Below are 57,671 nucleotides of genomic sequence, written 5' to 3'. Positions count from 1 at the left end.
GGGACGTCACGGTAACAAAGGTATTGTTGCAAGAATCGTTCGTCATGAAGATATGCCTTTCCTTGAAGACGGAACACCGGTAGATATCGTATTGAATCCACTTGGGGTACCTTCACGTATGAACATTGGTCAGATTTATGAAACTGTTCTTGGATGGGCTGGTATGAACTTGGGTAGAAAATTTGCTACTCCAATTTTTGACGGTGCTTCTTTAGATCAAATTAATGAATTAACTGATGAAGCTGGAGTGCCACGTTTTGGACATACATACCTTTATGATGGTGGTACTGGAGAGCGTTTTCATCAAGCTGCAACTGTGGGTGTAATTTACATGCTTAAATTAGGACACATGGTTGATGATAAGATGCACGCACGTTCTATCGGACCATACTCATTGATTACGCAACAGCCACTTGGAGGTAAAGCCCAATTTGGAGGTCAGCGTTTTGGAGAGATGGAGGTTTGGGCACTTGAAGCTTATGGAGCATCAAGTACACTTCGTGAAATCTTAACAGTTAAGTCGGATGACGTTATTGGTAGAGCTAAAACTTACGAAGCTATCGTTAAGGGAGAGTCTATGCCAGAACCAGGATTACCTGAATCATTCAATGTATTAATGCATGAGTTAAAAGGTCTTGGACTTGACATTCGTTTAGAAGAATAAATAAAGTTTTCAGTTACAGTCTCAGTATTCAGTTCAACACTGAAAGCTGAGACTGAAGCTGTTTATTAAAATAAAGTTTTTAGGATTTATACCCGTAACCCGTTCCGATTTTTTACTTAAGCCTAGAAGGTTGGTAATTAGCACTTCAAAATTGACGTTTGAAGTTTAGAGAAGTAATCCGTGGTAGTGACTTGATGGTTTTACTCTTTTTAAAGAGAAGGTTATAAGTTAAAATCAATTTTTTAATTGCAGATAAATCAATAGTAAAAACTATGATGAATAATAGAAATAATAAAGATAAAAATCCAGTAAAAAGATTTAACAAAATCTCAATTGGATTAGCTTCACCAGAATCTATCTTGAAAGAGTCAAGAGGAGAGGTGTTGAAACCTGAAACAATTAACTACAGAACTCACAAACCAGAGCGTGATGGACTTTTCTGCGAAAGAATCTTCGGACCTGTTAAGGATTTTGAGTGTGCTTGTGGTAAATATAAAAGAATTCGTTACAAAGGTATCATCTGTGACCGTTGTGGTGTTGAAGTTACTGAGAAAAAAGTACGCCGTGACAGAGTAGGACACATCAACCTTGTTGTGCCAATTGCTCATATCTGGTATTTCCGTTCTCTTCCAAACAAAATTGGTTATATCCTTGGTCTTCCATCTAAGAAATTAGATATGATCATTTACTATGAAAGATACGTAGTAATCCAGGCTGGTATTGCTAAAAATGCAGACGGAGAATCATTACAAAGATTAGATTTCTTAACTGAAGAAGAATATTTGAATATTTTAGATACTCTTCCACAGGAAAACCAATATTTAGATGATTTAGATCCTAATAAATTTGTTGCCAAAATGGGAGCAGAATGTATTATGGATTTATTAGCTCGTATTGACTTGGATGCTTTATCTTATGAATTAAGACACAGCGCTAACAACGAAACATCTAAACAACGTAAAACTGAAGCTTTAAAAAGATTACAAGTTGTTGAGTCTTTCCGTGAGTCTAACTTAAACCGCGAAAACCGTCCTGAATGGATGATTATGAAAGTGGTTCCTGTTATTCCACCAGAATTACGTCCGCTTGTGCCGCTTGATGGAGGTCGTTTTGCAACTTCAGATTTAAATGACTTATATCGTCGTGTAATCATCCGTAACAACCGTTTAAAAAGATTAATGGAGATTAAAGCTCCGGAAGTTATCTTAAGAAACGAAAAACGTATGTTGCAAGAATCTGTAGATTCATTATTTGATAACACTCGTAAAGCTTCTGCAGTTAAAACAGAATCTAACAGACCATTAAAATCATTATCAGATTCCTTAAAAGGTAAGCAAGGACGTTTCCGTCAAAACTTACTTGGAAAACGTGTAGATTATTCTGCTCGTTCGGTAATTGTTGTTGGTCCTGAATTAAAATTATTCGAATGCGGATTGCCAAAAGATATGGCATCTGAATTATACAAACCTTTTGTGATCCGTAAATTGATTGAAAGAGGTATTGTTAAAACAGTAAAATCTGCTAAGAAAATTATAGATAAAAAAGAGCCTGTAGTTTGGGATATCCTTGAAAACGTAATTAAAGGTCACCCGGTATTACTTAACCGTGCTCCTACGTTACACAGACTTGGTATTCAAGCTTTTCAGCCAAAATTAATTGAAGGAAAAGCGATCCAATTGCACCCATTAGTATGTACGGCTTTCAACGCCGATTTTGATGGGGATCAGATGGCAGTTCACTTGCCATTAGGACCAGAGGCTATTTTAGAGGCACAATTATTAATGTTGGCTTCTCACAATATCTTGAACCCTGCAAATGGTGCTCCAATTACTGTACCTTCTCAGGATATGGTCTTGGGTCTATATTATATGACCAAAGAACGTATCTCAACACCAGAACATGTAATTTTAGGTCAAGACTTAACTTTCTATTCTGCTGAAGAAGTAAACATTGCATTAAACGAAGGAAGATTAGAATTGAATGCTCGTGTTAGAATTAGAGCAAAAGATTTTAATGATGCTGGAGAATTAGTGTACAAAATCATTCAAACTACTGCCGGACGTGTATTATTTAACGAAGTAGTACCTGAAGCAGCTGGATATATCAATGATGTATTGACTAAGAAAAACCTTAGAGATATTATCGGACACATTTTAAGTGTGACTGATGTACCTACAACTGCGGCTTTCTTGGACAATATGAAAGATATGGGTTATAAATTTGCATTTAGAGGAGGTTTATCATTCTCTTTAGGCGATATTAGAATTCCAGAACAAAAAACTAAATTGATTGCTGATGCCAGAGAACAAGTTGAAGGTATCTCAATTAACTATAATATGGGTCTTATTACTAATAACGAACGTTACAACCAAGTTATTGACGTATGGACTTCAGCAAATGCTCAGTTGACAGAATTAGCAATGAAAAATATTAGAGAAGACCAACAAGGTTTCAACTCTGTATATATGATGCTTGACTCTGGGGCGAGGGGTTCTAAGGAACAAATTCGTCAGTTAACTGGTATGCGTGGTTTGATGGCTAAGCCTAAAAAATCTACTGCTGGTGGTGGTGAGATTATTGAAAACCCTATTCTTTCTAACTTTAAGGAAGGTCTTTCGATCCTTGAGTACTTTATTTCTACTCACGGTGCTCGTAAAGGACTTGCGGATACGGCTCTTAAAACGGCCGATGCTGGTTACTTGACAAGAAGACTTCATGACGTTTCCCAAGATGTTATCGTAAACATCGAAGATTGTGGAACTCTAAGAGGTGTTGAAGTTTCTGCATTGAAGAAAAATGAGGAAATCGTTGAATCATTAGGAGAAAGAATTTTAGGACGTGTTGCTTTGCAAGATGTTATAAATCCACTTACTAATGAAGTAATGGTTGAATCTGGTAAACAAATTACTGAAGCAATTATGAGAACTATCGAAGCTTCTCCAATTGAAAAAGTAGAAGTTAGATCTCCATTAACTTGTGAGGCTTTAAAAGGTATTTGTGCTAAATGTTACGGTAGAAACTTAGCTACTGGTAAGATGACACAAAGAGGTGAAGCTGTCGGAGTTATTGCAGCTCAATCTATTGGAGAGCCAGGTACACAGTTAACACTTCGTACGTTCCACGTTGGAGGGGTTGCTGGAGGTATTTCTGAAGAATCTAGTATTGTTACAAGATTCAACGGTAGACTTGAAATTGAAGATTTAAAAACTGTTAAAGGTGAGGACAGCGAAGGTAATGCGGTTGATATCGTAGTATCACGTTCAACTGAATTAAAATTAGTTGACGAAAAAACTGGAATCGTTTTAAATACACACAATATTCCTTACGGATCTAGTATTTTCGTTAAGGATGGTGAAGTAGTTACTAAAGGATCTGTGATCTGTAAATGGGATCCATATAATGGTGTAATTGTTTCTGAATTTACTGGTAAGATTGCTTACGAGGATTTAGAGCAAGGACAATCATTCATGGTTGAAATCGATGAGCAGACAGGTTTCCAAGAAAAAGTAATTTCTGAAGCGAGAAACAAAAAATTAATTCCAACTTTATTGGTTTACGGTAAAGAAGGCGAATTGATTCGTTCGTATAACTTACCAGTAGGAGCCCACCTTATGGTTGAGAACGGGGAGAAAATTAAAGCAGGTAAAGTATTAGTAAAAATTCCACGTCGTTCTTCTAAAGCAGGCGATATCACGGGAGGTTTACCAAGAATTACTGAGTTGCTTGAGGCTCGTAACCCTTCGAACCCAGCGGTTGTTTCTGAAATTGACGGTGTTGTTTCTTTTGGAAAAATCAAAAGAGGTAACCGCGAAATTGTTATCGAATCTAAATTTGGTGAGATTAAAAAGTATTTAGTTAAACTTTCTAGCCAAATCTTAGTTCAGGAAAATGACTTCGTAAGAGCGGGAGTTCCATTGTCTGATGGTGCAATTACACCAGATGACATTTTAAGAATTCAAGGTCCAGCTGCTGTTCAACAGTACTTGGTAAATGAAATTCAAGAGGTATACCGTTTACAAGGGGTAAAAATTAATGACAAGCACTTTGAGGTAGTTATTCGTCAAATGATGCGTAAAGTAAGAGTTCAAGATCCAGGAGATACATTATTCTTAGAAGATCAATTAATTCACACTAAAGACTTTATCGTTCAAAATGATAAGTTATATGGTATGAAAGTAGTTGAAGACGCTGGAGATTCTGCTGTATTGAAACCAGGTCAGATTATTTCGCCTCGTGATTTACGTGATGAAAACTCATTGTTGAAACGAACTGATAAAAATCTAGTTGTAGCTAGAGACGTAATTACTGCCACTGCAACGCCAGTTTTACAAGGTATTACAAGAGCTTCGCTACAAACTAAATCATTCATCTCTGCTGCTTCTTTCCAAGAAACAACAAAAGTACTTAACGAAGCTGCAGTAGCTGGTAAAGTAGATGATTTAGAAGGATTAAAAGAAAATGTAATTGTTGGACACAGAATTCCTGCGGGAACTGGTATGAGAGAATACGATAACACTATCGTAGGTTCTAAAGACGATTACAATGAAATGATGGCTAATAAAGAAGAATATATTTATTAATTAGGAAACTATGAGTAATCCGAAACAACAACAAGAGCAGATTAACATTGAGTTAGATGAAACTATTGCAGAAGGAATTTATTCTAATCTAGCAATTATAAATCACTCCTCATCAGAGTTTGTTTTAGATTTTGTGAGCATTATGCCCGGTATTCCTAAAGCCAAGGTAAAGTCAAGAATTGTCTTGACACCGCAACATGCTAAAAGATTATTGCGTGCGATAGGTGAAAATATTCATCGATTTGAAGCCGCTCATGGCGAAATCAAAGAGACAGAACAAGCACCAATACCGCTTAATTTTGGTCCGGCAGGACAAGCATAAATTATTAAAAGCCCCAGTAATGGGGCTTTTTTTATTTGGATGCACAATGAAGTAAATGCTCTTTAACGGATTATTTTTACTTTCGTCGACTAAATTTCATTTCATCCTTTTAATATTTTACTTTTAATGATTCCTAAAAAGATTAATTTTTGAAATATAATAACTTAGTATGGTTAATTTAATTCAAGTTAATAAAAAAGCGCTAGTGATAAACTAGCGCTTTTTTTGATTTATTGTTTCCTGAAATTATATTTAATTTTTATAATGAAAAATAATTTTTAAATTCTTCCAACCTTTTTATGAAAAATGTACTCTATATAAGTAATAAGCAGTGTGATAAATGCTTTTAACTTAAAAAAGTGCAACATGAAAAAGAAATTCACCTTAGAAATAGCAAATCCTTGTTCTGAAAATTTTGATAAAATGATTCCGAACGTAAATGGTTCATTTTGTAACTCCTGCATGAAAAATGTAATTGATTTAAGCAAGAAAACAAATTCTGAGGTTGCTAAATTCATTGCGGAATCTAAAGATAAAAATATTTGTGCAAGATTAAAAGTTACGCAATTGAATGAACAGTTTGAGCATAATGAAATATCTAAAATAAATAATTTTAAATATGCTGCAGTGGCCGCATCTGTTTTATTAACGTCAAGTATTATTGGGCAAGAAAAAACACCAGTACAAACTGAAATCAATGCTCCACAATTAAACAATGACATTGTAGGTAAGATTGCTTTGAATCCCGATGTGGAGAAAGAGGTTTTGATAGTTGTTAAAGGAAAATTATTAGAAAGCAAATCCAATAAACCACTTGACGGAAAAGCATATCCTAATTTAATGCTTTCTATTAATGGCTCAAAAAATACAGTAAAAATAAATTCTCAAACAGGAGCGTTTTCAATTCCGGTAAAAGTTCTAAAAAGCAGTAATACTCTTGAGATCACTATTACAGGAGATGATTATTATCTTTCGAAAACTATTCCTTTTACAATCAAATCTGTTAAGAATAAGATACTATTGCAAAATATAATTGTTGCAGAAGAGGAGATCTCCAGAATTATGATTGCAGGCGGATTAGGAATTAATTATATTCCACAAAAGTAATAATGTGAAAATAGAGGGAAGTATTTTGAAAATGAACAAATAAAAAAGACCGTTTAAAATTTTTAAACGGTCTTTTTTATTTGTTTTAAATCAGATTAATCAAACTCAGAAGTAAAAAATAATTTTACACTAGGATATTTATTTTGCGTCATTTGAATTGTAAAGTCAGAATCAGCTAAAAATACCAATTGGCCATATTTATCGTGAGCTAAGAATTTTTGTTTGATACGTTTAAATTCTTTAAATTCATCATTTTTTGCATCATCAGGTTTTACCCAGCAAGCTTTATGAACAGGGAAATTTTCATAAGTACATTTTGCACCATATTCATGCTCTAAACGGTATTGAATTACCTCATATTGAAGCGCTCCAACTGTACCAATTATTTTACGGTTGTTCATTTCTAAGGTAAATAACTGAGCAACACCCTCGTCCATTAATTGATCAACACCTTTATCCAATTGCTTTGCTTTCATTGGATCAGCGTTATTGATGTATCTAAAGTGCTCTGGAGAGAAACTTGGAATTCCTTTAAAACTCATAATTTCGCCTTCAGTTAAAGTATCACCAATTTTAAAGTTTCCTGTATCGTGCAAACCAACAATATCACCTGGATACGAAATGTCTACGATTTCTTTTTTCTCAGCAAAAAAGGCATTTGGACTAGAAAATTTTAAATTTTTCTTCTGGCGTACGTGATAGTAAGGTTTATTTCTTTCAAAAGTTCCCGAAACAATTTTGATAAATGCTAAACGATCTCTATGTTTTGGATCCATATTGGCATGTATTTTAAATACAAAACCGGTCATCTTTTCTTCTTTCGGGTCAACTAAACGAGTTTCAGAATCTTTTGGTCTTGGAGAAGGAGCGATCGTAACGAAACAATCTAATAATTCACGAACTCCAAAATTATTTAAAGCTGATCCAAAAAACACAGGCTGAATTTTTCCGTCTAGATAATCCTGACGTTCAAATTTAGGATATACTTCATCGATTAATTCTAATTCTTCACGAAGTTTCTCTGCTGCTTTTTGACCAACAATTTTATCTAATTCTGGATTGTTTTGAACATCAGAAAAAGCAATTGTTTCTTCTATATTTTTACGGCTGTCTCCACTAAAAAGATTAATGTTTTGCTCCCAAAGATTATAAATTCCTTGAAAATCATAACCCATTCCGATAGGGAAACTTAAAGGCGTAACGGTTAGACCAAGTTTTTGTTCTACTTCGTCCATTAAGTCAAAAGCATCTTTTCCTTCACGGTCTAATTTGTTGATGAAAACAATCATCGGAATGTTACGCATTCTACAAACAGCAACCAATTTTTCAGTTTGTTCCTCGACCCCTTTTGCAACGTCAATAACAACGATTACACTATCAACTGCTGTTAAGGTTCTAAAAGTATCTTCGGCAAAATCCTTGTGTCCCGGAGTATCAAGAATATTGATTTTTTTGTCTTTATAATTAAAAGCAAGTACAGATGTTGAAACCGAAATACCTCTCTGGCGCTCGATTTCCATAAAGTCACTTGTTGCTCCTTTTTTAATCTTATTGTTTTTTACGGCTCCCGCTTCTTGAATAGCTCCTCCAAACAACAATAATTTTTCTGTTAATGTTGTTTTACCGGCATCAGGATGCGATATAATTCCAAATGTTCTTCTGCGTTGTATTTCTTTTAAAAAGCTCATATTTTGTATAAATAGGTTGCAAAAGTACTATTAATTACGGCTTAATAAAAATATTCACTTCTATAATTTAGAAGTCTTTAGATTTATAAAATGAAATTTTAAGATAAAAAATAAGGCTGTTTTGTAGAACAGCCTTAAATTATGATTTTTAATTTATTGATTGATTGACCAAACTGAGTATCCTTTAGGCGGACATTGAATTTTTACCCATTTATCAGCTTGGGTAGTTGGATACCAAGTTGAATTTCCGGTAAAATCTTTAATTTGAGTATTGGCCCAATTGGTCTGAATCCATCTTTCTTGCCAAACATCTGAATTGTTGATGTAAACTACTAATCCAGGATTTCCGTTATAACCATTTCTTCTGGCAAGATATTCATCATTGTCTGAATACAAAATTGATGTTGTTCCTGTCGCTTTGTTGTTATGAATCCAGATAAGATTATTTAATTTGGTTTTATCCAGCCATTCCTCATAATCTCTATAGAAAATTGTTGGATAACCTTCATGTGTCAAAATATAAGAGTAAGCCAATAATTTGTTTGAAATCTCATCAGTATCATGATTGGTAACAAAAGTAACAGCCTTATAAGGATTTCTCTTCCACATCATATCATCATTTAATAGAGCCAGATTATTTCCGTCAAATGCATCATTCATTTTATAATAACAAGCGAAATCAAACACAGAACTGTTTGCATTATTTGCCCAGTCATTTAGTACGTTTACATTAGAATCCCATAATTCACCTACAGAAAATCCACCAACATTTGCATTCCATGCGTTAACTACCCAAGCGCCAAAACCTTTAACATAATCAAATCTCCAGCCATCAAATTTCATTGTGTTTTTGTAATATTTACCAACTCCGTCAGCTCTTATCCACAGCCAGTCTTTTACATACGGATCAGCGTGGCATAAATCAGGAAATCCTCCAAAAGAACCTTCATCGTTATTTCCGTAGCTGTTTTTATAGAAGTTTACATACGTACGTTTGAATTTTCCTGAAGCAACTCCATTAAAATTAGTCCAAGTATTAGTTCCAGTAAAAGGATTCGCTTCTGATTGTCCTCCGCTATTGTGATTAATTACAATATCCGCATATACTTTCATGTTTTCTGTATGCGCTTTTGTAATCAAACTAACTAATTCAGTTTTAGATCCGAATCGTGTTTCTGTCGTTCCATTTTGATTGTAATCTCCAAAATCAAAATAATCTGTTGGGTCATATCCCATAGAAAATGCACCATTTTGTGCTTTTGATGCAGGTGGCAGCCATATTGAGCCAATTCCCGCATCTGACCATGCTGTTACTTTGCTGCTTACAGTATTCCACCAATTTCCTCCGGCAGGAACATCCCAATAGAAAGCCTGCATCATAACACCGCCTCCGGGATTGTCAACGTATTTGCCTGTCAAAGAAGTTTTTGTTTCTCCTGTGCTAAAAGGTTTTCCGTCGTGATGTGTAACGTTGATAATTTCAAATTTTTGGCTTTCAGCTTTTGTGTCAGTTTCGTTCATTTCATTTTGCGAGCAAGAACATAATAATGCTGTCATCGCGGCCATTAAATAAATTTTGGCATTTGGTTTTTTCATAATAGGTTTGGTTAAGGTTAGATAATAAAGTTGTAATTCAGTAATTTTTAACGGTATAAAAGAAGAAATTCTCAGTTTTAACCATTGTAAATTATTAATTACGCATCTAAAGTATGAGTTTTTTGAATTACTTCATTTTTATAAGAAAATATTTATACAACGAAAACGTTGTAGTGTTAAAAACTTTTTTTTAATTACTTAATAATTAGGTTTTTGATTTTTTCAGTAATTTTTGAAGAATGCATTTTAAAAGGAATATGAATAGTTTGAAATTGTTCTTTCGATAAATAATTTATTTAAATGAAGTTTGTTTTACAGATTTTAGGATCTATCCCCATATAATTTTTTGTTAATAGTATGGGCAATAGTTGTATTATGTAATTGAATTGTTATTTTTGTTCGTTATAAGTTAAAAAGAACTAGATCTTAATTATTTAGTGTTTTTAGAATAAATTCTAAAACTATCATAATAGTAAGTTTATGAGTAAGAAGAGAGAATTCTAAGCAAGATCTTTACATTAAAATTAAATTTAAAATAATGTTATTAAAAAAATTACAGCTAAAAACAATTGATTTCAAGTTAGTATTGACAATGTGTTTTTTACTTTTTTTCAACTTAATGGTTTCGGCTCAGGAAATTATTAAGGATGTTGTAGCTGAGAAACCAGCTGAAGTTCCTTCTGGACAGAAGCAAAAAATCGATGGTATCATTGCTACTGTTGGAGATTATATTGTTTTAGATTCTGACATTGATAAAGGATTTTTAGAAATTTCTGCCCAAGGAGGAAGTGTAAAAGATATTACAAGATGCCAAATGCTTGGTAAACTTTTAGAGGATAAATTATATGCTCACCAAGCGATTCAGGACAGTATTGTTGTGAGTGATGCTGAAGTAAGAAGCATGATGGAAGACCGTTTAAACTACATGGTAAAACAGGTTGGAGACATTAATAAAGTAGTTGAATACTATAAGAAAAGCTCTGTTGAAGAATTTAAAACTTATTTTGCTGATATCTTAAAAGAGCAAAAATTGTCTTCTGAAATGCAGAAAAAAATTGTAGATGGAGTAGAAATTACACCAGAAGAAGTTCGTAATTTCTTTAAAAAAATACCAAAAGATGAATTGCCAACTTTTGGAGCAGAAATGGAAGTAGCGCAAATTGTTATCGAACCTAAAGTTTCTAAAGAAGACAAACAAAAAGTAATTGACAGATTAAATGCTATTAGAAAAGATGTTTTAGAGGGATCTAGTTTTGCTACAAAAGCAGTTCTATATTCTCAGGACCCAGGATCTTCTTCTAATGGAGGTTATTATAAAATGACTAGAAGAACGCCTTTTGTTAAAGAGTTTAAAGATGTTGCTTTTAGTTTGCAAGAAGGAGAAATTTCACAGCCTTTTGAAACTAATTTTGGTTACCATATTATTATGGTCGATAAAATTAAAGGTCAGGAAGTTGAATTGCGTCATATTTTAATATCGCCAACGGTAACTGACGATGCTCTAAAAGAAGCTAAAGAAAGAGCAATCAATATTAGAAAGAAGATTGAAAATAAAGAAATTACTTTTGCAGATGCGGCAAGAACTGAATCTGACGAAAAAGAAACGAAAGCCAACGGAGGAACTTTGATAAATCCGAATACACAGGATACTCGTTTTGAATTGACTAAAATGGATCCAACATTATACAGTCAAGTTTCAAATTTAAAAGATACCGAAGTATCTCAGCCGATTTTAAATACAGACGAAAAATCAAAAAAAACGTATAAGTTGATTACTGTTACCAATAGAATTGATGAACACGTAGCTGATTATGCTAAAGATTACACAAAAATTAAAGAATTAGCATTGAAAGAAAAGCAAATTAATGCAATTGGAAAATGGTTCGATACTAAGATTAAAGATACTTACATTAAAATTATTGGAGAATACAGAGATTGTGCTTTTACAAACAATTGGTTGAAAAAATAATTTTTATTAAATAAATAAAAAGAGTTAGTTTTATGAATTCATAGAGCTAACTCTTTTTAAATTTAAAAACATACTTAAATGTCTGACGTAGCAGCAATTCAAAATTTAGTTCAAAAACGAAACGAACTAAAATCAGAAATAGCAAAAATAATAGTAGGCCAAGATGCAGTTGTAGATCAAATTTTACTTTGTATATTTTCAGGAGGACACGCTCTTTTAATTGGTGTTCCGGGTTTGGCAAAAACTTTAATGATTAATACTCTGTCTCAAGCTTTAGGTTTAGATTTTAAAAGAATTCAGTTTACGCCAGATTTAATGCCTTCCGATATTTTAGGAAGTGAAATTCTAGATGAAAACAGACAGTTTAAATTTATAAAAGGGCCTATTTTTTCAAACATCATTTTAGCAGATGAGATTAATAGAACACCACCAAAAACACAAGCAGCTTTGCTTGAAGCAATGCAGGAACGTTCAGTAACTATTGCTGGGCAAAACTATAAATTAGATTTGCCTTATTTTGTATTAGCAACTCAAAACCCAATTGAGCAGGAAGGAACCTATCCGTTGCCTGAAGCGCAATTAGACCGTTTTATGTTTGCTATTAAATTAGAATATCCAAGTTTTGAAGAAGAAGTGCAAGTTGTAAAACGCACAACATCTGATACAAAAACAACTATTAATCCGTTGTTTTCAGCACAAGAAATTATCAATTTTCAACATTTAATCCGCAGAATTCCTGTAGCTGATAATGTTATTGAATATGCTGTAACTTTAGTAAGTAAAACGCGTCCGGATAACAAGTTATCTAATGATTTTGTAAAAAACTATTTAGATTGGGGAGCAGGGCCAAGAGCGTCTCAAAACTTAATTTTAGCGGCTAAAGCACATGCTGCTTTTAATGGTAAATTCTCACCAGATATAGAAGATGTAAAAGCGGTTGCAACCGGAATTTTACGCCACAGAATTATTAAAAATTACAAAGCCGACGCTGAAGGAATTACAGAAGAAATAATTATTCAGAAGTTGATGTAGAAATATAAAAGTTCATTTTTAAAAGCCTAGTAATTTAAATTTGCTAGGCTTTTATATTTGATAAAAACAATTTTTAAATTGATCCTAAAAAATCATGTTTACTACTGCTTAACATGCCAACTATAACGTTATAAATTCTAATTTAGAAAGATTCTTCATGAAAACAGGAGTAAAATCCCACTTCTTTTATAACGTTAAATTCCGACTTTGTTAAAGAAAAGATTTTAAAATATCAATAATTCATTTTTTTAATACAAAAATGATATTTTGACAAAAACAAGCAGTGAAAATCGTTTTTTAGCAATAATAATTTTTGAAAAGGCGACTTCTATTATATTATTTTTAATTATCGTCTTTAATGTTTAAATTTGCGTCAAAAAAATAAATCTGCCTTAATTATGAATATTTATCAGGATTATATCCAAGAAATTGAAGAACGCAAAACCCAAGGGCTTCATCCAAAACCAATTGATGGCGCTGAATTATTAAGCGAAATTATTGCTCAAATTAAAGATCTGAATAACGAGTACAGAGATGATTCTCTTAAATTTTTTATTTATAATGTTGTACCGGGAACCACTAGTGCTGCCGGTGTAAAATCTAAATTTTTAAAGGAAATTATTCTTGGTGAATCTGTAGTAAAAGAGATAACACCTGCATTTGCTTTTGAGTTGTTATCACATATGAAAGGCGGATCTTCGATCGAAGTTTTACTAGATTTAGCTTTAGGGAATGATGCAGCAATTGCAAAAGAAGCAGCAAATGTTCTTAAATCACAAGTTTACCTTTATGAGGCAGACACTGACCGCTTAAAGGAAGCATTTAAAAATGATAACGCAATAGCTAGAGAGATTCTTGAAAGCTATGCAAAAGCAGAATTTTTTACAAAACTGCCAGATGTAGCTGAAGAAATTAAAGTAGTAACTTATATCGCTGGTGAAGGAGACATTTCGACAGATTTGCTATCTCCAGGTAACCAAGCTCACTCACGTTCAGACCGTGAACTTCACGGTAAATGTATGATCACTCCTCAAGCGCAAGACGAAATAAAGATGCTGCAAGCGCAATATCCTGATGCAAGTGTAATGCTTATTGCTGAAAAAGGTACAATGGGTGTTGGTTCATCAAGAATGTCAGGCGTTAACAATGTAGCGCTTTGGACTGGTAAACAAGCAAGTCCATATGTTCCATTTATTAATATTGCTCCAATTGTTGCAGGAACAAATGGTATTTCTCCAATTTTCCTAACAACTGTTGATGTTACTGGCGGTATTGGTTTAGACCTTAAAAACTGGGTTAAAAAACTGGATGCAAATGGTGATATTATTCGCAACGAAAATAATGAACCTATTCTAGAAGAAGCATATTCTGTTGCTACCGGAACTGTTCTTACCATAAACACTAAAACAAAAAAACTATATAACGGTGATCAAGAGTTAATTGACATTTCTAAGGCGTTTACTCCTCAGAAAATGGAATTTATTAAAGCTGGAGGATCATACGCAATTGTATTTGGTAAAAAACTTCAAACATTAGCTGCTAAAATTTTAGATATCGAAGCTCCTCTTGTTTTTGCTCCATCAAAAGAAATTTCTATTGAAGGACAAGGTCTTACAGCAGTTGAAAAAATCTTCAACAGAAATGCTGTTGGTGTACCTGCAGGTAAAGTATTGCACGCGGGATCTGATGTTCGTGTAGAAGTTAATATTGTAGGTTCGCAAGATACGACTGGTCTTATGACTGCTCAGGAATTGGAGTCTATGGCGGCTACAGTTATTTCGCCAATCGTTGATGGTGCATATCAATCTGGTTGTCATACAGCTTCAGTTTGGGATAAAAAAGCTCAGGCAAATATTCCAAAATTGATGAAATTTATGAATGATTTTGGTTTAATCACGGCACGTGACCCGAAAGCGATTTATCATTCAATGACTGACGTAATTCACAAGGTTTTAAATGATATTACAATAGATGAGTGGGCTATCATTATTGGTGGTGACTCTCATACAAGAATGTCTAAAGGTGTTGCTTTTGGTGCTGACTCAGGAACTGTTGCTTTGGCGCTTGCTACAGGTGAGGCTTCAATGCCAATTCCAGAATCAGTGAAAGTAACTTTTATTGGAGAAATGAAAGGTTTTATGGACTTCCGTGATGTGGTTCATTCAACACAATCTCAAATGCTTAAGAAATTTGGTGGTGAGAACGTATTTCAAGGAAGAATTATTGAAGTTCATCTGGGAACTCTTACTGCTGACCAGGCATTTACTTTTACAGACTGGACTGCAGAAATGAAAGCAAAAGCTTCTATCTGTATTTCTGAAGATGATACTTTGATTGAATCTTTAGAGATTGCAAAAGGAAGAATCCAGATTATGATCGATAAGGGAATGGACAATCATAAACAAGTTCTCCAAGGTTTGATTAATAAAGCGGATAAAAGAATTTCTGAAATAAAATCAGCTGAAAAACCAGCTTTAACTCCAGATGCAAATGCGAAGTATTATGCAGAGGTTGTTATTGATCTTGATCAGATTGTAGAGCCAATGATTGCTGACCCAGACGTAAATAATGCTGATGTTTCTAAGCGATACACTCACGATACCATCAGACCTTTATCTTTCTATGGTGGAGAGAAAAAAGTGGATCTTGGATTTATCGGTTCTTGTATGGTTCACAAAGGAGATATGAAGATTTTAGCTCAGATGCTTAAAAATATAGAAGATTTACATGGTAAAGTTGAGTTTAAAGCTCCGCTTGTAGTGGCGCCTCCAACTTATAACATCGTAGATGAACTTAAAGCTGAAGGGGACTGGGAAGTTTTACAAAGATACTCAGGTTTTGAATTTGATGATAACGCTCCAAAAGGCGCTGCACGTACTGAATATGAAAACATGTTGTATTTAGAGCGTCCAGGCTGTAACCTTTGTATGGGTAATCAGGAAAAAGCATCAAAAGGAGATACTGTAATGGCAACTTCAACTCGTCTTTTCCAAGGAAGAGTCGTAGAAGATACTGAAGGTAAAAAAGGAGAATCATTGCTTTCGTCTACACCAGTTGTAGTGTTGTCTACTATTCTAGGCAGAACTCCTACTATGGAAGAATATGTAACAGCAGTAGAAGGTATCAATCTAACTAGATTTGCTCCTTCTAATAAGCAGTTGGTTATGTAATCATACGATTATTTAATGATTAAATTAAAAAAGCCCGAGTATAAACTCGGGCTTTTGTTTTGTAGCTCCTCTCTTTTTTTGTACCTTGTGATGTTCAAAATAAAAAAAACAAAAAACAATTATAAACTTATGGCTTTTGATATTGAAATGATTAAAAAAGTGTATGAGAACATGCCAGGTCGTGTTGATAAAGCACGCGAGATTGTTGGTCGTCCACTTACTTTAACTGAGAAAATTTTGTACAATCACCTTTGGGATGGAGATCCAACTAAGGCGTTTGGAAGAGGAGTAGATTATGTTGATTTTGCTCCGGATCGTGTAGCATGCCAGGATGCAACTGCACAAATGGCATTATTGCAATTTATGCACGCTGGAAAGAAAACAGTTGCTGTTCCAACAACGGTTCACTGTGATCACTTGATTCAGGCAAAAGTAGATGCTGCAACCGATTTGGCTAGAGCAAAAACACAAAGTAACGAAGTTTTCGATTTCTTATCGTCAGTTTCTAATAAATACGGAATAGGTTTCTGGAAGCCAGGAGCTGGAATTATTCACCAAGTAGTACTGGAAAATTATGCTTTCCCAGGCGGAATGATGATTGGTACCGATTCTCACACTGTAAATGCAGGTGGTTTAGGAATGGTTGCTATTGGTGTTGGTGGAGCAGATGCCGTAGACGTTATGTCTGGTATGGCTTGGGAATTAAAATTTCCAAAATTAATTGGAGTAAAATTAACTGGTAAATTATCAGGATGGACTGCTCCAAAAGATGTTATCCTTAAAGTGGCTGGTATCTTAACCGTCAAAGGTGGTACAGGTGCAATCGTTGAATATTTTGGAGAAGGTGCAACTTCTATGTCTTGTACTGGTAAGGGAACTATTTGTAACATGGGTGCTGAAATTGGAGCTACAACTTCAACTTTTGGTTATGATGATTCTATGAGTCGTTATTTGCGTTCTACAAACAGAGCAGATGTTGCTGAAGCAGCTGATAAAGTAGCTTCTTACTTAACTGGAGATCCAGAAGTATATGCTGACCCAGAAAAATATTTTGATCAAGTTATTGAAATTAACTTAACTGAATTAGAGCCACATTTAAATGGACCTTTTACTCCAGATTTAGCTACTCCAATTTCTAAAATGAAAGAAGAAGCTATTAAAAACAACTGGCCATTACAAATTCAGGTTGGTTTGATTGGTTCATGTACAAACTCTTCTTATGAAGATATTGCTCGTGCTGCTTCTTTGGCAAGACAAGTAAGTGCTAAAAACTTAAAAACTAAATCGCAATTTACAATTACTCCAGGTTCTGAAGTAGTTCGTTATACAATTGAAAGAGACGGATTTATTGATACTTTCGAAAAAATCGGAGCTACCGTTTTTGCTAACGCCTGCGGACCTTGTATTGGTATGTGGGATAGAGAAGGAGCAGAGAAAGAAGAAAGAAATACTATCGTTCACTCTTTCAACCGTAACTTTTCAAAACGTGCAGATGGTAATCCAAACACTTTGGCTTTTGTAGGTTCTCCAGAATTGGTGACTGCTATGGCTATTTCTGGTGATTTAGGTTTCAATCCATTAACAGATACTCTAATCAACGAAGATGGAGAAGAAGTGATGCTTGACGCTCCAACAGGTGATGAATTGCCTCCAAAAGGATTTGATGCTAAAGATCCAGGTTTTCAGGCTCCGGCTGAAGATGGTTCAGGAGTTCAGGTTGCTGTAAGTCCAACATCAGATCGTTTGCAATTATTAGCTCCTTTTGATCCTTGGGATGGTAAAAATATTACGGGTGCCAAATTATTAATAAAAGCATTCGGAAAATGTACAACGGATCACATTTCTATGGCTGGACCATGGTTGCGTTTCCGCGGACATTTAGATAATATTTCTAACAATATGCTAATTGGTGCTGTAAATGCATTTAACCAAAAAACAAATTCAGTTAAAAACCAATTAACAGGTGAATATGATGCAGTTCCTGCTGTAGCTCGTGCATACAAAGCTGCAGGAGTTCCGTCTATCGTTGTGGGAGATCACAATTATGGTGAAGGTTCTTCTCGTGAGCATGCTGCAATGGAGCCGCGTTTCTTAGGTGTTAAAGCGGTATTAGTGAAATCTTTTGCTCGTATTCATGAAACCAACCTTAAAAAACAAGGGCTTTTAGGATTGACTTTTGCTAACGAAGCTGATTATGATAAAATTCAAGAGAACGATACTATTAATTTTACTGATTTAACTGAGTTCGCTCCAGGAAAGCCATTAACGTTAGAGTTTGTTCATGCAGATGGTACAAAAAGTATTATTTTAGCAAATCATACTTACAACGCTGGACAAATTGGCTGGTTCGTTGCAGGTTCTGCATTAAACTTAATTGCTGCTGGAAAAGCTTAATCTTTAAGATTTAATTATACAAAAAACGCTCTGTGAAAACAGAGCGTTTTTTATTTTTTGGCAATTGCTAATAAATCATTGTTTTACTGTCAAAATAACTTTAAGGTTGTTGAGGTGGGGCAAATTTGTTGTTAAAAAAAATGGTTTTTTTACTTTAAAAAGTTAAATTCGCCTATCAAGTAATAAAGTTGCTTTTTTTGAGTTTAAAATATAGGTATTGAACTTCAATAGAAGCTTAAATAAAATTGAATAAGGAATGGTTGTCAGGTTAATAATAGTATTGTTTTTTTTTAGTGCAGGGGTTTTTTCTCAAGAAAAATTTATCAAACACAAAATTTCAAAAGGAGAAAACCTTACTATAATTGCTAAAAAATACGGACTTAAACCAAAAGATATTACTGCAGCAAATCCTGATGCGCCTGCAATTCTAAAATTAAACTCGATTTTATTAATTCCTAATAACGAGAAAACAGTTGCTCCAAAACCTGCAGAAACTGTTGCAAACACTACTCCTAGTTTACACGAAGTTGAAGCCAAAGAAACACTTTGGGGAATCTCAAAAAAATACAATGTTTCTGTTGATGGCTTAATAAAAGCGAATCCTTCATTAGAAACGGAAGGATTAAAAATAGGGCAGCAAATTAACATTCCTTCTAATTCAACTGCAATTGAAGAAAAGCCTTTTGACGACCTTAAAATTGTAAATGTTGTAGAAGTCGTTGTAGAAGTTCAGCCCAAAGAAACCAAATACGCCATTGCAAAAAGATACGGAATGACAGTTGCCGAATTGGAGCGTCAAAATCCATTTATTAAAGGAAAATTGCCAGTTGGTTATCTTTTAAAAATTTTAACTACCAAACAAAAAGCAGACGCAGTACAAGCTTTGGCAGTAGCACAACCAATTAAGGATACGCTTTCAGTTCCAGTTCAGGTTGCAGATAATTCAGAAATTAAGAGAGACTCTTCGGCAGTAATACGAGTAAGCAATCACTCCGATTTAGTCAATCAATTAATTGTAAATGCAACTGAAAATATCGGAATCAGATATCGTTCAGGCGGTACTACAAAAGCAGGTTTTGACTGTTCAGGCTTAATGATTTGTACTTTTAGCAATTTCGATATTAAACTGCCAAGAAGTTCTATTGAGCAATCTCGAATCGGAATGAAAATAACTTCAACAGAAGCACAAAAAGGCGATTTGATTTTCTTTAAAACCAACGGAAGACACCAGATTAATCATGTCGGAATGGTTGTGGAAGTTTTAGATGGAGAAATAAAATTTGTGCATTCTTCTACTCACGGAGGCGTAATGATTTCTTCAACAAAAGAACCTTATTACGAAAGAGCTTTTTCTCAAGTAAATCGTATTTTGGACTAGTTTAGCCAGCATTTTTCATAAATTATGATAAAGTGCATTTTTAAATTCTTCAATAGGAAAAGGCTTGCTTAAAAGCTTAAAAACATCTTTGTTCTCCTTAATCTGTTTAATTTCATCGGGATCTAATGTAGAGGAAAGTATGTAAATTTTGACGTCTTTTTTAAAGGCATTATCAAATTGACTGTACACATTTAAAAAATCAAAGCCGTTCATTATCGGCATCTGGATATCAAGTAAGATAAATAATGCATTGTGTTTTGCTCTATTCTCTCTAAGCCAGTCGAGTCCTTCTTTGCCATTATTGGCAACATGAATTTCGTTTATAAAAAGTACTTTCTTAAATAATTGTTTGATAATAAGCTGGTCGATCAAATTATCTTCAATTAATAAAAATGTAGGTCTAAATGGCATAAGAATTTGGTATAGCTACTATAAACTGGCTTCCAATTGTGCTTTGCGAGCTTACAGTAATGTTTCCTTTAATGTTTTCAACAGCTTCTTTTACAATATAAAGTCCTAATCCTGAACCTTTATTTTTATTTGTACCGAAGTACATTTCAAAAATATTGTCTTTAAATTCATCTTTAATTCCAATTCCGTTATCAGTTACTTCAATTTTATGAAAATCATCAGCTACGTAAGTTTTAATAGAAATGAACATTTCTTGTTTGCTGCTGTCAGCGTATTTGATAGCATTTGAAATTAAATTCGAAATAATGATTTTTAATCGCAAACCATCACTCTGAATTTGGTCTACTAATAACTCTTTTGTAAAAGTAATTTTGTTTGCATTTTCAATATGCATCAATTGCGAAATGGCTTCATCAAAGAGTTCCTTTAGGCTAACAGGTTCCATGATAATTTGTTTTCGTTTATTTTTGGAATAATCAATTATATCACTTATAAATTGATCTTGTTTGGCAAGACTTTGATGCATCAGACATAAATAATCTTTAATCTGAACGATATTATCTTCTAATTGCGTTATTTCAATTAAGCCTTTTAAAGACGTAATAGGAGACCGTAAGTCATGCGATGCACTGTAAACAAAACGGTCAAGTTCATGATTTACTAATATCAGATTTTCATTTTTAACTTCGATTTCTTTTTTAGAAACTATTAAACGTTTTACCATTATAGAATAATAAAGACAAACGCTGCAGACAATAACCAAAATGAAAAAAATGTTTGTAATGATCAGCAAATCTTTTATTGAACGGGTTCCTTCTCCTAAAGTATTAGAAAAGTTACGCTCATTAACTGTTAATTTGTCGCTTATAGCACTTATTTGCTGAATAAATTTTTGTTGATCATCGATAGTTAAAATGTTTCGGTTTATTTTAGCATTAATTTGTTGTCCGATGATAAATAATTTGAAAATCAACTTATCGCCTTGTTCCCATTCATGAATTGCCTTTGATAAGAAAGAAACGTGTTTAAAATTATCAAACATCCAAATAAGATCGTTGAGATCTTCGCTATGATTTCTGCCTACAAGAAGTGCTTTTCGTGCTACGGAATTGTCTCCTGCTTTCATAAGCGTTATTCTTGCAAGCCCATCGCCTTGAGGTACTCTTAATTCTTCTAAATATAATTTCCATTGATTTTGATCTTTGGTATACAGATAGGTTATTAAATGCCGAGAGGCATCTTTCTGTCCTTTCGAATAATGTGATTCGCCATTAACATAAGCTCTGTTGGCAGACAATATTTTTATCGTAAAAAAATTGGTACAGATTAATAAGGCACATGAAATAAAAACAATTAACAGAAGAATAAAAACATTTGGAAAACGCAGCTTTTTTAAAATTTGAATCTTGTTCATAATTTTTAATTTGTAGGTTAATAATTTTGATTCTTTTTATGAACTTTTGGCAAATTTGTTTGCTGTCTTTATAAACAATATGGGGAATTGAATATAGTAAAAAATAAACAAATGTTAATGAAATATTTACATTTTATGATTTAGAGCATCTCTACCAAATTTAATAAAAAAATAATACAGTCTGACAAAATGTTCTGAATTTTCTGTCTTTTTAAATATTTTAAATTTAATGTATTGTTTATCAGTAATTTGTTTTTTAATATGAAGTAGTTGTGCTTTTCGTAAAGAGTTTTTGATTTATAATATAGCGTATCAGAAAAGCATCTAATAATAAAAAGTATTATTTTTTTGTTTAATCTTAAAGAGCCAAAAAAATGATGTAAATAAAAAAGCTGCAAAATTTTTATACTTGCAGCTTTCATCTTTTGATTGATTTTTGAAACTATATTACATTTAATTAAACATTCCTATTCGTTTTAATTTTCAAATTAAGTTTATTTCGGCAAATATTGATTTGGATCTTCGCTTTCGAATTTTGGATTTGAAATTTCTTCCTTTATAAAACTTAATTTAGGTTCTGCATGCGCCGAAGCAATATCAAATTGTGGCTTAGTTACAATCGCACTTTTAATTTTGACAAGATTGATTCCGAAATAGATTAAACCTCCAATGCCAATTAAAGCCAAAAGGATATTGGTATAAAAGTCAATTCCCGATTTATCTAAATTTTGAGCTAAAATAATAAGTCCTAGAGCTGTAAAAATAAATCCCCAATATTCCATCTTTATCCAGAACAGACTATGATTACTTTTGAAATTTATTTCTTTTCCGGTTTCTTTATCAATAAAAACTCTCAAAGTCCGATTCCATCTGATTCCAAAAATATAACTGAAAATTCCAGCAACATAAAGCGGAACAATAAAACACAAATCAATATATGTTTCTGGGAAAATTGAGATACAAGAGAAGATTGCGATGAATAATATTAAAACAGAGAGAAATCCTCTTCCTGACCAAACTATCATATTTTTATTTTTTAAGTTGAATGCTTATTTATTAAAGTCCATTTCATCATAATTGGACCATCAATGGTAATGAATTTATTAAGAATAAACATTTATTACTCCTTTAAAGAATTGAATACCACCAAATAAAATAGCTCCCCAAAAAATGAAGCCAATATCAGCAAATGTCAAAATAGTACCGCCACAAAACCATAAAGCTCCGTAAACCATATCTTTTCGTGCTTTTTCGTATTGAGCTTCCTGAATTTGAATTTCTAGATTTTCGACAATTAATCCAGCGATCTCAGTACTTAAGCCTTGCTCAACGAGTTTTGCTTTAGTTTCGTAAGACGATTTATTTTCGTTTAATAAAAGATTAGCAGCATAATTGTAAAATTGATCTGCAACATCTTCTGCTTCGTGTGTGGTGGTTTCCATAAAGTGGTGTTTGGTTAGTTTATAATTTTTTGGTTTACAATATTAACAATGTACGGCTATCATATTATAGTGTAAAATGACACGTAAAAAATTTACATTTTGATTTTCAAATATAAATAGTTGAAACTTTATAAAGTTACGGGAACACGTAAAATGGATTTTTTTTAGATAAAAAAAAACTGCAAATAATTTTTGCAGCTTCTATAGTAATATTAAAAAAAGTGTGATTTATTTAATTTTTGAGAATTTATACTCACATCCTTCGTAACATATAAGATAAGTTGGTGATAAAATCATTTTTCCATTTTCTGATTTGTATTTTTCAACAAACTTTCCTTTTGGTGTTTCGATTGCAGTTGTAAATCCTGGACATCCAAAATTTAAAGTTAGTATTGAGGTTGTCAATATATAAGTACCTGAAGTACATTCTGTGAATCGAGTAGAAGTAAAAGTTCCGTCACTTTTAAAGGTGTAAGTATAGCCATTTTCAACAGGATTCCATTTTGTGTTTGTTCCTCCATCTCCTATGTAAGCTTCAGTAAATTTCCAAGTTCCAACAATTCCAGTATCTTTTCGCTTAGTTTCATTATCGCTGTTGCAGCTTATTTGCAAGAATAGAATTGCAAGTAATAAAATTATTTTTTTCATGCTGGTTTGTTTTTGGCTAGTATAATTTTTACTTAATACCGACGAATCCGCTTCCAACTCCGTCATTAAAGTTATCAGAGATCGATAATTTATTTTTGTCATCAATTGTAATAATACCTTTTGTTACAATATTTAACGTCTCTTTGTTTTCGCCCATTTCACAAGTTATATACTTTTCCGTTTCGCCCGAGTAAATAGATTTTTGTGTTGTAAGTTCATATTTTCCACTTACAACTTCCTTTCCGTTTTTGGTTATAGAAAAAGTATTGTCTTTCGATAAACTTAATTGAATCGAATTTCCTGTAGAAGTTGGAGTATCATGTATATGAAAAGCAAATCCGCCATCTGTACTTACCCAATTCCATTTCCCGTAGATATCAGAATTTTGAAAGTTGCTTTTGCTTTCAGAACTGCAAGAAATAAACCCAATAGCAAGAATAAAAAATGTAATAATTCTTCTCATAATTTATTTGTTTTTAATAAGATGGTTCGATTTGAAATTGGTTGCGTTATAATTTGTAATATTTTGAAAATTAATTTTTTAAAAACGTTTTTTGTGATGAAGTTAAGAAATTTCTGTAAGATAAAAAAGCTGCAACTTTTTAGGATTGCAGCTTTTTGATATAATGAAATTAGTTTTTGTTTTCTGTAACAAACCAAGATGCAACGAATGCAGTAAATGTACCGAAAAGTCCAACTCCAGCGGTCATTAGAACAGCTGCAATAATTCTTCCTTCAGTAGTTACAGGAAATTTATCTCCATATCCAACAGTTGTTATGGTTACGTATGCCCACCAAATTGCATCTTCAGCAGTTTTTATATTACTGTTTGGATCACGTTCAACTTGGAGAATTGCAATGGCTGAAAAAATAATAAGGAGAATGGCAATAATAGATACAGAGGTGAACGCACCTTTAGCTTTATTTGCGAAAATATGATCAACAACATTTTTTGTGGTTCTAAAAGCTCTAATAATTCTTAGTAATCTAATTAATCGTAACAATCTGCCTGCTCGCAATATATTAATCATTGGAATGCAAGAAACCAAGTCAATCCATCCCCAACGCATGAATTTCAATTTGTTTTCTGTATTTCCTAAACGAATACAAAACTCAATGAAGAAAAATCCGCAAATAGCATTATCAATATAATTTAATAATATTGAAGTTTCTCTTGGAAGAATGTAGACAGAGTCAACTACCAAAGCACCTAAAACATATATAGACAAGATTAATACTATTAGATTTAATAAACTTAATTGGTTGTTTTTTTGATGCGAGTCGTTTGTCATTTCTGGTTAAAGATGTTTTAAAATTATATGCATTTTATAGACGAATGTAATTGATAAAAGAAGAAAATTATTATGGAAAACCGTAATGCAATTGCTAGATAAAAAAATCTTATGTAAACGGTTAGCGCTTGGGATAGGTATATGTTGTGAAGTAAAACGGAGCAAAAGATATAGCCGAAAGCCTGACCCAGAGAGACAAGCCCAAAATATTTTCCAATAATCTAAAATCTGTAATCTAAAATCTAAAATTTCCAAAAAAAGTATATCTTTAACCAACCCAAAATATAAAATAATGCAAGAAAACGACCAAGAACATTTTAAAAGAGAACTCGGATTACTAGACGGAACTATGCTTGTTGTAGGTTCTATGATTGGATCTGGGATATTTATCGTAAGTGCCGATATCGCGAGACAAGTAGGATCTGCCGGATGGCTGACTCTAATATGGCTGATATCTGGATTAATTACCATTATCGCCGCTGTAAGTTATGGAGAGCTCAGTGCAATGTTCCCAAAAGCGGGCGGACAATATGTTTACCTAAAAGAAGCATACAATAAATTAATTGCCTTTTTGTATGGCTGGAGCTTTTTTGCCGTAATTCAAACGGGTACAATCGCCGCCGTTGGTGTGGCTTTTTCAAAATTTGCAGCTTATATTTATGAGCCTTTCAGCGACGAAAATATAGTATTTGAACTTGGTTTTTTTAAACTTAATGCAGCGCAGATCGTGTCAATTTTCACAATCGTGTTACTGACTTACATTAACAGTCGGGGTGTAAAAAATGGGAAAATTCTACAAACTGTTTTAACGATCATCAAAATTTTATCATTACTAGGTTTAATCGTTTTTGGATTAACGCTTGCAGCAAAAGCTTCCGTTTGGGATGCCAACTGGGCAGATGCTTGGACAACACGTTCTTATAATGTTGATAGTGGTTCATGGCTTCCGATAAGCGGAACTGCTTTGATTACCGGAATTTCGGCTGCAATGGTAGGATCATTATTTTCAAGTGATGCTTGGAACGGTGTTACATTTATTGCTGGTGAGATTAAAAATCCAAAACGTAACGTTGGTTTCAGTTTATTTCTTGGAACTTTTATCGTAACGATTATTTATGTTTTAACGAATTTAATGTACTTGGCTGTTATTCCGCTAGACGAAATTGCAACAGCAAAATCAGATAGAGTAGCGGTGGTGGCTTCTCAATATATTTTTGGTGATATAGGTACTTTGATTATCGCAATTATGATCATGATTTCGACTTTTGCCTGCAACAACGGACTAATTATGGCTGGCGCAAGAGTTTATTATACCATGGCAAAAGATGGCTTGTTCTTTAAAAAGGCTGCCGTTCTTAATGAATCGAGTGTTCCTGCTTGGGCTCTTTGGGCACAGTGTATCTGGGCTTCGGCTTTATGCTTGACAGGGAAATATGGAGATTTATTAGACTTTGTAATTATAATTGTTTTGATTTTTTACATTTTAACAATCTACGGAATCTTTATTTTACGTAAAAAAATGCCAGATGCAGAAAGACCTTATAAAGCCTTCGGGTATCCTTTTTTACCAATGTTATACATCATTATTGCAACAGCAATTTGTATCTCACTGTTATTGACTAAATTCTCAACTTGTGGCTGGGGAGTATTGATTATGCTGACAGGAATTCCGGTATATTACTTAACAAAACCTAAGGAATCTTAATAAAAAGTTGCTTTCCCGAAGTTTTCGGGACTAAGATTTTAAATAAAAAAACGCTTTGTGTAAACAAGGCGTTTTTTATGCAATCGATTTTATCCAGTTTAAGATTTAAAAATTAACTTGAAGATCAGAAGCAATTTTATCTTCAGTAGGTCTTAAAAAAATAAGATATACAATAACCAAAACTCCAAACAATACAAATTCTGGTTTTAGAAATAATATGATAAAAGCAGCGCCTTCAAGAATTCCCCAGCGAATAACTGAAGCAGTTTGGTACGTTGGCAGTTTTTCTTCAAGGGTTAAATCTTGATCTACTTTTTTTAGAAAGGATTTAAATAAAAAATTACTTAAAAGGATAGCAATAAACGGAATTATTGCATACACGATTGAGGAAGAATCAAGAACAGGAATTTTTAATGTTTCATTCGAAAACTCACCTAACATAAAGTAAGTAATAATTACACCAGCGCAAATGGCTAGGTGAATGGTTTTAAGGATTTTAATTTTTTCGGTCATTATTTTTTTTGGTTTTAGAAATGCGAATATAGAATTAATTATCAATTATAAAAACAGGAAAAATAAGACACAAAATTTGTTTGACTCTGCGTAAAAAATATCTTCATAGAGCTGTTTTAATCTATTGAATCAATGGGTAAAACTAATTGTAATACAGCGAATTTTGCGAAAAAAAACATAAAAAAAGACACTACTTAATTTGCAGCGGCAAAAAATGTAGTGTCGTTTAATTTAAATAATCTGTAATTAAGCTATTTCAGTTTCTACAGAAGATTTTATAGTTGAATTAATAATAGATATGGTAAGAGGATCTGTTTCTCCAGAGAAGAAAGCGTCTAATATTTCTTTAAATACAGGATTTGTATTTTCTACTAAAGAAAAAAGCGTCATTGAAGAGCGTAATTTTCGTGCATCTAAATCGCCTAAAATTCCATCTGCTGATTTTCTTTTAAAAGTCAAAAACAGTTCTGAAATTTCGATAAGATGTTTTCCTAAAATAGGATGCTCTAAAAATTCGGCAGCTTCTTTAAGATCGGCAATCGCGTAAAGATTTGCAGTATCACTAGTACCCAATCCTTTTATCTGAGGAAAAATAAACCACATCCAGTGTGTTTCTTTTTTTCCTTTTTTAATTTCAGAAAGAGCAGTAAGATAAAGTTTATTTTGCGCATCTAAAAAACGCGATAAATCATTGTTTGAATAAGCCATTTTGGTATTTGTATTTTAAAAAAGGGTTGCAAAAGTAGTAAAAAAGAAGGGGTCTGCCTAATAAAAGGTTCATACAGTCAGTATTTTAACTTTTTTCGACAGAATTTTCCTCATGCCTGTGGTCTGAAAAATAACTCATTTTGAGTTATTTAGAAATCATACATTACGATGAGTTTGTCTAAAAGTTAAGTTTATTCTCGGTAAAACATCTCGTGCCGTTTTCGGAACCTGATGCTGCCAAAAACTATTTGTTGTTCCTGCCATCAATAAAAAAGAACCATGATGAAGCGGAATTTCGACCTGCGGAATTTCCTTGCTGAATTTATGACGAAGCCTAAACATTCTAGTTTCTCCAAAAGTCACCGAAGCAATAATTGGGTTTGGTCCTGTATTATGTTCTTTGTCGCTGTGCCAGCCCACGCCGTCATTTCCATTTCGGTATAAATTAAGCAAAACGGTATTAAAATCCTGCTGCGTTTCTTTTTCTACCCGACCTCTGATAGTCAATAATTCGTAATTCCAATCGGGACCTTTTGGGTCTGCTCCCGGATTATCTTTATCCTCATACCAGGCGATCATTCTGGGAACCGTATAGGTTTTGTCATAAATTTCCATTTCATATTCTCTCCATTTGGTTTTGCAAAGCAGTCTTTCATAAAAACGGTCAGATTCTTCTTTGGAAAAAAAGTTATCAATCAAAATCAATTCAGAATCAGGAATGTCAAATACTTTTTTTCCTGCCAAACCTGGGGTAAATAATTCGGTGTCGTTAAATAATGTCATTTTTTCTTCTTATTTTTTGTCAATTTCAATCCACACGGGCGCATGATCGCTTGTTTTTTCCCAGCCTCGTACATGACGGTCAACTCCGCCGGAGCGTAGTTCTTTTGCTATTTGCGGACTCAGTAAAAAATGATCAATTCTCAATCCAGCATCACGTTCATAAGCCTTTCTAAAATAATCCCAAAAAGTATAAATCTTCTCATCAGGATATAATTTTCTAATGGCATCTGTCCATCCTTGCGAAACAATAGCTGCAAAAGCTTTTCGAACTTCAGGCAGGAAAAGTGCATCTTTTACCCATTTTTCAGGTTTATAAACATCTAATTCTGTTGGCATAACATTAAAATCACCAACGAGTATTACTGGAATTTTTAATTTCAGCAAGGTTTCTGCACGCTCAGCCAAACGATCAAACCATTTTAGTTTATATTCTAATTTAGGTCCCGGTGCCGGATTTCCGTTTGGAAGATAAAGGCAGGCAATTACGATTCCGTTAATCAAAGCTTCAATATAACGGCTTTGAATATCCTCATCATCGCCCGGAAGAATGCGTGTTACTTCTTCAATTTCCATATTTCGGGCTAAAATTGCAACGCCGTTCCATTGTTTTTGTCCGTGCCAAATCGCATTATAACCCGCATCATTTATCGCTTTAAGCGGAAATTTATCCTGCGGTGCTTTTAATTCCTGCAGACAGACAATATCTGGAGTCGCTTCTTCAAGCCAGCGCAGTAATACATTTAATCTTCCGTTGACTCCGTTTACGTTATAAGTGGCTATTTTCATAGTAGATTTAATTAGTTGTGCTATTAAATTTACAGCTTTTTATACATATATATTTACACAGTTTCCTATTCTTATTTCAGGAATTGTTTGTTAAAGAATACTTTACCCGGATGTTTTTCTGCGTAAGCAAAAATCAAATGCACCATATATTGATTGCTTTTATAAGGCGTAACATAGTTTTTTACTTCTGATGGATCATGGATCGAAACATCTGTCGGAATATGTCCCATACCATAAAAATGACCGTTTTCAATCCAAATACAGCTGCGTTCATCTTTGCTTCTTCCTTTGTCTATAATGGCAAAAGTGGGGCGGTTGCTTAATAGAAAATCAATTGCATTGTCGACTTGCTCGTTGTGAACCGAAACCTCAGGCAAGCTTTTTAGATCATTATTCTGAAAAATTTCTCCTTCTTCCGGTCTTGAATATTTGCAGAACCTTTGATCAATTTCAAATTGTTCAGCCAGACTTCTTAGTAAATCTATCGCGTTATACAAACTATTAAATTCATGAATACAAGTTTGAAATTTGCTTAGTTTTCCAACAGCCAAATATTTGTAGCCGTTTCTTGCTTCGTATTGATAAATGCCGAATTTTGCTTCAAAACGTTTTAATGCTCTATTATAGGTTGGCCAAAGCTGTTTTATTTCGGTGCATTCTAACAAAAGCGCCATTAATTCTGTAGCACAGACTTCAAAGGAAATGCTATAGATATCTCTTAAAAAATGCTGTCTTTGCGGATTGATTTTATGACCGCTAAAATGAGAAGCAACACGTTTTTTTAAGTTGATTGCTTTCCCGACATAAATCACTTTTTTCTGCTGATTATAAAAATAATATACACCTGGTTTTTCTGGTAAATTATTAAAATCTTCTGGAGGTAAATTGGGAGGCAAACGCTGATCTTGTGAAGTCATTTTGACCATTTTTGCAATCTCACCTTCCTCGTCCCATTCCAGCAATTGAGAAAATAATATTGCAGTAGCATCTGCATCTCCGCCAGCCCGATGCTGATTTTCTAAAGGTATGTTTAGCGAATAGCAAAGTTTTCCCAAGCTGTAAGACGCCAATCCCGGTTTAATTTTTCGTGCTGCACGAACGGTACATAATTTTCTGGCGGTCCATTTAAATCCCGCTTGTTCCAATTGATGACGCACAAATGAATAATCGAAGTTAACGTTATGCGCGACGAAAATACGATCGGTAAGCATTTCTAAAACTTTCTCAGAAATATCATCGAAGATTGGCGCATTAGCCACCATTTCGTTATTAATACCTGTTAATCCAAAAATAGAAAGCGGTATTTCTTTTTCGGGATTAACAAGCGTTTCAAAGCGATCGATTACATTTTTTCCGTCATGAATGATGATCGCAATTTCTGTAATACGGCTGCCACTGGCATTCCCGCCTGTGGTTTCAATATCTACTATGGCATATTCTTGCTTTTTCATCTTTGTTTATATAACGTGAAAGCTGTTCTTATTCTTGTAACATCAAAATCTTTGTAACTATTTGCTTTGAAATTTCATTCGATGTCTCGGCAAGTTAATTTCATGTGCCTGTGGATACGGTTCGCGATGCGTTGGACTGACATCTTCCTTGATTAACTGCTGTGTTTTAAACTGATCTTTAGCATCCATATACCTTGGATCAGGAATAAAGGGCATTTTAGCCATTTTAGTAATTGTGATAGTTGGAAAATGATAATCAACTTCGACATTTCCTAATAAAAGATAACAGCCGCCACCCTGAAAAGGATATTGCGCTAAACAATCCGGGAAATGCGCTGTGTCAAAATAAGTGCCTTCATGATCAATCCAGGTTCCAAAATACATGTTTCCTTTTTTAGTGGGTACTTGTTTTCTGGAAATCAAATAAGCCAGCATTCGAACTTGCTTTTTATGATGAATAACCAAATCTTTAGCCATAATATCACCGCGATGTTTGGTTTGTAATAAATCAAAAATAGTACAGGATACAGGAAAACTTAACAATTCGATTTCATCAAAAGCATCTTCAAAAACAGAACGTTCTAAAGTTGGAAGTTTATATTCTTTAACGGGTTCTTGTAAAAGCATCAAACTTCTGTTTTCTGGTTTAAAATTATTCAGAAGCAAACTGGCAATAACCAGAAGCTGATTTTTGGTTTTTCCTGTGAAACGAAATGCATCTATAAAAATCAAAATTTTAATACTTTCAATTCCAATTGGAATCCGATTGATAAAATCTTCCAAAGAAAGAAAATCACCATTTTTGTCTCTATCTGCTTCTATTAAATTTGCTGTTTTTGATTCTAAACCCTGCAAATGCATAAAGCCCAGATAAATATCGTTTCCGTAAACGGTAGTTTGATATTCGCTTTTATTCACACACGGATTAAGGATTGTTGCTCCAGACATACGTGCTTCGTGTACATAAACTTCTGTTCTGTAAAATCCGCCTTGATTATTAATAACCGCTGCCATAAATTCTACAGGATAATTGATTTTAAGATACAAACTTTGGTAACTTTCTACTGCATAAGAAGCGGAGTGCGCTTTACAAAATGAAAATCCTGCAAACGATTCAATCTGGCGGTAAATTTCCTGACTAAGAGCTTCAGGATGTCCTTTTTGGGCACACGAAGCAAAAAAATTATCTTTTACTTTTTGCAATGCTTCTTTAGAACGCCCTTTTCCAGACATAGCACGACGCAGAATATCGCCGTCTGCAGCAGGAACGCCTCCGTAATGCTGGGCAATTTTGATCACATCTTCCTGATAAACCATAATACCATAAGTTTCACCGAGATGTTCTTTGAAAACCTCATGAAAATATTGAAACTGATCTGGATTATTATGACGAAAAATATATTCTTTCATCATTCCGGATTGTGCAACGCCGGGGCGAATAATAGAAGAAGCCGCTACAAGAATCCTATAATTATCACAATTTAAACGGCGCAATAATCCGCGCATTGCGGGACTTTCGATATAGAAACAGCCAATGGTTTTACCTTGTGCCAAATGCACATTGCATATAGCTTCATTTTTAGATATAGAAGTGTTTCGAATATCTACTTTTATGCCTCGGTTTTTTTCGATTAGTTTTACGCTGTCGTCGATATGCCCAATGCCACGCTGACTTAGAATATCGAATTTTTCGAAACCAATTTCTTCGGCAATATGCATATCAAAAAGTACAATAGGAAAACCTTTTGGAGGCATTTCTAAAGGCGTATAATTGGTAATAGGTTCTTCAGAAATAATAATACCGCAGGCATGCATACTGCGCTGATTAGGGTATTTATTCATCATAAGACTATAATCCTGAACCAGCTTTACAATAGAATTGGTTTCTTGTAATGCCATCGGATTTTTGGCCAGCATATCTAATTCTTCTTTCGGAAGACCAAAAACTTTTCCGACTTCTCTGAAAATAGAGCGGTGTTTGAATTCTACATTGGTACCGCAAAAAGCAACATGATCACGGCCATATTTATCAAAGATATACTCTAAAATTATGTTGCGTTCTTTCCAACTCCAATCGATGTCGAAGTCAGGCGGACTTTTTCGATTTAAATTTAAAAATCGCTCAAAATATAAATCCAATTCTAAGGGACAAATATCTGTAATACCTAAACAATAGGCGATAATACTGTTGGCACCACTGCCTCGGCCAATGTGCATGAAACCCTTACTATTGCTGTAGCGTACAATATCCCAGGTAATTAAAAAATAACCGCTGAACTCTAATTTATCAATTACTTTTAGTTCTTTTTCTACACGTTTTTTTGCCAGTTCGTGATTTTCGCCATAGCGCCATACTAATCCTTTCTGCGCCAGTTCAGTAAGTTTTGCTATATCTTCTTCACGACTTTTAGTAAAAAACTTTTTGTTTTTGGGTGTTGTAAAATCATATTCAAAATGGCAGGAATTAATTATTTGCTGTGTGTTGGATATTATTTCAGGATAACGTTCATAGTAAGGTAAAAGATCTTCTAGAGGCAACATTTTCTCAGACGTTTTACAATAATCAGTTTCTGTTAGTTTCGAAAGAATAATATTCGTATCAATCGCGCGTAAAATTTTATGCAGATTAAATTCTTTTTTATTTCTAAAAGTTACCGATTGCAGTACAACCATTTTAGAAATTTTATCTTTATGTTCTGATGTAAAAAGCCTTGAAACTTCATCCGCGCGAATGCCGATAAACTCATTTTCACGAAGTTTTGCTGGAGCATTTTCTAAAGTGTAAATAATAAAAGCCGATTTGAATTTGGGAGCAATTAGAGGTAAAGATTCTCCGCTGAAATTATGATCCGTTAAAAACCGATTCATTTCACCCAAACCTTCAGGGTTTTGAGCCAAACCTATATATCTAAATTGATGTTCTGAACGGAATTCTATGCCTACTAAAGGTTTAATTTCTGCTTTATCACATCCTCTTATAAAATCATAAATTCCAGTTACCGTATTAATATCTGTAAGTGCCATTGCTTTTACGCCACAAGAAACAGCCTCTGTGATGAGATCATCGAGAGGAATCGTGCCGTAGCGAAGTGAATGATATGAATGACAATTGAGATACATGATTATTTACTGCGTTTTAAAATTTCGTCTTTGGTATTCGGTTTAAAAGAAGCTCCGGCACAACGCATTACGGCATCAAAACCATAACGGGTTTTCATTTTATCCATAGCGGCATAAAGGGCTAACATTTCCTCGGTATCTTCAAAAAGATTAATTTGATACGTACCGCGCACGAGTCCGCTGCAGCGAATACCAATCAAACGCAATCGCATTCGGCGTTGGTAGAGTTTTTCAAAAAGTTCCATTACATTTTTAGTCAAAATATGATCTGCTGAAGTGTAGGCTATTTTGCATTGTTTGGTTTCTGTATCAAAATTGGCGTAGCGTATTTTAACCGTAACTGTTGAAGTCAGCCATTGTTCTGAGCGAAGCTGAAAAGCGAGTTTTTCGACCATTCCCACAAGCACTCTTTTCAGTTTTGCAATGTCAATTGTATCCTGAGAAAAAGTATGTTCGGTAGAAATTGATTTTCTTTCGGTGTAAGGTTCAACTGGGGTATGATCAATTCCGTTAGCCTTTTTCCAAATATCCAAACCATTTTTGCCAATCATTTGTTGTAAAACTTCAGGAGGCATTTCAGATAAAGTTTGAATTTTTCGAACGCCTATTCGAGATAAAAGCTGAAAAGTCACAGCTCCAACCATAGGAATTTTTTGAATCGATAAAGGATTTAAAAATGCCTGTACATCATTTTCTGGAATTTCAAGATTCCCTTTTGGTTTGCCTTCGCCGGTAGCAATTTTAGAAACGGTTTTATTGACAGATAACGAAAAACTGATAGGAAGTCCGGTTTCTGTAATTACAGATTGTGCCAGTTCATTTGTCCATTTATAACTTCCGTGAAATTTATCCATTCCGGTAATATCAAGATAAAATTCGTCGATACTGGCTTTTTCCATTATCGGTGCTTTTTCCTGAATAACCTGTGTAACATCATGCGATAATTGAGAATATAATTCCATATCGCCTTTGATGATTTTAGCCTGTGGACAAAGTTTCATTGCCATGTGGATGGGCATGGCAGAACGTACACCAAAATAGCGTGCTTCATAGGAGCAAGAAGCTACAACTCCTCGGTCACCTCCGCCTATAATAAGCGGAATGCCATTGAGTTGAGAATTGGTGCGTCTTTCGCAGGATACAAAAAAGGTATCCAGATCCATATGTACAATTGCCCTTGCCATTTTCCTTTTTGTTTTTGTATAAAGCAAAATTAGTACAGATGATAACAATTTTTTGTATATTTGCTGTTCCAAATTATAACAAATTAATTATGTCCTTATTTTCAGACAATATCAGAGCATTAAGGGTTAAGCATAAAATATCACAAGAGAGATTAGCTGAAAACCTTAAGATTACCAGAGGAAGATACGTTAAATACGAAGATGGAACTTCAGAAGCGCCGTATGATATTTTAAAGCAGATCGCTTTATATTTTCATATGAGTATCGATTTGTTATTGTCTGTCGATATACGCAAAATCAATATAGAAAACTTAATAAAACTAGAGGGCAACCGACTCATTTTGCCTATCCAAGTCGATCAATTTGGTGAAAATTATATCGAAATTGTTTCTCAAAAAGCAAAAGCAGGTTATCTAAACGGATATGCCGATCCAGAATATATTGAAAGTTTACAGCAGGTTTCGCTTCCGTTTTTAGGACCAGGAAAACACCGCGGATTTCCGGTAGAAGGCGATTCTATGCCTCCGCATGAAGATGGTTCGATCATTATCGGACGCTATGTGGAAAGGCTGGGAGAGGTAATGGATGGAAAAACCTATATCTTGATTACCAAAAATGAAGGTATGGTGTACAAACGTCTCAATAAAAATAAAAAGAATTCTTTAGTTTTGGAATCGGATAATAGTTTTTACCCAAATTATGAGGTGAAAGCTTCTGATATTTTAGAGATTTGGGAGTACGAATGCAACATCGGCCGATCTGATAAAAAACAGCAGCTTTCTGAAACTGAAACGATGAAAGAACTGCTTCTTGAAGTAAAAAGAGAAGTGATGGAGATTAAGAATAATACGGCGAATACGTAATTTTCAGCTAAACAGATTATTTTTTTTCGCCACGAATTCACGAATTTTGATTTAATAATTTCTTGAATTCCTGGCGAAAAACTTTAGACAAAGCCATTCAATTCTTTTAATCTGTAGCTTTAAATAAACTTTGTGCCTTAGCGCCTTTGTGGCAAGAAATCTAAAAAACCTTCACAAAACCCAATCCATATTGCTGCCCATTATAAAAAGGCATTACCATAGAAGTTGACTTACTTTCAGAAGACGATTTGAATAATTTTTTAGTGATATAGGGATTCATCCAATACGCCAATTTAGTGCTCAAAATTCCAATTCCAGCTCCTGCAGCAACATCGGTTAACCAGTGGCGGTTGTTGTAAATTCTAAATAATCCGGTTCCGGTTGCAACGGCATATCCGGCAATACCGTACCAAATCGATTTATCTTTGTATTCCTGCCATAAAAACTCGGCTCCGGCAAAAGCAGTCGCAGTATGTCCTGAAGGAAAAGAATTGTTCGAACTTCCGTCTGGACGTTCTTCATGCACAATCGATTTTAAACCTAAAACCGTTGAAGCCATTATAACATAAGAAGTCATAAATATTACAGAACGATCCCGCATATTATTTTTACCTTTTACGCCAAAAGCATTTAAAGCATAAACTGATGCAGCGGGTGCATATTGAGAGAAATCATCAATGGTAATTTTCTCATCAATGTCTTCAGTAACTTCATTTTTTATCTGATGATTAAAACTTAGGAGCTGATCATTTCCAATTCCAATAACGCCATAGCCAATTAATACACTGGGAATAATTAATTGCTTATAGTTAAATTTTAATTGATGAGCAGTGCTGTCAATTTTTACAATTGAATCATTTTGCTGTGCATTTGCAGAAAAAAATCCGACTAAAAATACTAGGGAAATCGTTTTTTTAAACATCTTTCGTTATCGTTATAAGTTGCAATAATAACGAATGTACGCTCTAACTATTTTCTGCTTAATTGAACCTTAAGCCGATATTAATTTGTTGGTTTTAAATAGTGTAGTTTGATTAAGATTGGCTAAATTTTCTCAAATTCCATAGGAATGATTTTCATATAATACATTCAATAATATCGAACCTATGGCTTTTTTACATTGTGAAATTTCTTTGCCAACAATATAAATCGAGCCTACGGCTCTTTTACTATTTTTGTTTAAACAATTAACAATTATTCTTATACTTTTAACGAAAACCAAAAAGTACTCCCCAATCCCAAATTACTTTCTACACCAACATTTCCATTCTGGGCTTCAATAAATTCTTTGCTAATTGCTAAACCCAATCCTGTTCCGGATTTTTGACTTCCCGGAACCTGAAAATATTTATCAAAAACTTTGTCTTTGTATCTTGTATCTATTCCTTTTCCGGTATCGATAACCTGAAATACGATTTGATTATTTTCTTTTTTTAATTTGATAAAAATGGTGCTTTTTTCAGAAGAATACCGAATAGCATTCGACAAATAATTAATTAAAACCCAGCCTGTTTTTTCACTGTCGGCTTTTACGTCTTCAAGATTTTCATCTGCATTAATAACCAATTTAATCTGTTTTTGATCGGCTTGAACTTTTACTGCTTCAACAGCATAATTTACAATTTCGTGCGGATTACTTTTTTCAATATTTAGTTGAATATTTCCAGTTTCCAATTGTGATAAATTGAGTAATTCGCCTGTAATTTTCAACAATCTTTGACTATCATCTTTTATACTTTCAACCAATTGTTTCTGGTCGTCGTTCATGTCGCCCGTTTTGGCATTTTCGAGCAATTGCAGACTTAATTTTATAGAGGCAATAGGTGTTTTTAATTCGTGTGAAACCGTGGCAATAAAATTGGTTTTGGCAAAATCCAATTCTTTAAAAAGTGTAATATTTCGCAGAATAATTACATCACCAATATTGATTTCTTTTTCTTCACCAGTCGGAATTATGGTAATATTCAGAATTTCTTTTTCAAAATAACTTTCTTTTCCGTGGGCATAAATTTTAAGCGGTTGTTTTTTAGGTGCATTGACATCATCTTTTAAAATCAACGACCGAATCAAATCATTTGATAAGGCCAAATTTGAAGCCGATTTTCCAATAACATCTTCCAATTTCAAACCAATAATTTTTAGCGCTTCGTCATTGGCAAACAAAACAATTCCTTCATTGTCCAACCCAATAATAGGATCGTGCATATTATTGATTAAAGTTTCCAGTCGTTTCTTCTCAAAGAATAATTTGTACAAATTACTATCATTATATTCCTGAAGTTTCTGTGCCATCGTATTAAACGACTTTGCAAGATCACCAAATTCGCTATGACTTGTAAAATGTACCCGTTCTGAATAATTTTTATTGGCTATTTCTTTAATACTCAGCGTTAACTCCTTTATTGGGTTTGCAATATTATTAGGTAAATTAACGAGTAGATTAAACGCGATTAAAAAGCATAAACTTCCAACAATGGCAATCCATAAATTAGCATTTTCGGCGGTAAGTTTAGCAATGTCACTTTTCTGTTTTATAGCATCCAGATTGAGTTTCATAATAGCAAAAATATCCTGCCTGATTTGTGTTTTGAGCACTTCATTTGCTCCATTTTTTTCTAAAAGAGCAAAGCTTTTCTCTAGGTTTGCAGTTGCTTCTTTTTCTCCAGGTTCGGTTACATTTTGAGTTTGTTTTTCCAGATATTCTTTAAAAGTCTGAATCTCATTATCTGGATTTGCTTTAATTTCATCCAAGGACAAGATCATATTTCGCGAATATTCAAGCGTATTATAATTCGCTTTCAGAATATTCTCTGTATCTGCTTTTATCAAAAAAACAGAATAACCGCTCACTAACGAAAGTATAATGATCATTAAAAATAATAATCCAACTCCCAGATTTAATTTGGTTTTAATTCTCATAATTTTAATTTTTGTAAAATGTTTGCTGTGAGATGTAAAATGTATTTCACAAAGATCATTTCAAATTTTACAGCCAACATTTCACGATAATATAACAAGATCAACATTTGATAAAGACAGTTTGTTTAACAAACGCCTGAAAATTGTTGTAGACAAAATTACTTTAAATAAATTCAAATGCGGTTTTCCAATGCAGACAGTTGTAATTTGTTTTTCTTCCGCAGTAATCAAAATCGCATCGGCAATATTTTTATGTTCTAATTTAATAACTTCCGCGCCTAATTGTACGGCGAGTTTAAAGTTATTTATTAAATGACGCTGTTTGTCTAAAGCAATTTTAGTACTGCTTTCCTGTGGTGTTTCTACATACAAAACATACCAGCTTCCGTTGTAATAACTTGCCAATCGTGCCGCTTTTCGAATCACGATTTTAGCTGTTTTATCATTACTGCTAATGCAAGCCAATAATTTTTCATGTCGTAAAGCATGAAGATTCGGAACTTCATTCTCAACTTTTCGAACGACTTGACTCGCTACTTCTTTCAAAGCCAGTTCTCGAAGTTGAAGAATTTGTTCCGATTTAAAAAAGTTCGTTAAAGCCGTCTGAATTTTATCCGGAGTATAAATTTTTCCTTCTTTCAAACGCGCAATCAAATCTTCAGATGTTAAATCGATATTTACGACTTCATCTGCCAATCGCAAAACATTATCTGGAATGCGTTCCTGAACATCAATGTTTGTAATCCGTTTTACATCTTCATTTAAACTCTCAATATGCTGAATATTAACAGCTGAAATGACATTAATTCCTGCATCCAGAATCTCCAAAACATCCTGCCAGCGTTTTTCATTTTTGCTTCCTTCAACATTCGTGTGCGCCAGTTCATCAACAATTACCACTTCTGGGCGAAGGTTTATAATCGCCTGAACATCGAGTTCTTCTAATTCTTTTCCTTTATAGAAAATCGTCCGTCGCGGAATCACAGGCAAACCCGCCAATAATTCATGCGTTTCCTTTCGCATGTGCGTTTCGATGTAGCCGATTTTTACATCGATTCCGTTTTTCAATAACGAATGCGCTTCCTGAAGCATACGAAAAGTTTTGCCCACACCGGCGCTCATCCCAATGTAGATTTTAAACTTTCCCTTTCGTGATTTCTGAATCAAATCGAGAAAGTGCTGTGCGTTATTATTTTCGTTTTTCATACTTTATTGGGTAATATGTTATCTGTAAAATGTAAAATGTTTTGCGTAATGTTAAGTACATTTTACATTTTACAAAAAACATTTCACATTACTAGAAAGAAATCGCCAATGAAGTCGTTACAAACGTATTGGTATCCGTTGGAAGATTGTTTTTTGTAAATATTTCATCTTTGCTCGAAAGATTTCTGGCTTCAATTCTAAACATAACATTATCAGTAACTAAGTAATCAAAGTTAGCTGAAAAACCGTAAGTTTTAAAACCGTTTGGCGTTTCAGTTGCAATGATTACTCCTTTTTCGTCGCTGTAATATTCACCGCGTGCTGCAAGCTGAATTTTGTCTGTTGGTTTGTATTGCAGAATCAAAACTGGTGAAAACCAAGTGTCGTATTTGTTACTGTTTTTAGCTGATTGCTGTGATCCAACATCAAAACCAGCTGTAATGTTTGTTTTCTCTGTTACTTTAAATTGTCCGTAAAAGTTATTAAAATAACGCCATTTTTTATCAATATCCGGCTGTTCATTTCCAACATAAGTGCTCCAGTTCAAAGCCACTTTATCAGATGGTTTGTAGGTAATCTGAGTTCCAAAAGCCGGCGTTTGATTACCTTCTACTTTCTCAATTCGTTGCCAGCCATTCAAATACATTCCTGCCAAATACCATTTTCCAGATTCAGACGTATAGCCAATTTTTACTCCCGTTTCATAATAAGGAGAATTCTCAGCCAAAATGCTTCTCGTTAAAGTCTGACAGTCTTTTCCAATGGCGCTTTCAAAACCAATATGCGAAGGCATAATTCCCGCGTCAATCCATAAATTATGGTTTTTCGAAATCTTCACGCCAACATTTGCTTCGTAAACATTTTTCAACAAACCTTGTTCTGCAGCCATATTATATTCGGCATAAGTTCCTGCCATCAAGGCAAAATTACCCCGAATATTTTCTTTAGAATAATTCACTTTCGCCATACCCAAATTCAGGTTTACCTCGTTACTTTTATTGTAACTGTAAAAAAAGTTTGGTCGAGTATGATTTTCCGGTTTCCCGAAATCATAACTATAATAAGCGTCTATATATCCTGAAAATGTAAACGGACTTTTTGTTTCTTCTTGTGCGTGTAAATTGCTAAAACCAAAAGCGATTAAAGCAGTAAGTATTATTTTTTTCATTTTTTTTATGGGTATTCAAATTATTTATAAGTAGATTTTTTTAGGAGCTAATCCCGCTATCCGTTTCAATCTTTTGTGCCGAACCCCGGCACAAAAGGATTTCCACTACTATCGGGGCTAGGCATTTGGGGTAAAAAGGCGTTTTGTTTCCTAACAGGTTTTTAAAACCTTGTAGGTATTAATTTTAAAGTTTTGGTTTTATCGCTTGGTTTGTCATCCTGAGGAACGAAGGATCACAATAGTAGCTCGACAAAGATTGGCGATCATGCAGACAGAGTTTCTCGTGTGATCCTTCGTTCCTCAGGATGACAAACTACATGGTTACTCCATGATAATAGTTGATGTCGATTTTCATACCTACAAGGTTTTGAAAACCTTGCAGAAGAAAACCTTAGAACCTTAGCGACTCAGAACCTCAGAACCTTTTTTAGAAAGCTCATCCAGCGCCACATTCAATTCCAAAACATTCACAGTTTCTGGGCCAACAACAGCCGTATTAATTTTAGATTCAACCAAAGCTTTTACTTTGGCTTCATCCAATTTTCTTTCCTTAGCAATTCGTTTTACCTGAATCAAAGCGCCTTGCGGAGAAACATTCGGATCTAAACCACTTCCTGAAGCCGTCACCATATCTGATGGAATTTCAGATTTTTTCAAGTATGGATGAACAAGTAAAAGTGTATCAATTCTTTTTTGAACCAAAGCCAGATATTCAGCATTACTTGGTCCTTTGTTGCTTCCGGCACTTCCCGCAGCATTATAATCTACAGCGGAAGGTCGTCCCCAGAAATAATTCGACTTATCGAATTTTTGGCCAATTTTTTGGTAACCAACCACTTTTCCGTTAACCGAAATCGTTTCTCCTTTTCCTTGATTTGGAGCCAATTGTGCGATTCCGTAAATCGCTAAAGGATAAATAACCGCAAACAAAATCAAAGTAAGTACGGTAAGTTTTAAGAGTGAAAATATTGTTTTCATGTTTCTAATGTAAAATGTTAGATGTAAAAAGTGATTTGTAAAATTGTTATATGTGAGTTTTTGATTTTGTCATTTCACATTTTACAAATCACATTTCACTAAATAAAGAAAGTAACTATTAAATCAATTACTTTAATTCCGATGAAAGGGACGATCAAGCCACCAAGTCCATAAATCAAAAGATTTCTTTTTAAGATGGCACTTGCTCCAATTGGTTTATAATCAACCCCTCTCAATGCCAGCGGAATTAAAATTGGAATGATAATCGCATTGAAAATCACAGCCGATAAAATCGCACTTTCTGGACTGTGCAAATGCATGATATTTAAACCTTGCAACGCAGGAATCGCAGTAATAAAAAGAGCAGGAACAATAGCAAAATATTTCGCAACGTCATTTGCAATAGAGAAAGTAGTTAAAGTTCCGCGAGTCATTAAAAGTTGTTTTCCAATTTCAATGATCTCAATTAATTTAGTTGGGTCATTGTCTAGATCGACCATGTTTCCTGCTTCTTTTGCAGCTTGAGTTCCACTGTTCATGGCAACACCTACATTCGCTTGCGCTAGGGCAGGAGCATCATTGGTTCCGTCACCCATCATAGCAACAAGTTTACCTAGGTTTTGCTCGTTTTTGATGTAGTTCATTTTATCCTCAGGTTTCGCCTCCGCAATAAAATCATCAACACCTGCGGCTTCTGCAATAAACTTCGCTGTCAGTGGATTATCTCCAGTAACCATAACCGTTTTTACACCCATTTTTCTCAATCGGTCAAAACGTTCTTTCATTCCGGTTTTTATGATATCCTGCAATTCGATAACACCTTGAACCTGATTGTTTTTAATAACCACTAATGGCGTTCCTCCATTTGTCGAAATGTCAATTACTTTTTGAGCTGTATCTTCAGGAAATGCATTTCCAGCTTGAAGTGCAATGTTTTTTGCAGCATCCTGAGCACCTTTTCTAATGTTCGTTCCGTCTCTTAAAATAACTCCGGAAGTTCTAGTTTCTGCGGTAAATTTGATTAAAGTAGCACCTTCAATTGATAATTTATTGGCAGTTTCGGCTCCTGCCAGTTCTACAATACTTTTCCCTTCCGGAGTGTCATCTGCTAATGAACTTAACACAGCAGATTTAATAAAGTCTTCTTGAGAAACACCTATTGCAGGATAAAAATTGGTTGCTTTTCTGTTTCCAATCGTGATTGTTCCGGTTTTATCCAAAAGCAGTACATCAATATCTCCGGCAGTTTCAACCGCTTTTCCAGATTTTGTAATCACGTTGGCACGAAGTGCTCTGTCCATACCCGCAATACCAATTGCAGAAAGTAAACCTCCAATTGTAGTTGGAATCAAGCAAACGAACAAGGCGATAAAAGCCGCAATCGTGATGGGTGCGTTGGCATAGTCGGCAAACGGTTTTAGCGTAACGCACACAATCACGAAGATTAATGTAAATGCGGCTAATAAAATGGTTAATGCAATTTCGTTTGGTGTTTTCTGACGGCTCGCACCTTCAACCAAAGCAATCATTTTATCCAGAAAGCTTTCGCCAGGTTCTGAGGTTACAATTACTTTAATTTTATCAGATAAGACTTTTGTTCCTCCGGTTACAGACGATTTATCACCTCCGGCTTCACGGATTACAGGAGCACTTTCTCCAGTAATGGCACTTTCATCAATTGTAGCCAGACCTTCGATAATTTCACCATCAGTTGCGATTAAATCGCCAGCTTCGCAAATGAAAACATCTCCTTTTTTTAGTTGTGAAGATGAGATATGTAAAATGTGAAATGTATCAGGCTGACCTTTTACATTTGACTTTTCACTTTTTACAAGCTTTGCAGGAGTTTCTTCACGCGTTTTTCTTAAACTGTCAGCTTGTGCTTTTCCTCTGGCTTCGGCAATTGCTTCGGCGAAATTGGCAAATAAAAGCGTTGCCAGTAAAATCAAAAACACAATTAAATTATAGATAAAACTACCTTGATCTGTTGCTCCCATTAATATGGAAATACAAACCGCAAACATGATCGCAGTTCCTATTTCTACGGTAAACATTACCGGATTTTTGATCATCATTTTTGGATTCAGCTTGACAAAAGATTGCACTAAGGCTTCTTTTACCTGCTTACTTTCAAACAATGATGTGGATTTATTAGTTGTCATTTTTCTTTGTGTAAAATGTTAAATGTAAAATGTGAAATTTCCTACTTTTGTAAATGATTATTTTAAATATGAAACCACATAAGAAATTGAATTCATGGATTAAAAGTTTTGAATTCGTTAAAGAAATTTATTTAGCTACAAGACAATTCCCTTCTGAGGAAAAGTTTGGAATTACTTCGCAAATCCGCAGAGCTTCTGTTTCTGTACCTGTTAATATTGCAGAAGGCGCAGCGAGAAAAGGAACAAAAGAGTTCATCCATTTTTTACATATTTCGCTAGGTTCTTTATCAGAACTCGATACTTTAATTTTATTAAGCAAAGAATTAGATTTTTTCAATGAAAAAGAATGTGACCAATTGATAGAAAAATTAGATATCATAGGAAAACTTATTTATGGATTAATCAAGAATCTTGAAGCGCGTGTATGATTTGTGATTTATGAGAATGAAATGTGATTTGTAATATGTAAGATGTTGTTTGAGTTTGTGTCTTACATCTTACATTTTACTTTTTCACATTTTACATTCCAAAATATTCGGCTAAAGGTCCAAGTGCCAAAGCAGGAAAGAATGATAAAGCAGCGATAATTGCGATTACAGCAAAAGTCATGATTCCGAAAATTGAGGTATCTGTTTTTAAAGTTCCTGCACTTTCGGGAATGTATTTTTTACCCGCTAATAAACCTGCAATTGCTAATGGTCCAATAATTGGAATAAATCGGCTTAACAATAAAACAATTCCTGTAGTGATATTCCAAAACGGATTATTATCTCCTAATCCTTCAAAACCAGAACCATTATTCGCCGCGCTCGAAGTATATTCGTATAACATTTCAGAGAACCCGTGATTTCCTGGATTGTTTAACCAGCCTGTTGCGTTACCGCTGAACCAATAGCCCATTGCAGTATCATGTGCAGCAAAATAAGATGCTAATGCAGTTCCTGATAATATTAATAAAGGATGCAGAATAGCAATAAAAGCAGCAATTTTAACTTCCCGCGCTTCGATTTTCTTCCCTAAAAATTCAGGAGTTCGACCTACCATTAGCCCGGAGATGAATACGGCTAGTATAATGAAAATGTAGTAGTTCAAAATACCAACGCCACATCCACCGTAAAAGGCATTTACCATCATCGATAATAATTGCATTGCGCCAGAAACCGGCATCGAACTATCGTGCATACTGTTTACAGAACCTGTAGAAATTACTGTTGTGGCAATACTCCAGAAACCTGAAATTGCGGGCCCAAACCGAACTTCTTTTCCTTCCATCGCTCCAGTTGTTTGTGCGATACCCATTTTTTCAATAGCAGGATTTCCGTTCATTTCGCTCATCACTGTTGGAACAACCAGAAGTAAGAATCCAACGGTCATTACACCAAAAATAATGTTTGAAAGTTTTCTTTTGTTTAAGAAAAAGCCCAGTGCAAAAATCATCGCAAACGGAATGATCATCTGCGCCCAAAGCTCAACTCCGTTAGTAAGATAAGTTGGATTTTCTAATGGATGCGCCGAGTTGGCTCCAAAGAATCCACCACCGTTTGTACCAATATGTTTAATAGCAATAAAGGCTGCCGCAGGTCCGCGAGAAACTTCTACATGATCGCCTTGCAGCGTTGTAATAGCATCTTTACCTTCAAAAGTCATTGGCGTACCGCTAAATACTAACGCAATAGCCACAATTGCTGAAAACGGTAATAAAATACGAGTACAGCTTTTGATGAAATAATTGTAAAAATTACCCAATTGCTCTGTAGTTCTTTCTTTCATTGCTGTAAATATCATGGCGGCAGCCGCCATTCCGATACCAGCAGAAACAAACTGAAGGAACATCAAAACCATTTGTGAAAGATACGATAGCCCACTTTCGCCTGAATAATGCTGTAAATTACAATTAACCAAAAATGAAATAGCTGTGTTAAATGCCAGATCAGGCGTCATTGAAGGGTTATTATCCGGATTTAAAGGTAAAGATCCCTGAAACAATAAGACAAAAAAACAAAGAAAGAACCAAACCATATTAATACTTAAAAGGGCTTTTAAGTGTTGTTTCCAGTTCATTTCTTCAGTGGCATTTATACCGCTGATTTTAAAAATAAATTTTTCAATTGGATTGAAAATCGGGTCAAAAAGTGTCTTATCTCCCAAATAAACTTTAGCAATATATTTTCCTAAAGGAATTGCTAAAATAATAGTTAGGATAAAAATACCAATGACGCCTAATAACTCTGTGTTCATAATTTTTATTTTTTTTAGTGAAAGGTGAGAAGTGATTTGTAAAATGGGTTGATGAATAAAATTTATGTTTACATTTCACATAAGGCATTTCACTTTTTACATGATTTAAAATTTTTCGGGTTTGATTAATACATATATCAAATACACGAAAACAGCGATTGAAATAATAAATAGTGCAGTCATGATTTAGATTTTTTCAAAAAATTCAACTGATTTGAAACAAATAGCAAACAGCACAACTGCCAATGCGAGTAAAAGAAAAGTGATCATAGGATTTTATTTTAGATTTTAGATTTGTGAAATGTGAGACGTAAAATGTGATTTGTGAAAGGAAACAACATTTAACATTTCACAAAAAAACATTTCACGAATTAGACTCCCGAAGTATTAACTTGCTTAATGTATTCCGCTTTAAGCGTTTGAGGAAAAAGGTGTGAAATATTGCAGTGGCGCATTTCCATAAAAGAAGAAACCGAAAAAACATACACATTAGAAATGGCATTTTTAGTTTCGATGCTTCCACTGATAAATAGGCGTTCAGCAAGAGCAAGACATTTTTTTGCACGAACGATATTTCCAGAAATAATAGATTTTTTGGTTATCTCGGCAAAGCGTTCTGCTTGTTTGTAGATTGAGGTGACTTGATTTTTCATGAGAATGAATTTTTATGTTCTCCCTCCTTATGCCAAAATATGTTCCGAAAAAGTAAGGTAACTGCTAAAGTGCTGTCAATAAAAGGAATGTAGTTTTGTGCCAAAAATTAGGCATAAAAAAAGCTTATCAAAATGATAAGCTTTTATTGAAATGATAAGGTTTATTTAATTGTGAATTGTGAATTGTAAAATGTAACCTTCTTTTAATTTGAAATTTGAAATTGCAATTGGTTTTGAAATTTAAATTTTGGAATTTTCAATCCCATATTCTTCCAATTTTCGATACAAAGTCGCAATTCCAATTTCTAATAACCGTGCTGTTTCGGCTTTATTACCTTTCGTATAATTCAAAACTTTCTGAATGTGCAGTTTTTCAACACTCTGCATAGAGAAAGCCGACATTGATTTTGTGCTTTTTTCCGTTTGATGTTGCATTTCATACGGCAAAACATCTGAAGTTAAAGTATCGCCATTACTTAAAATAACCGATCTTTCGATAATATTTTTAAGTTCACGGATATTTCCCGGCCAGGAATAATTTTCTAATTTCTGAAGAAAATCATCAGCAATATGTAATGTTTTTTTGTTTGTTTTTTCAGAAAATTGTTTGACGAAATAATGCGTCAAAACGCCAATATCCTTGATTCTTTCTCGCAAAGAAGGCAGTTTGATTTCGAAGATATTTAAACGGAAATACAAATCAGAACGGAAACGGTGTTCATCACTTTCTGTTTTTAAATCTCGGTTTGTAGCCGCAATTAATCTGAAATTTGATTTTTTTGGAGTTGTATCGCCAACCGGAATATATTCAGAAGTTTCTAAAACGCGAAGTAATTTTGCCTGAAGATCGATAGGCATTTCACCAATTTCATCTAAGAATAAAGTACCGCCGTTTGCTTCTTCAATAAAACCTTTTTTATCTTTTAAAGCTCCGGTAAAAGCGCCTTGTTTGTGACCAAAAAGTTCGCTTTCCAGAATCTCTTTGCTGAAAGTGCTGCAGTTTAAAGCCACAAAAGATTTTCCGACACGATTGCTGTTTTCATGAATGGCCTGCGCAAAAACTTCTTTTCCGGTTCCGGTTTCACCAGTCAATAAAACGGTTGAATCTGTTTTGGCAACTTTTTGTGCGAGATCAATAACCTGTTCAATTCCTTTAGATTTTCCAATTATAGTCTCGAAAGAATATTTGCTTGCAATACGTTTTTCCAGTTGCTCTACTTTTTTTTGCAGTTCCACTTTCTCTAAAGCTTTATAAAGAAGCGGAATAATTTTATCGTTATCGTCACCTTTTACAATATAATCAAAAGCACCATTTTTCATTGCCTGAACTCCGTCTGGGATATTTCCAAAAGCAGTCAGCAAAATAACTTCTAGAAGCGGGAAATTTGCTTTTATGTTTTGAAGAAAATCAACGCCATTTCCATCAGGTAATTTGACATCACACAAAATGACATCAATTTCGGTTTGTTCTAGTTTCTTAAAACCAGATTTTAAATCTTTTGCCTCGAAAACTTCAAATCCTTCCGATTTTATAATACGTGCCAATAGACTTCTCAGTTTTTCTTCGTCGTCTATAATTAAAATTTTGTGTGTCATTTGAGGAAAGCAAGTTGTTTTGATGTACAAATTTAGGTTTTAAATCACTTTCCTTTTTTAATTCGGAATAAATTATTTTTAAGTATGTAATCAGTTTTAAAATATTTTCATCGAAAAGAAGTGTATTTTTAGATCGAAAAAGAACCACTAAAATTTATGTCAAAACGAATTCTCCTTTTAATAGCTGTCGTAATCTTCGGAAGTTTTAATAGTTTCTCAAATGAAATTGTTCAAAAAGATTCTTCAAAATCAAAAACAATTTCTTTTAAAATCAAACTAAAATCGGCTGATGAGGTTAAAATCAAACCTGCTCCTTTAAAATTCAACAAACATTTTGCCTATAGTTTTACGCTTGATGATGGATATCGATCTGCTTATTTAACAGCCTTTCCATTATTGAATGGCGGAAAAATCAGTAATCCTGATAAAAACGAATGGAAAATCGATCAAGGCGGAGACGGAACAACTTCAAATGGACTTTTTTATTCAGACGGTTTCGGAAACAAAATCCCATTTAAATTGGCTTTGGCAATTAACGGTGGTGCAATTCGTGATTTACCAGCAAATCGCGGACATCTGTCTTGGCAAGAAATTAAAGAAATGTATAATGCTGGCTGGGATGTTTTGAATCACGGTTTTCATCATGCTACAAAACACGGCACAAATTATTTGACAGAAGTAACCGAAAATACTACATCAATAAAACAAAATCTTGATTTTACCATGTCACACTTTGTAGTTCCTGGCGGAGAAGGCGATGAGAAATATTATTTAGAATATGAAAAAGAGGCACTTAATAACGGACATTTTTCGGTAGCGTCTTATTATGGCGTTGGACCAGTTTTTAATGTCGATTCAAAAGTTGATTTAGATAAAATGATTTCTGCCAGAACTTTTGTGCAGAGTTCAAAAGATTCAACTAGTTTTAAAACAATGGATCGTTATTTAAAAACACTAGATTCAATTGTTAAACAGCCTAATACGTTTTGGTTTAACGAATTTACACATGGAACAGGCAACGGAAATTTATGGAATTTAAGCATGCGTTTTCCTGATTTTAAATATTATATGACAGCACTTGCCAATAAATACGGAGCAAAAGGAAGTGATACAATTTGGATGGCACCGTGGCAGGAAGTTTACGAATATATTTGGTTAAGAGACAGAATTAAAGTCGATTACAAACAAAAAGATAAAGAAATAGAAGTTACGATTGTATTGCCTGAAATTCCTAAAACATTTAGAAATCAAGATATTTCTTTAACAGTTGATACTTCTTCAAAATTTGAAATCGAATCAAGTAAAGATTTAAAAATTAAAGACGACGGAAAAACAACTCACAAACAGATTTTGATTCAATTGAAATAAAAAATATAGCCACAGATTAAAAGGATTCTAATGATTTTTTTATTTTCAAAATAAATAATCCTTCTCATCTTTTTAATCTGTGGCAAAACTTTCTAATTAATCTCCTTTTCGTTATCCCTTATAAAAGTATCAATATTCATTAAATAAGGGTCTACAACAATTCGTTGAGGTTTTATTTTAGATTTTATTTTTCCCTCTATTTTATTGTTTTTTATTGAAAATGTAAAACGCGATAACTTTCCGTTTTCATCATAAATCCCAATACCTATTGTACTATCGTTTGGAATCTGTTTTCTTTCTCCCGTTGCATTTTCTTTATATTTTTCAGAAGAAGCTTTAAAAGAAACCTCATAAAAACCATTCTTTTTACTACTTGAAACCGATTCTATTTTAGACGAATAGGTAATAATCTGCTTAAACATTTCATCTAATTTGGAATATAGTTTTTTATCCGTTACAGCATAAATCTCTTTTAATAAATCTTCTGAATCAGGTGTTTGATTTGGATATTTATAATGAATTAAGAAATTCTTCAAAGCCAGATTTACTTTTTCTTTACCAATTAAAATTCTAAGCTGATGCATAACCAGCATTCCTTTGTCATAAGGTAAATGAGGCGTGTCGTAATTCGTTTTATATAAAGGTGTTTCTGGATCGTAACTTCGGCTGCTTAAATATAAATCCAGATGAATTTTTAAAGTTTCCAAAGCTTTTTCCAAACCATGTTCCTTTTCATAAAGCATCAATTCTGTATATTGTGCCAAAGTTTCGGTCAAAATCCAGCTTCCTTCTTTTTGCTCTGGACTTATTTGTGAATTTCCCCACCATTCGTGCGACAATTCATGAGCCGTTAATTGATTGATAACATCTTCTTTATCTTTGTTTTTGAGATTGCTGTAAAATCCGAAATTCTCTTTCATAAAAACTGTCGATGGATAAGAAGTCGCAGCAAATCCATCCGCGAAAGCAGAAACTTCAGCGTATCGAATCGTTTTATATGGATATTTACCAAAATTGCTCTGGCAGTAATCTAAAGTATTTTTTACATCTTGAATTAGTTTTTCAACGTTTCTGGAATGTCTTTTATCATAAAAAACTTCAATAGAAATTCCTTTATATTTCGTTTTTTGAATTTGATAATTAGCAGAAGAAAAAGCAAATCGAAACGGAATCTTTCCATTTGATTTATAATGAAAATAATTGCGATCGTCTTTTTTCCAACTTCCAATTAAATCTCCAACACCAATAGCAGTTTGATTTTTAGATGTTGAAACCAAAGCATCATAATCAACAAAATAATATTTGATTTTAGATTTATCTTCCAGTTTTTTAAGAGGCGTCTGAGGTTTCAAATGTCTTTTTGCACGCTCTTTTTTACTGCTGATTTCATTCGATTCCTGATAACCAAAAAGCGGAAAGTAACGGCTTATTCGCATAAAAGAACCATTTTCGATTATAGAATTAAAAGCCGTGTGTCCTTTAAAGGGCGACCACGATGATTCAAAAGAAAAATTCATTTTGAGTTTTTGCTGTGGCTGTAAAGGTTTTCCCAATCGAAACCAATAATGTTGAAAATCAGAAACATCGTCTAATTTTTTAGAAGTCGGAATCTCAACAGAAGTCAGTTTCGAATTTCGATCTATATATAGGAGTAAACTATCAATTGGTTTTTCAGAATTATTGATTAATTCATAGATGCCATTTACCTCATAGCGGTTGTCTTCGGGATATAAATCGACTTTACTTTTTATCGAAACGATTGTTGGCTGAGGTAGATTTGTATATTTTTTAAATTGAGTTTCATATTTCTCGCTCCAATTATTCTGATCGTCTTCGGTCAAATACGGATATTCAATATTGGTTTTGTAAAAAAGATAACCTCCAAAACCAATAAAAATAATAATTCCGAATCCTAAAGTTGCTTTTTGAATATTATTAAATGAATTTCTGCGAAAGATTTTTACGATTGAAGCATTTCTTTTCCATAAAATGCCAGTCAATGTTAAAAGGATTAAAGCCAATCCAAAATTGTAGAACATCGAAATATGAAACGAGATTTTATATTTGCCAAAACCATTCAAATCAAAATATTCTGTTTTAAAAGCATTTCCAAAACGAAATAAAGGATGTGAAATTCCCAATTGCTCTCCAATTCCAGTACAAAACAAAATGCAGATAAAAGTCGAAATCGCAAGTCCGATATATTTATTTTTGATGAAAGTCTGAATTGCAATGATCAAAATTGAAATTAGCAGTAACGGAAATCCAATGTAATAAAACAAAGAAAGATAAAGACCAATTTCGATTGGAGCATTCGCATTCATAATTTGAAATCCACATCCAATCAAAATACTTATACTAATAATGAGTAACGGAATTATAAAAAGTGCTGTCAATTTTGCCAGCAAAACAATAAACTGAGAATAAGGCGCAGTGTTTTCAAGCATTTCAAATCTCGAATTTTCGCTTCGATTTAATAATTCACTACTATAAAAAAGAAGAATCAAAATCAGAATAAATGGCAGACGATCCATGATGGTGGTTATCATCAAAGCAGTATCGGTGATTTTTTCAGCCAAGCGGATTCCGCCGTCAATTTCATCTGAAATCTCAATCATTAATAACCCAGAAAATAAAATGACAATCAACAAAAACGGAATTCCTTTCAGAATTAAATAAATATCCAGTTTTATATTGCTTTTAAAAACAGCTAAATTATGTCTGAAAGTTTTGATTTCGATGTTATTGGGAATTGCTGCCGAAAAGGTTTTTGTTTCTTTTAAAAAAACTTTAGACGTTTTTACCTTTTTAGTTTTGGTTTTTCGGAATGAAAACAATCGATACGAAACAAAAAGTAAAAGCAGAGAAACAGAAATCCACAGTATTCTATTGAATAAAAAAATGCCAGAAAGCGAAACCAGTTCGGTATTTTTTTCAATTGCCGTCCAATATCTTGTTTGTTCCAAGAAAGCGGCCAAACCAAACGGATCTATTTTTGCTGCCAAAGACATGGCTTTCGCCGAAGATGGAGAAGCATTTGCAAATAGGGGCGAATTCGAAAAAATCGAACCCGCTATATATAAGATGTAAATTAATAATCCGCCGACATAAATTAAGAGTTTGCTTCGAGTAAGCCACGCCAAAGCAGTCAAGATAGAAAGGCTCAAAAAAATATTCGGAATCACAATGACCAAATACGGCCAGACATAATTTATAATTTCAAAAGGTCCAAGTTCACTTTTTTGAATCCAGAACATTTGATGTCCAACGATTATTCCGACAATAAACATTCCGAAAGAAACTATAGCAATAGCAAAAGCTGTAACAAATTTGCTAGCCAAATAATGAAATTTAGAAATAGGAGAGGAGAAAATAATCGAATCGAATTTCGTTTCATATTCCTTTAAAAAACTTTGTGCCGCCTGAAGCGTAATCGAAAATATCGTCATTAACGAAATCAGACCAATCGCATAGGTTAAAACATACGGACTATTTTTGTAAGCGCCCGAAAAAGAGAAGTTCGCAAATGCGCTTACAAAAAATCCAAGAATCAGATAAATAATAAATGTGGCATAAAAAGTCCAGCTTCTGGTATTGTTATGCCATTCAAATTGAATTAATTTAGAAAACATAACCTTAATTTTGAAGTTGATTTTGACCTAAAACACTAAAATAAACATCGCTTAAATCTGGCGATATCAATTCGAAACCAGAATCCGGACGTTCATTTGCGAAAACATGAATATTGATTTTTCCTGAATTTAAATGCGAAGAAATGATGTTGAAATTCGATTGATAATCTTTCAATTCTGTTTTCTGAATCGCTTTCATCCAGATCCTATCCTTCAGAGAATCGATTGCTTCATTGGGCTTTCCTTCTAAAATCAATTTTCCGTTGGAAATAATTGCCATTTTTGGACACAAATCTCGAACGTCTTCTACAATATGAGTTGATAAAACCACAATAATACTTTCGCCAATTTCACTCAGTAAATTATTAAATCGGTTTCTTTCTTCAGGATCAAGCCCAGCCGTTGGTTCATCCACAATAATAATCTTCGGATTTCCAAGCAAAGCCTGAGCAATTCCAAACCTTTGACGCATCCCGCCGGAAAAAGAATGAACTGCTTTGTCCTTATGCTGGAATAAATTAGTCTGCTGCAATAAGTACAAAATTTGATCGTGTCGTTCTTTTTTATCGACGATCCCTTTCAAAACTGCCAAATGATCGAGCAGGCGATAAGCAGAAATTTTAGGATAAACACCAAATTCCTGCGGAAGATAGCCTAGATTTTTTCGAATAAACATTGGGTTTTCCAGAATATTGATTCCATTAAACTCAATAATTCCAGAAGTGGGTTCCTGCAAAGCAGCAATAGTCCGCATTAAACTAGACTTTCCGGCGCCGTTTGGACCAAGTAAACCAAACATGCCGTTTGTAATTTCAAGCGATAATTGGTCAATCGCTTTCGTGCCGTTCTCATACGTTTTGCTGAGATTTTTGATTGATAAACTGTTCATTTTTTGATTGATTTTGATGATTAAATGAAATTATGATTTGAAAATTTTAGGCAATAGAATACCTGTCAGCTTCAAAAACCGATTTATATGTTTAGAAATTAAGATTAAAAGAAAGCTATTCTGCTGCGTATTCTAAAATATCGCCAGGCTGACAATCCAGAATTTTACAGATAGCTTCGAGAGTATCAAATCGGATTCCTTTTGCTTTTCCAGTTTTCAGAATCGATAAATTGGCAGGCGTAATATCTAGTTTTTCTGCCAATTCTTTACTCTGCATCTTGCGTTTGGCAAGCATTACATCAACATTTACGATTATTGGCATAGTTATATAAATAAGTCTTGTTCGTTCTGAAGGTTTAAACCTTGCTTAAAAATAGCAGCTAAAAAGTAAGCAAAAACACCAAGCATTCCGTGCAATAATATAAAAAGTGAAACTTCATTGTCCAGAGGCACAAAAAAGAAAGCCAGAAATATTACAATTCCCGGAATCAATAAATTCGATAAATAGAAACGTCTCAAATGAGAAATTCCATTTGTAGTAAACAATTTTGGCTGATAAAAGATCTTAAAAACATTACTGCTCAATAAAAAGAAAAGTCCGTACAGGCTTAACGGAGCTAAAAAATCAAAAAGAATATAGGGTAAATTGTAATCACCCAGCATTAAAGGATGCGAAGTAAAAGGATAACAAATCTGAAAATACTTTCCGTTATCTTTAAAAGTCAAAAACAATCCCGTGATCAAAGTGAAAACAGAATATGCAGCCAAAAAGAAATAGATAACGGACAAAAATCTGGTAAAGTAAAATAATATTCGAGATACAATATGAGTTGTCTTCATATATTAAAAGTTAAATTGATATTGTAAATGTATAATTAATTATCGTAAAACAATAATTAATTATTAAAAATAGCCCATCTTTTGACTTTTGTGAATATTATAATTCTATTAACATTAGAAAACAAAAGGCATCCGTATAAATGAGTTAATTTTGTATACTAGCATTTTTTATATGAAAAACCCAATTTCAGTCTCATTATTAGACCTCGCTATCATCACTCAGGATAGCAACGCCACAGAAACATTTCAAAAAACAAAAGACATAGCGCAATTAGCAGATAATTTAGGATACAAGCGATTTTGGCTGGCAGAACATCATAACATGGCGCACGTTGCAAGTACAGCAACTGTCGTTTTAATTGGTTATGTAGCAAGTCAGACAAAAAATATTCGTGTAGGTTCTGGTGGAATCATGCTTCCTAATCATTCTCCTTTAGTAGTTGCCGAACAATTTGGAACCTTGGAAACGCTTTATCCAAACCGAATAGATTTAGGTTTAGGAAGAGCACCAGGAACAGACCAGCCAACTGCCGAAGCAATCAGAAAAGATTTTTTTGAACAGGCACAGCGTTTTCCGCAAAACGTAAGCAAGCTTCAAGAGTATTTTTCTTCAGAAAATGAAACAGGAAAAGTACGTGCATTCCCAGCCGAAGGCTTAAAAGTTCCAATTTGGATTCTAGGTTCAAGTATGGACAGCGCAGCTTTGGCTGCCGCTTACGGATTGCCTTATGCTTTCGCAGGACACTTTGCGCCAAAACTGATGATTCAGGCATTTGAATTCTATCGCGAAAATTTCCAGCCTTCAGAGTATTTAGATCAGCCAAAAACAATGGCTTGTGTCAATATAATTGCTGCAGATACAAATGAAGTAGCAGAGTTATTATCTACAAGTTTGTATCAAATGTTTTTGAACTTAATTAGAAATGATCGTAAAGGCTTACAACCTCCAGTTCCATCATTAGATGACATTATGAACGAGCAAGAACGTTTCCATGTCAATCAAATGACAGCCGGAACCTTCACAGGAAACAAAGAACAATTAGTTACCGATTTAAAAAAGTTCATCGACTACGCAAGAATTGATGAACTAATGCTAACAAGTCCAATCTTCGATCATCAGGCAAAACTAAAAAGCATTCAAATCACAAAAGAAGCAATCGAAACTTTAAACGAAAGTATACATATATAAGTACACTATATATAAGGGTAGATTTTATTCATACATCCCGATAGGTTTTCAAACGTGTCGGGTTTATTTTTTATACATATATATGTAGAATAAATTAAGTCGCGATTTTCGGTAGAGACGCACAGCCGTGCCTCTTATTTGTAAAGTAATATATTTACCAATATCTATAAAATATACCAATTGCCTAGCTGAACGAAGTAGAAGCCTTTCTATTTTGGAATTTAATTAGAAGCTATTCCCGCTATCCGCTTCAATCTTTTTGAGGCGAACCCCGCCCCAAAAAGGATTTCCTCCCGAATCCTCGGGACTATCGGGGCTAGGGCCATCAGTTTTTCAGAAGAAAAAATCTGCAAGAAAAGACCATTTCAGAAGAAAAAAAAGAAAACTTTGCATCTTCGCACCTTTGCGAGATTAAAAAAATCGCGAAAAACAAGAGTTCGCATCTTATTATTTTTTTCGCTAAATCCAGACAAAACAGATTAAAACGGCTAAAAGCACCAATAATCTCAAAATCATTAAAAAAACTTTGTATTGTAAAAAACGCCATACCAGCGAGTTATAAAATATATGGAAAATATATAATAAAAAGGCTTGCAGATGTAAATAAAGGTGG

The 57,671-nt window shown here is 33.9% G+C and carries 44 protein-coding genes (1 of these 44 running past the window's edge); 14 read left to right on the top strand and 30 right to left on the bottom strand.

Features of this window, described 5'->3' with window-relative positions:
• The 4 genes from rpoB to IRZ83_RS19180 form a co-directional block, all read left to right on the top strand.
• Positions 1–664 carry the 3' end of a DNA-directed RNA polymerase subunit beta gene (gene rpoB / locus IRZ83_RS19195; RefSeq protein WP_029273447.1) on the top strand. 3,149 nt of this gene lie to the left of the window's left edge, so 664 of the gene's 3,813 nt are visible here — the last part of the coding sequence; the start codon falls outside the window, past its left edge; the stop codon is at positions 662–664.
• A 272-nt stretch (positions 665–936) separates the two neighbouring features.
• On the top strand, positions 937–5,244 hold the full coding sequence (rpoC, locus tag IRZ83_RS19190) for a DNA-directed RNA polymerase subunit beta' (protein ID WP_029273448.1): 4,308 nt from the start codon (positions 937–939) through the stop codon (positions 5,242–5,244).
• Positions 5,245–5,254: 10 nt separating this feature from the next.
• Positions 5,255–5,566, top strand: coding sequence for a DUF3467 domain-containing protein (locus IRZ83_RS19185; protein WP_012024017.1), 312 nt, complete (start codon positions 5,255–5,257; stop codon positions 5,564–5,566).
• A 366-nt stretch (positions 5,567–5,932) separates the two neighbouring features.
• Positions 5,933–6,673: a hypothetical protein gene (locus IRZ83_RS19180; protein WP_194570750.1), complete on the top strand. Its 741-nt coding sequence runs from the start codon at positions 5,933–5,935 to the stop codon at positions 6,671–6,673.
• 95 nt (positions 6,674–6,768) lie between these two features.
• Here IRZ83_RS19180 and IRZ83_RS19175 read toward each other — a convergent pair whose 3' ends face one another.
• Together IRZ83_RS19175 and IRZ83_RS19170 are read right to left on the bottom strand one after the other, a co-directional pair.
• Positions 6,769–8,361 (bottom strand): peptide chain release factor 3, encoded by a 1,593-nt coding sequence (locus IRZ83_RS19175; RefSeq protein WP_029273450.1) that lies wholly within the window; start codon positions 8,359–8,361, stop codon positions 6,769–6,771.
• A 153-nt stretch (positions 8,362–8,514) separates the two neighbouring features.
• Complete coding sequence (locus tag IRZ83_RS19170; protein ID WP_194570749.1) at positions 8,515–9,957, bottom strand: alpha-amylase; 1,443 nt, start codon at positions 9,955–9,957, stop codon at positions 8,515–8,517.
• A 538-nt stretch (positions 9,958–10,495) separates the two neighbouring features.
• Between IRZ83_RS19170 and IRZ83_RS19165 the strand changes: the two genes are divergently transcribed.
• The 5 genes from IRZ83_RS19165 (at position 10,496) to IRZ83_RS19140 (ending at position 19,900) form a co-directional block, all read left to right on the top strand.
• Positions 10,496–11,926, top strand: coding sequence for a peptidylprolyl isomerase (locus IRZ83_RS19165; RefSeq protein ID WP_194570748.1), 1,431 nt, complete (start codon positions 10,496–10,498; stop codon positions 11,924–11,926).
• A 78-nt stretch (positions 11,927–12,004) separates the two neighbouring features.
• Positions 12,005–12,958: an AAA family ATPase gene (locus tag IRZ83_RS19160; protein ID WP_194570747.1), complete on the top strand. Its 954-nt coding sequence runs from the start codon at positions 12,005–12,007 to the stop codon at positions 12,956–12,958.
• Between the two features lie 398 nt (positions 12,959–13,356).
• Positions 13,357–16,128 carry a bifunctional aconitate hydratase 2/2-methylisocitrate dehydratase gene (locus IRZ83_RS19150; protein ID WP_029273454.1) on the top strand — a complete coding sequence of 924 codons (2,772 nt, stop codon included), beginning with the start codon at positions 13,357–13,359 and terminating at the stop codon, positions 16,126–16,128.
• A 129-nt stretch (positions 16,129–16,257) separates the two neighbouring features.
• Entirely contained in the window at positions 16,258–18,522 is a 2,265-nt protein-coding gene (locus tag IRZ83_RS19145) for an aconitate hydratase (RefSeq protein ID WP_194570746.1), read from the top strand.
• Positions 18,523–18,778: 256 nt separating this feature from the next.
• The gene (locus IRZ83_RS19140; RefSeq protein ID WP_194570745.1) at positions 18,779–19,900 is read left to right on the top strand and encodes a peptidoglycan endopeptidase; all 1,122 of its coding nucleotides are present in this window, start codon (positions 18,779–18,781) and stop codon (positions 19,898–19,900) included.
• 15 nt (positions 19,901–19,915) lie between these two features.
• Here the strand turns inward: IRZ83_RS19140 and IRZ83_RS19135 are convergent, their stop codons facing one another.
• From IRZ83_RS19135 to IRZ83_RS19105, 7 genes are all read right to left on the bottom strand, one after another.
• The gene (locus IRZ83_RS19135) at positions 19,916–20,311 is read right to left on the bottom strand and encodes a response regulator (RefSeq protein ID WP_194570744.1); all 396 of its coding nucleotides are present in this window, start codon (positions 20,309–20,311) and stop codon (positions 19,916–19,918) included.
• Positions 20,301–21,725, bottom strand: coding sequence for a sensor histidine kinase (locus tag IRZ83_RS19130; protein WP_194570743.1), 1,425 nt, complete (start codon positions 21,723–21,725; stop codon positions 20,301–20,303). The genes IRZ83_RS19135 and IRZ83_RS19130 overlap by 11 nt, the downstream gene beginning before the upstream one ends.
• A gap of 494 nt (positions 21,726–22,219) precedes the next feature.
• Positions 22,220–22,750 carry a hypothetical protein gene (locus IRZ83_RS19125; protein ID WP_194570742.1) on the bottom strand — a complete coding sequence of 177 codons (531 nt, stop codon included), beginning with the start codon at positions 22,748–22,750 and terminating at the stop codon, positions 22,220–22,222.
• Between the two features lie 78 nt (positions 22,751–22,828).
• Positions 22,829–23,167 carry a hypothetical protein gene (locus tag IRZ83_RS19120; RefSeq protein WP_029273460.1) on the bottom strand — a complete coding sequence of 113 codons (339 nt, stop codon included), beginning with the start codon at positions 23,165–23,167 and terminating at the stop codon, positions 22,829–22,831.
• Positions 23,168–23,395: 228 nt separating this feature from the next.
• Positions 23,396–23,815 carry a lipocalin family protein gene (locus tag IRZ83_RS19115; protein WP_194570741.1) on the bottom strand — a complete coding sequence of 140 codons (420 nt, stop codon included), beginning with the start codon at positions 23,813–23,815 and terminating at the stop codon, positions 23,396–23,398.
• A gap of 28 nt (positions 23,816–23,843) precedes the next feature.
• Positions 23,844–24,278, bottom strand: coding sequence for a hypothetical protein (locus tag IRZ83_RS19110; RefSeq protein WP_194570740.1), 435 nt, complete (start codon positions 24,276–24,278; stop codon positions 23,844–23,846).
• 169 nt (positions 24,279–24,447) lie between these two features.
• Positions 24,448–25,107 (bottom strand): potassium channel family protein, encoded by a 660-nt coding sequence (locus IRZ83_RS19105; RefSeq protein ID WP_194570739.1) that lies wholly within the window; start codon positions 25,105–25,107, stop codon positions 24,448–24,450.
• Between the two features lie 292 nt (positions 25,108–25,399).
• Here IRZ83_RS19105 and IRZ83_RS19100 point away from each other — a divergent pair, with 292 nt between their 5' ends.
• Positions 25,400–26,812, top strand: a complete 1,413-nt coding sequence (locus IRZ83_RS19100) for an APC family permease (protein WP_029273464.1) — start codon at positions 25,400–25,402, stop codon at positions 26,810–26,812.
• A gap of 105 nt (positions 26,813–26,917) precedes the next feature.
• On the opposite strand, the gene IRZ83_RS19095 is transcribed toward IRZ83_RS19100, so the two are convergent.
• The 7 genes from IRZ83_RS19095 to dinB all read right to left on the bottom strand — a co-directional run bounded on the left by IRZ83_RS19095 (position 26,918) and on the right by dinB (position 35,357).
• Positions 26,918–27,325, bottom strand: a complete 408-nt coding sequence (locus tag IRZ83_RS19095; protein WP_029273465.1) for a hypothetical protein — start codon at positions 27,323–27,325, stop codon at positions 26,918–26,920.
• A 246-nt stretch (positions 27,326–27,571) separates the two neighbouring features.
• On the bottom strand, positions 27,572–28,033 hold the full coding sequence (locus IRZ83_RS19090; protein WP_029273466.1) for a DUF1810 domain-containing protein: 462 nt from the start codon (positions 28,031–28,033) through the stop codon (positions 27,572–27,574).
• A 156-nt stretch (positions 28,034–28,189) separates the two neighbouring features.
• A complete protein-coding gene (locus IRZ83_RS19085; RefSeq protein ID WP_194570738.1) occupies positions 28,190–28,816 on the bottom strand; it encodes an alpha-ketoglutarate-dependent dioxygenase AlkB family protein in 627 nt (208 codons plus the stop codon).
• Positions 28,817–28,825: 9 nt separating this feature from the next.
• Entirely contained in the window at positions 28,826–29,602 is a 777-nt protein-coding gene (gene xth, locus IRZ83_RS19080) for an exodeoxyribonuclease III (protein WP_194570737.1), read from the bottom strand.
• Positions 29,603–29,673: 71 nt separating this feature from the next.
• A complete protein-coding gene (locus tag IRZ83_RS19075; protein ID WP_194570736.1) occupies positions 29,674–31,053 on the bottom strand; it encodes an exonuclease domain-containing protein in 1,380 nt (459 codons plus the stop codon).
• 57 nt (positions 31,054–31,110) lie between these two features.
• On the bottom strand, positions 31,111–34,173 hold the full coding sequence (locus IRZ83_RS19070) for a DNA polymerase III subunit alpha (RefSeq protein ID WP_194570735.1): 3,063 nt from the start codon (positions 34,171–34,173) through the stop codon (positions 31,111–31,113).
• Between the two features lie 2 nt (positions 34,174–34,175).
• Positions 34,176–35,357 (bottom strand): DNA polymerase IV, encoded by a 1,182-nt coding sequence (dinB, locus tag IRZ83_RS19065; RefSeq protein WP_029273471.1) that lies wholly within the window; start codon positions 35,355–35,357, stop codon positions 34,176–34,178.
• A gap of 89 nt (positions 35,358–35,446) precedes the next feature.
• On the opposite strand from dinB, the gene IRZ83_RS19060 reads away from it, so the two are divergent.
• Positions 35,447–36,220, top strand: a complete 774-nt coding sequence (locus IRZ83_RS19060) for an XRE family transcriptional regulator (protein WP_029273472.1) — start codon at positions 35,447–35,449, stop codon at positions 36,218–36,220.
• A 160-nt stretch (positions 36,221–36,380) separates the two neighbouring features.
• Here IRZ83_RS19060 and IRZ83_RS19055 read toward each other — a convergent pair whose 3' ends face one another.
• The 6 genes from IRZ83_RS19055 to kdpB all read right to left on the bottom strand — a co-directional run bounded on the left by IRZ83_RS19055 (position 36,381) and on the right by kdpB (position 44,653).
• On the bottom strand, positions 36,381–37,142 hold the full coding sequence (locus IRZ83_RS19055) for a phosphatase PAP2 family protein (RefSeq protein WP_194570734.1): 762 nt from the start codon (positions 37,140–37,142) through the stop codon (positions 36,381–36,383).
• Between the two features lie 278 nt (positions 37,143–37,420).
• Entirely contained in the window at positions 37,421–39,139 is a 1,719-nt protein-coding gene (locus tag IRZ83_RS19050) for an ATP-binding protein (protein ID WP_194570733.1), read from the bottom strand.
• An 81-nt stretch (positions 39,140–39,220) separates the two neighbouring features.
• On the bottom strand, positions 39,221–40,345 hold the full coding sequence (locus IRZ83_RS19045) for a universal stress protein (RefSeq protein ID WP_194570732.1): 1,125 nt from the start codon (positions 40,343–40,345) through the stop codon (positions 39,221–39,223).
• Positions 40,346–40,436: 91 nt separating this feature from the next.
• Positions 40,437–41,513 carry a porin gene (locus tag IRZ83_RS19040; protein ID WP_194570731.1) on the bottom strand — a complete coding sequence of 359 codons (1,077 nt, stop codon included), beginning with the start codon at positions 41,511–41,513 and terminating at the stop codon, positions 40,437–40,439.
• A 399-nt stretch (positions 41,514–41,912) separates the two neighbouring features.
• Complete coding sequence (locus IRZ83_RS19035; protein WP_194570730.1) at positions 41,913–42,491, bottom strand: K(+)-transporting ATPase subunit C; 579 nt, start codon at positions 42,489–42,491, stop codon at positions 41,913–41,915.
• Positions 42,492–42,589: 98 nt separating this feature from the next.
• A complete protein-coding gene (gene kdpB, locus IRZ83_RS19030) occupies positions 42,590–44,653 on the bottom strand; it encodes a potassium-transporting ATPase subunit KdpB (RefSeq protein WP_194570729.1) in 2,064 nt (687 codons plus the stop codon).
• 68 nt (positions 44,654–44,721) lie between these two features.
• On the opposite strand from kdpB, the gene IRZ83_RS19025 reads away from it, so the two are divergent.
• On the top strand, positions 44,722–45,081 hold the full coding sequence (locus IRZ83_RS19025; RefSeq protein WP_134139622.1) for a four helix bundle protein: 360 nt from the start codon (positions 44,722–44,724) through the stop codon (positions 45,079–45,081).
• A gap of 91 nt (positions 45,082–45,172) precedes the next feature.
• Here IRZ83_RS19025 and kdpA read toward each other — a convergent pair whose 3' ends face one another.
• The 4 genes from kdpA to IRZ83_RS19005 form a co-directional block, all read right to left on the bottom strand.
• A complete protein-coding gene (gene kdpA, locus IRZ83_RS19020) occupies positions 45,173–46,891 on the bottom strand; it encodes a potassium-transporting ATPase subunit KdpA (protein WP_194570728.1) in 1,719 nt (572 codons plus the stop codon).
• 105 nt (positions 46,892–46,996) lie between these two features.
• A complete protein-coding gene (kdpF, locus tag IRZ83_RS19015) occupies positions 46,997–47,074 on the bottom strand; it encodes a K(+)-transporting ATPase subunit F (protein ID WP_073099479.1) in 78 nt (25 codons plus the stop codon).
• Between the two features lie 188 nt (positions 47,075–47,262).
• Positions 47,263–47,544: a hypothetical protein gene (locus tag IRZ83_RS19010; protein WP_029273480.1), complete on the bottom strand. Its 282-nt coding sequence runs from the start codon at positions 47,542–47,544 to the stop codon at positions 47,263–47,265.
• 240 nt (positions 47,545–47,784) lie between these two features.
• A complete protein-coding gene (locus IRZ83_RS19005) occupies positions 47,785–49,140 on the bottom strand; it encodes a sigma-54-dependent transcriptional regulator (RefSeq protein WP_194570727.1) in 1,356 nt (451 codons plus the stop codon).
• 156 nt (positions 49,141–49,296) lie between these two features.
• On the opposite strand from IRZ83_RS19005, the gene IRZ83_RS19000 reads away from it, so the two are divergent.
• The gene (locus IRZ83_RS19000; protein WP_194570726.1) at positions 49,297–50,508 is read left to right on the top strand and encodes a polysaccharide deacetylase family protein; all 1,212 of its coding nucleotides are present in this window, start codon (positions 49,297–49,299) and stop codon (positions 50,506–50,508) included.
• Between the two features lie 92 nt (positions 50,509–50,600).
• Here IRZ83_RS19000 and IRZ83_RS18995 read toward each other — a convergent pair whose 3' ends face one another.
• The 4 genes from IRZ83_RS18995 to IRZ83_RS18980 form a co-directional block, all read right to left on the bottom strand.
• Positions 50,601–54,140 (bottom strand): ABC transporter permease/M1 family aminopeptidase, encoded by a 3,540-nt coding sequence (locus IRZ83_RS18995; RefSeq protein ID WP_194570725.1) that lies wholly within the window; start codon positions 54,138–54,140, stop codon positions 50,601–50,603.
• 4 nt (positions 54,141–54,144) lie between these two features.
• Positions 54,145–55,029, bottom strand: coding sequence for an ABC transporter ATP-binding protein (locus IRZ83_RS18990; RefSeq protein WP_194570724.1), 885 nt, complete (start codon positions 55,027–55,029; stop codon positions 54,145–54,147).
• A gap of 115 nt (positions 55,030–55,144) precedes the next feature.
• Complete coding sequence (locus tag IRZ83_RS18985) at positions 55,145–55,351, bottom strand: helix-turn-helix domain-containing protein (protein ID WP_194570723.1); 207 nt, start codon at positions 55,349–55,351, stop codon at positions 55,145–55,147.
• Positions 55,352–55,353: 2 nt separating this feature from the next.
• Positions 55,354–55,869, bottom strand: a complete 516-nt coding sequence (locus IRZ83_RS18980; protein WP_194570722.1) for a DUF2975 domain-containing protein — start codon at positions 55,867–55,869, stop codon at positions 55,354–55,356.
• 172 nt (positions 55,870–56,041) lie between these two features.
• On the opposite strand from IRZ83_RS18980, the gene IRZ83_RS18975 reads away from it, so the two are divergent.
• Positions 56,042–57,058 carry an LLM class flavin-dependent oxidoreductase gene (locus IRZ83_RS18975; RefSeq protein ID WP_194570721.1) on the top strand — a complete coding sequence of 339 codons (1,017 nt, stop codon included), beginning with the start codon at positions 56,042–56,044 and terminating at the stop codon, positions 57,056–57,058.
• Positions 57,059–57,671: the final 613 nt, after the last annotated feature.

Source organism: Flavobacterium sp. JLP, from assembly GCF_015350755.1.
Taxonomy (GTDB): domain Bacteria; phylum Bacteroidota; class Bacteroidia; order Flavobacteriales; family Flavobacteriaceae; genus Flavobacterium.
The sequence above is the reverse complement of the archived record's forward strand: the minus strand, read 5'-3'. Positions and strand labels throughout refer to the sequence as shown.

Excerpts from the sequence above, each read along its gene's own strand:
- rpoC (WP_029273448.1), top strand. The coding sequence starts at position 937 with ATGATGAATAATAGAAATAATAAAGATAAAAATCCAGTAAAAAGATTT.
- IRZ83_RS19185 (WP_012024017.1), top strand. The coding sequence starts at position 5,255 with ATGAGTAATCCGAAACAACAACAAGAGCAGATTAACATTGAGTTAGAT.
- IRZ83_RS19180 (WP_194570750.1), top strand. The coding sequence starts at position 5,933 with ATGAAAAAGAAATTCACCTTAGAAATAGCAAATCCTTGTTCTGAAAAT.
- IRZ83_RS19175 (WP_029273450.1), bottom strand. The coding sequence starts at position 8,361 with ATGAGCTTTTTAAAAGAAATACAACGCAGAAGAACATTTGGAATTATA.
- IRZ83_RS19170 (WP_194570749.1), bottom strand. The coding sequence starts at position 9,957 with ATGAAAAAACCAAATGCCAAAATTTATTTAATGGCCGCGATGACAGCA.
- IRZ83_RS19165 (WP_194570748.1), top strand. The coding sequence starts at position 10,496 with ATGTTATTAAAAAAATTACAGCTAAAAACAATTGATTTCAAGTTAGTA.
- IRZ83_RS19160 (WP_194570747.1), top strand. The coding sequence starts at position 12,005 with ATGTCTGACGTAGCAGCAATTCAAAATTTAGTTCAAAAACGAAACGAA.
- IRZ83_RS19150 (WP_029273454.1), top strand. The coding sequence starts at position 13,357 with ATGAATATTTATCAGGATTATATCCAAGAAATTGAAGAACGCAAAACC.
- IRZ83_RS19145 (WP_194570746.1), top strand. The coding sequence starts at position 16,258 with ATGGCTTTTGATATTGAAATGATTAAAAAAGTGTATGAGAACATGCCA.
- IRZ83_RS19140 (WP_194570745.1), top strand. The coding sequence starts at position 18,779 with ATGGTTGTCAGGTTAATAATAGTATTGTTTTTTTTTAGTGCAGGGGTT.
- IRZ83_RS19135 (WP_194570744.1), bottom strand. The coding sequence starts at position 20,311 with ATGCCATTTAGACCTACATTTTTATTAATTGAAGATAATTTGATCGAC.
- IRZ83_RS19130 (WP_194570743.1), bottom strand. The coding sequence starts at position 21,725 with ATGAACAAGATTCAAATTTTAAAAAAGCTGCGTTTTCCAAATGTTTTT.
- IRZ83_RS19125 (WP_194570742.1), bottom strand. The coding sequence starts at position 22,750 with ATGATAGTTTGGTCAGGAAGAGGATTTCTCTCTGTTTTAATATTATTC.
- IRZ83_RS19120 (WP_029273460.1), bottom strand. The coding sequence starts at position 23,167 with ATGGAAACCACCACACACGAAGCAGAAGATGTTGCAGATCAATTTTAC.
- IRZ83_RS19115 (WP_194570741.1), bottom strand. The coding sequence starts at position 23,815 with ATGAAAAAAATAATTTTATTACTTGCAATTCTATTCTTGCAAATAAGC.
- IRZ83_RS19110 (WP_194570740.1), bottom strand. The coding sequence starts at position 24,278 with ATGAGAAGAATTATTACATTTTTTATTCTTGCTATTGGGTTTATTTCT.
- IRZ83_RS19105 (WP_194570739.1), bottom strand. The coding sequence starts at position 25,107 with ATGACAAACGACTCGCATCAAAAAAACAACCAATTAAGTTTATTAAAT.
- IRZ83_RS19100 (WP_029273464.1), top strand. The coding sequence starts at position 25,400 with ATGCAAGAAAACGACCAAGAACATTTTAAAAGAGAACTCGGATTACTA.
- IRZ83_RS19095 (WP_029273465.1), bottom strand. The coding sequence starts at position 27,325 with ATGACCGAAAAAATTAAAATCCTTAAAACCATTCACCTAGCCATTTGC.
- IRZ83_RS19090 (WP_029273466.1), bottom strand. The coding sequence starts at position 28,033 with ATGGCTTATTCAAACAATGATTTATCGCGTTTTTTAGATGCGCAAAAT.
- IRZ83_RS19085 (WP_194570738.1), bottom strand. The coding sequence starts at position 28,816 with ATGACATTATTTAACGACACCGAATTATTTACCCCAGGTTTGGCAGGA.
- xth (WP_194570737.1), bottom strand. The coding sequence starts at position 29,602 with ATGAAAATAGCCACTTATAACGTAAACGGAGTCAACGGAAGATTAAAT.
- IRZ83_RS19075 (WP_194570736.1), bottom strand. The coding sequence starts at position 31,053 with ATGAAAAAGCAAGAATATGCCATAGTAGATATTGAAACCACAGGCGGG.
- IRZ83_RS19070 (WP_194570735.1), bottom strand. The coding sequence starts at position 34,173 with ATGTATCTCAATTGTCATTCATATCATTCACTTCGCTACGGCACGATT.
- dinB (WP_029273471.1), bottom strand. The coding sequence starts at position 35,357 with ATGGCAAGGGCAATTGTACATATGGATCTGGATACCTTTTTTGTATCC.
- IRZ83_RS19060 (WP_029273472.1), top strand. The coding sequence starts at position 35,447 with ATGTCCTTATTTTCAGACAATATCAGAGCATTAAGGGTTAAGCATAAA.
- IRZ83_RS19055 (WP_194570734.1), bottom strand. The coding sequence starts at position 37,142 with ATGTTTAAAAAAACGATTTCCCTAGTATTTTTAGTCGGATTTTTTTCT.
- IRZ83_RS19050 (WP_194570733.1), bottom strand. The coding sequence starts at position 39,139 with ATGAGAATTAAAACCAAATTAAATCTGGGAGTTGGATTATTATTTTTA.
- IRZ83_RS19045 (WP_194570732.1), bottom strand. The coding sequence starts at position 40,345 with ATGAAAAACGAAAATAATAACGCACAGCACTTTCTCGATTTGATTCAG.
- IRZ83_RS19040 (WP_194570731.1), bottom strand. The coding sequence starts at position 41,513 with ATGAAAAAAATAATACTTACTGCTTTAATCGCTTTTGGTTTTAGCAAT.
- IRZ83_RS19035 (WP_194570730.1), bottom strand. The coding sequence starts at position 42,491 with ATGAAAACAATATTTTCACTCTTAAAACTTACCGTACTTACTTTGATT.
- kdpB (WP_194570729.1), bottom strand. The coding sequence starts at position 44,653 with ATGACAACTAATAAATCCACATCATTGTTTGAAAGTAAGCAGGTAAAA.
- IRZ83_RS19025 (WP_134139622.1), top strand. The coding sequence starts at position 44,722 with ATGAAACCACATAAGAAATTGAATTCATGGATTAAAAGTTTTGAATTC.
- kdpA (WP_194570728.1), bottom strand. The coding sequence starts at position 46,891 with ATGAACACAGAGTTATTAGGCGTCATTGGTATTTTTATCCTAACTATT.
- kdpF (WP_073099479.1), bottom strand. The coding sequence starts at position 47,074 with ATGACTGCACTATTTATTATTTCAATCGCTGTTTTCGTGTATTTGATA.
- IRZ83_RS19010 (WP_029273480.1), bottom strand. The coding sequence starts at position 47,544 with ATGAAAAATCAAGTCACCTCAATCTACAAACAAGCAGAACGCTTTGCC.
- IRZ83_RS19005 (WP_194570727.1), bottom strand. The coding sequence starts at position 49,140 with ATGACACACAAAATTTTAATTATAGACGACGAAGAAAAACTGAGAAGT.
- IRZ83_RS19000 (WP_194570726.1), top strand. The coding sequence starts at position 49,297 with ATGTCAAAACGAATTCTCCTTTTAATAGCTGTCGTAATCTTCGGAAGT.
- IRZ83_RS18995 (WP_194570725.1), bottom strand. The coding sequence starts at position 54,140 with ATGTTTTCTAAATTAATTCAATTTGAATGGCATAACAATACCAGAAGC.
- IRZ83_RS18990 (WP_194570724.1), bottom strand. The coding sequence starts at position 55,029 with ATGAACAGTTTATCAATCAAAAATCTCAGCAAAACGTATGAGAACGGC.
- IRZ83_RS18985 (WP_194570723.1), bottom strand. The coding sequence starts at position 55,351 with ATGCCAATAATCGTAAATGTTGATGTAATGCTTGCCAAACGCAAGATG.
- IRZ83_RS18980 (WP_194570722.1), bottom strand. The coding sequence starts at position 55,869 with ATGAAGACAACTCATATTGTATCTCGAATATTATTTTACTTTACCAGA.
- IRZ83_RS18975 (WP_194570721.1), top strand. The coding sequence starts at position 56,042 with ATGAAAAACCCAATTTCAGTCTCATTATTAGACCTCGCTATCATCACT.